Below are 57,671 nucleotides of genomic sequence, written 5' to 3'. Positions count from 1 at the left end.
TTGGCAAGTTCTTCGTACATTTTTTTCTTACCATCGCAAGTAGTTTCTCCTATTAATAGATCTGCGAAATAGAAATAAGGGCAAGTATCAGTTATTGCATGTCCATAACTTGATTTAATAAGTGGACATAGATTTCTTGGAAGTACTTTTTCTGCCGCTGGTATAGATTCTTCACTTACACCACATACACCTACCGTAACAGCTCCAGCTGCCATAGGTATCTCAACAGGAGTAAAAGTACAGAAAGTACCCACTAATTTTTTACCACTATCTTTTAACTCTTTAGCACTTAAAAACCCTTTTTGTCTAGCATCATTAAAACTATCAAATTGCTCTGGTAAATTTGACATCGAAATTCCCCCTAATTATTTATTTTGACTAATTTATATATTATTTTCTAAAATATTACAAATAGATAATATTTTTTACCTCTATTCTAGATTTTACCACGTTTTTTGCAAGTGATATGATTGTTTTTATCTATATAAGGCATCTCATTTATAGTCAAAATTTATAGTACTCGACAATAATTTTATAGAAAACTCAAAAGCCATCTTTTAGTATCTTCATTCGTAAAACTTGCCTCCACTGCATATTTATATATGCAGTAATAATCTTCATCAGTCATATTATAGTAATTTAACACAAAATCTATCTCTGACGACAAAGTCACATCTGAAACAGTTCTATTGTCAGTATTAATCGTAACCCTCAAACCATCCCTATAAAAATCGTAAAAAGGATGTTCTTCAAAGGATTTCACAGCATTAGTCTGAACATTGCTCGTAGGGCACATCTCTAAAGTTATATTTTTTCTTTTTACAAGTTCATAAATCTCTTTACTATCATTAGTTCTCACACCATGCCCGATTCTCTCCGCACCCAATTCCGTCACTGCATCTAAAACATTAACACCAGAAGCCGCCTCTCCAGCATGAACAGTAATTCTATAACCGTATTCTTTAGCTAACGCAAAAGCTTTTTTATACTTCATACAAAATCCCTCTTCTTCTGGACCGCACAAATCAACAGCAACAACACCAGCTCCTAAAAATCTCTTACCTTCTTCTATAACAAGTACAGCATCTTCCTCGCTCATATTTCTCATACAGCCAAGAATTAAACTGCCTTTTATATCGTATATTTCCTCAGCCTTATGAATACCTAGAAGCACACTTTCAATTACATCCTTCACATCCAATCCCTTTTTAGTATGTAAAAGTGGAGCGAACCTAACCTCAATATATTTAATATTTTCTTCAAAAGCATCCTCCATAAGTTCAAAAGATACCCTCTCCAAACTTTCCCTGGTCTGCATTATACCAACAGGCAAATCAAAGCTTTTCAAATAATCAAGAAGTGAATCACTATCCTTAGGAGCAATAAGAACTTTTTTGACCTTTTCAATATCTGACAAACTCAATTCACTAAAAAGATTTTCACCAGAAACAATCTCCAAAACAGTTTCATCTCTCAAACTTCCATCTAAATGGCAATGTAGTTCTATCTTTGGCATATTTTCAATCATATTAACCTCCATGAAGTAAACTTTTATAATTTAAATACTATTTAAGAACAAATATTATATTTACAGTTTGTACATTATTATATGTATATAAAGATATTATATCATTCTAATTACACCAAAAATAAATTATAAATTATATATGGGTTGTATCCAACATCCAAAAATAAAATTTATCCTTTTCTTACAATCTAGTTATCTTAACTCCAAAGCACGGCAGTAAACAAGCTTTTGACTTTTCCCCCACTTGAAAATTTAAGATAGTTTCATTAAAGGAAACGGAAGTTGGCATAAAATAAGATATCCGACTACAATTACAGCCTTTAGTTCAAGCTATGGTAGTCGGATATAGCATCCATATCAATCAAAATACAGTATTCAAATTAATTTTTATCTATTAATTCCATAAATACATTTTCAAGAGAACTATTTCCTTTTACTTCTTCAGTAGTTCCGTACGCAATTATATTCCCACCTTTAATTATGGCTATTCTATTGCAAATTTTTTCGGCAACTTCTAATACATGTGTTGAAAAAAATATACTTCCCCCTAATTCACAAAATTCTTTCATAATCTCTTTTAATGTAAAAGCAGCTTTTGGATCGAGCCCCACAAATGGCTCATCTAAAATCAGGAGTTTTGGTTTGTGAATTAAAGCTGAAATTATTGCAAGCTTTTGTTTCATACCATGGGAATAAGAAGCGATTGTGCTTCCAATATCTTTTTCTAAATCGAATCTATCAGCATAGTATTTAATACGCTCCTGTCGTACGTCTTGAGGCACTTTAAATATATCTCCTATGAAATTTAAATACTGTATTCCTGTAAGGTATTCATATAAATCTGGATTATCTGGTATATAAGCAAATATCTTCTTACAAGCTATTGGGTCACTTTTTATAGATTTTTTATTTATTAGTATTTCACCTTCATCAAAATCATGAATACCAACTATAGATTTTATAAGTGTGGTCTTTCCAGCTCCATTATGCCCAATAAATCCAAATATTTCTCCAGAATTTATATCAAAAGTTATGTCATTTAAAACTTTTTTATTGTTTTCAAATGATTTAGATACTCTATTTATTCTTAACATACTATCACTCCTCCAATACTACTCTTGTTATACTTAATATATAACATATATCATCTTAATTCAAGTTTATTATGTATTCACACTATAATTTTAAAATTTAATATACAAATGTTATTAGTTCTTACATACATCATAAATAAATCTATCTTTATAAAACAAGAAAACTGTTATCTCGTATTCTAGATAACAGTTTTCTTATTTCATATTCTTTAATTTAACTCTTTTTTAACTTTTTACCACTAAATTAATTTACCTTTAAAACTACTTCATTTCTCCCATAGTATCATTAACTATACGTTTTTTGTCTAAATTTGTAAGTTTAGCGTCCTGTTTTGCATTCATCATTTTCTTTGCATCTTCAATATTAGTCATTAATAATTCTGCGGGATCCCTTGATTCTAGTACTTGTTTTTCTTCTAGCTCTCTTTTATCGGAACTTTTCATTTTATTTTCATTTTTATTCATTTTATCCATTTTTTAACATCTCCTAATTAGTAAACTATATTTTTTACTTTCTCTTGTTAGACATCATATTATCTTTTTTCATTTCCATAGTTCTCATTGCATCTTCTGCTGTGTCCATTAAGTCTTCTGCTGTACCCTTAACTGCATTTGTTGTCTTTTTCATACCTTTTTTTAAATCTTTTTGCATGTTTTTCATGCTCTTTTTCATTTTGTCCATTTATAACACCTCCTATAAAAAAATTTATTTCTTAATAATATGGTGTCCAAGATTTTTATCTTTATTTACAAAAAAAATTTAAATTTTACAAAAAAAAGAATTAGCTGTATCACGACGACTTATAATTTATAAATCATTGTGATACAGCTAATTCTTTTGTATAGTGATAGTTATTTATTGAGGATGTGAGGGATAACTATCACTATACTTAGGGTATTATTATTATGGTTTTAAGTTAGCAATATTTCTCTTACTTGAGTATATAATACATCTAGTATATGAATTTATTGTGATTTTAATATGAAAATGTATTGAAACCTTTTAAATTTTAAATTCAATCCTAAAAACCACTGAGTTTTCTTTGTTCTTCATACAGTAGTCAAAACCGTGACCCTTAAGAATTTGACTTACAATATAAAGTCCTAATCCACTTCCACCAGTCTTTCTAGATCTAGATTTTTCTATTCTATAAAATGGTGTAAATATTTCTTCTAGGTATTTTTTCTCTATAGTTACACCTGTATTTTCTACTTCTAATATCGCTCTTGCATTATTTTTCTTATACAATTTAACAAATATTTTTTCTCTATCTGGAGTATATTTTATAGCATTGTTTATTATATTGTTTATAGCTCTCGAAATTCTTTCAATATTGACAAGAACTATTACTTCATCTTGTATAGATAAAACTGTTTCTATATTTTTCTCTTCAATAAGGAACAATTGTCTTTTTACTAAATCTTGAAGTAGTTCGCTCATATTTATAAACTGCCTATTTTCATTTCCAAGGCTCAGATCTTGATCTAAAATTTCCATCTTTGAAATTTCTATCATTTCATCTACTAGATCTTTAAGCTCTTGTGTACAGTCGTAGGATTTTTTAAGATAGGTATCCCTATCGCTGTATTTTCCAACATTGTAAATCATACCTTCTATCTGACCACTTATTATGGTTATTGGAGTTTTTAATTCATGTGATATTGTAGCAACAAAATCTTTACGTTTATTTTCCTGCTTTCTTTCAATCTCAATAATATCTATTAGAGGCTTTGTAATTACATTTGAGTAAATAAAGGCTCCTATAACAGCAATTATTATAGCTACTGCGATTATATACGGCATAAGCTTTCTAATTACTTCACTTGCTTCATCGATCGGCTGTAGAGGCATTATTATTTCAAGTGTATAAGTATCTACTGAATCTGAAGTGCTAATCGGCATTGTGACCCTGTATTCATCATTTATATTACTAGACATATATCTACTGTATTTAAGTAGTACCACTTCATTTTTTCCGTATACAACTCTACCATTATGGTCTTTTAATAATATCGCCAAGTTCTGATCTTTAGCCATATAGTATAACTTTTCTTCTAAAACACCTATGTCGTCACTAGATGATGTCTTAGTTAAATACTGTAATTGCCCTTCTAATGAGTCTATTTTATATTCGTGATAATACGATGGTAACATAAAATAAAGTATTAAATATATTGCAAGTGCTAGTCCCAAAAGCAAACTCGTAGTTATAGAAAATAACTTGTATTTAATGCTCATCTTCTCCCATTTATCAAATATCCTTCTCAAGTGTGTATCCTATTCCTTTCACTGTTTTGATGTACGGCAATAATATTTTTTTTCTTATATTTTTAATATGAGCATCAACTATTCTCGTATCACCATAATAGTCGTAACCCCATATGCTATCGAGCAGACCTTCTCTAGTTATAACTTGAGGGTATTTTTCTATTAAATCTTTTAAAATATTAAACTCTTTTAAAGTAAGTTCCACAGTATTTCCATCTACTTCCGCCTCATAGGTATTTAGATCTAGCTTTAATTTTTCAAATACTAAAAATTTCTCATTCATTATTTTGCTGCTTCTTCTTAAAACAGCTTCAACTCTCTTAACCAAGAGATTAAATGAGAACGGTTTGGTGATGTAGTCGTCACACTCTAATTCAAACCCTTTTAATTGATCTGTCTCCTGAGTTAAAGCTGTTAAAAATATTATAGGTACACTTGATGTCTGCCTTATCATTTTACAAACACCATATCCATCTAAATTTGGCATCATTATATCTAAAATAATTAAATTGTAATTTCCCTTTTTAAATTTCTGAATTCCTTCAAGACCATCATTCGCAAAGTCTACTTCATACCCTTCAGCTGTCAGAAACTCTACTATCAGCTCTTGGATACTGGAATCATCTTCTATTACAAGTATGGATGAATTCATAGTATCATTCCTTTCTATAAAAAATATAAATCATTTCCATTGTACACTATTTTTATGAACTTTATATGAAAATAAAACAATCTTTTAATAAAGAAATCTACAAAATACAAGGGCTGTCACAAAAGTACTTATTCTATACTTTTGTGCAGCCCACATTTATTTGTTTATTTTTTATTCACTATTTTTAGTATATTTCTCTATTTTTAAGTCTAAGTGCATTTGTAACAACTGATACTGAACTCAAACTCATAGCTGCTGCTGCTATCATTGGATTAAGAAGAGGTCCTCCAAACATATAAAGAAGTCCAGCTGCTACTGGTATACCGATAGTATTGTAACCAAATGCCCAGAATAAGTTTTGCTTAATATTTTTTATAGTCTCATCACTTAGTTTGATAGCTGCTGGTACATCCATTAAGTCGCTCTTCATAAGAACTATATCTGCTGATTCAATAGCTACATCAGTACCACTTCCTATTGCAATACCTATATCAGCTTTTGCAAGGGCTGGTGCATCATTTATTCCATCTCCAACCATCGCGACAAATTTTCCTTGTAATTGTAGATTTTCAACCTCTTTAGATTTATCTTCCGGCAATACCTCTGCTAAAACTACATCTATACCTACTTGTTTAGCTATAGCATTTGCTGTTTTAACATTATCTCCTGTAAGCATTGCTACTTGTATTCCCATACTGTGAAGTTTTTCTATAGCTTTTTTACTACTCTCTTTTACAACATCCGCAACTGCTATAATTCCTGCAAGCTTTCCATCTACAGATATATACATAGGTGTCTTGCCTTGGGATGCAAGTTCATCAGATCTTTCTGATAGACCTTCAAAGTCTACATTTTCATTTAGCATAAGCTTTTTATTTCCAAGAACAACTACTTTATTGTCTATTTTTACTTGTATACCAAATCCAGGTAAAGCTTTGAATTCATCTACTTTAAGAACTTCTAATCCCTTATCTTCTCCGTATTTAACTATGGCTTCTCCAAGAGGATGTTCAGAACCTTTTTCTGCACTTGATGCTAATTGTATTAAATATTCTTCATCTACATTGTTTACTACAACATCGGTAACTTTTGGTTTTCCTTCTGTTATAGTTCCTGTCTTATCAAATACTACAGTTTGTATCTTGTGAGTAGACTCTAGAGCTTCCCCACCTTTTATAAGAATTCCATTTTCTGCACCTTTTCCTGTACCGACCATTATTGCAGTAGGTGTTGCAAGACCAAGTGCACATGGGCAAGCTATTACTAAAATCGATATAAAAATTGTTAAGGCGAATACTATATCTTTTCCTCCAACAAAATACCAAAGAACCGAAGATACTAAAGCTATAGCTATTACAGTCGGTACAAAATATCCAGATACTACGTCAGCTAATTTAGCTATTGGCGCTTTTTCTCCTTGAGCATCCTCAACTAATTGAATTATTTGAGCAAGAGCTGTATCGCTTCCGACCTTTTTAGCCTCAAATTGGATAGTACCATTTTTATTTATACTTGCACCAGTTACTGCATCTCCAACTTTTTTCTCTACAGGTAAACTCTCTCCTGTAAGCATCGACTCATCTACAGATGTATATCCATCTAAAACTATACCATCAACAGGTATTTTACTACCTGGTTTTACAAGTATTATATCTCCAACTTCAACTTCTTCAATCAAAGTCTCAACTTCTTTACCATCTATTAATACTATTGCAGTCTTTGGTTGAAGTCCCATAAGTTTCTTAATTGCTTCTGATGTTCTGCCTTTAGATCTAGATTCTAAGTACTTACCAAGAAGTATAAGTGCGATAATTATACCCGCACTTTCGAAATAAAGTTGATGATGGTGCATTTCTAATACACGATTATTAGCTATCTGATAAGTAGTATAAAGACTGTATAAAAATGCTGCTGATGTTCCTATCGCAACTAGCGTATCCATATTTGGGCTTAAATTTATAAGCGATTTAAATCCATTTATATAAAACTTATATCCTGCAATCATTATAGGGATTACTAGTACTAATTGAACTAACGCGTAATTTAATGTATTTGTCATTGGATTTATTATCTCTGGAACTGGCCAAGGCCCTATAGGCTTCATAACCATAGGTCCCATAGCTATATAAAACAGAGGAATAGCAAATACGATTGCTACTATAAACTTATTGAATAATGATTTCATTTCTTTTTCTTTTCTTATCTTATCCTCATCTTGGGCTATGTCATTTTTAACTTCATCAATTGGCTCGTATCCAGCTTTAGTAATAGCGGCTTTGATTTGAGAAAGTCTAACTTTTGATGGGTCGTAGTTTATACTTGCTTTTTCAGTAGCTATGTTTACATTTACGCTGTCTACTCCATCTAGCTTTTTGACTACTCTTTCAACAGCCTTAGAACAAGCTGCACAAGTCATTCCACCTATTTTCATATCGATTTTCTTGTTAGTTTCTTCCTCTATAACTCCATAACCAGCTTTTTCTATAGCTTTTTTTATATCATCAAACCCAACTTCTTCTTTATTGTATTCGATCTTTAATTTCTCTGTAGCTATATTTACACTTTGATCGGATACCCCATCGAGCTTGCGTACAGTTCTCTCTACAGCCTTTGCACATGCTGCACATGTCATACCTGTTATTTTATATGTTTCTGTTATATTATTTGCACTCATAACATCCACTCCTTTCTTATTGATAACCTTTATCTAATTATAATTATACCCCCTATGGGTATGATTAATCAAGCTATTTATAAAATTTCTATAAACAACTTTTTAAATAGCTTGTGTAGATGATCTAATGTCTTTATTTATATAATTTTTAAATTTTAAATACATATTAAAAAATGCCAATTGGATATCTGGCATTATTTTATACAAGCGTATTGTGGGAAATTCTTTTTTAGTCTCCCCTTATTTTTACTTTTAAATTCACTTAAAATTCACTACTTCTTACCAAAAAACTACCTACAATTATGCAGATAGTTTCGCTATAAAACTAAAATAAATTTTATCTTCATTATTTATTAAACATAAAGCAAGGTATTCTTTTAAGTTAATTAAGTCAACTTCTTCATATCCGCAATTGCTAAAATATTCATTTAATATTTAAATTTGTATATCGCATCCATACAGTAACATATAAGATGCTCCACCACTTCACAATTGAATCTAATTATATTACTTAGCTCGTAAACACTATGAAGTGTTACTGTACTAATTAGATTATACTTTCTACCCCATAGATATAACAATTTATAAATGAAAAAGAGCCAAGTATTAATTTACATGGCTCTTTTTTTCACTTCATCTAACTAAAACATAATTAAAATCATCTAAGCATATCATTATATTTTATTTTTCTATTGAAACAGTAATATATAAGCAATAATCTATATTTTACTAGATGAATTTAATATGTATTAATCCGCTGTACCATTTCTTTATATTAAAATGAGTAAAAAAACACTATTTAATAGCATCCTCATAAACATTTTTAGTATTCTCTTCCATTTGCTGTAATCTAGCCTTAATGCTATTTAATTCAGATTTAGCTTTTTCTGATTCTGATTTGTACTGATCCCTCTCGGCATTTGCTTTGCTTACTTCATTAGCCTTTTCATTAATCTCTTTTACCTTCTCATTTATCTCATTAATTTTCTGTTGTATCTCATTTTGTTTATCAGACAATTGCTGCTTTAAACTTTTAATCTCTTGTTCTGATGACTGATTCCCTTGTTTTAATGAGTTCAATTCATTTTCTAATTGTTGTTTTTGAGATTCTAGTGTTGTCTTTTCTGATATCAATTGCTCTTTATTTTTTTGTAATTCATTTGCTTTATTTTCTAGCGTAATATTATCAGCTTTACTTCGCTTTAAACGACCAGCTAGATTATTTACTCTGTTTTCAGTATTAGCTATAATCAAATTCCAATCTATCGAAGATTGAAATGCCAAAACTGTTCCTCCAGAGAATAGGATAACGGATACTAAAAGACTTATACCTAATTTACCAAATTTTTTCATTTAATACTCCTTACCATATAATAGAATTTTAACTTACAAGTTTCTAGCATGCTAATTAGTTTTTGTAAATACATTTAATAAAAATATAGAGTGATCACCTACCCTCTTATATACACACTCTTATTTACCTCTTAATCACAAAACAATAATTATTTATATATTTCTATAGAATTATTTCTTATAAACTTAATTACATTCTATGTAAACTACATTGATTAGATTCCTTTTTCATCGAATATATCCATATAATCACCAAACAAGGGTAGCAATTAAGCTACCCTCATTTTCTATTACATCAATTTTCTCTTTACCAACCATTCAACAACCAATCTATACGTCTCTTTAAAGTTAGAGCCTTTAATTAAAACCGTTAATAATTCTTACTTTTTTTATTTCTCAATGCTAAATTTATCATTTTTTCCTGAAAAAATTGTAGCAACATTATCATTATACTCAGACTTATTAAGATTTATATCTATCCCTAATTCATTTATATATTCATATATATAACATACAGGTTTATTATCTTTTATAAATACCAGTGTCATGTCTGTACCTTCAGTTTCAGTGATATCTCTCCACTCATAACCAACTTTATTGTATATGATTTCTCTTGGTGTCCCTGGCGCAAATACAAATGCCTTATCCCATTTAAATGGTGTTATTTCTGTTAAACTAGCTTCTTTAACTTTATCATCAATTTCATCTACCGCCTGATACAACAATCCTAAATTCTCATCTTCTTTGTGTAAGTCACTCAAGTCGAATTTAGTTAAATCGCTGGTTTTTTTAACTATATTCCATTCATTATTTTTCTTTTTTAATTGAAAGTTTATTTTAGATATACACTCACCATGTTTACCAGGTTGTGTTACTATTACATTTTCGCCAGACTTATTTTTATAATTATGTTGTGTAATTTGCTTATGTGTATGGCCTCCAACTATAGCATCTATTCCTTCTACCTCATGTGCTAAATCTTGAATTCTATTACCTGGATTTTTTGGTTTTTTAGGTTTTTCACCTGAATGAACAACCGCTACTATAATATCTGCCTTATCCTCTTTCATTTTACCTACCCATTTGTTTGCATCTTCTACTAAATCATTCATATATAATTTTCCTTCATACTCTGGCTGATCTTTTAATTCTCTAGATTTTGCTTCAACAAATTTTCCATACTGAGTTCCATCATCCACCCAATCTTTACTTTCACCAACTTCTTTTATTGTAAGGCCTAAAATACCCAACTTTACAATACCGTTTGATGTTTGGATATCTTTTATAATGTATGGATCCGTATAGCTCTCATCATCTTTTTTATAAGTATTTGCTGATAATACTTTTACACCCTTATTTTCAAAGTCAGAAATCATATTATCTAAGTAAAACTTATTATTAGACACAAACTCATGATTTCCAAGTACTACTGTACCATACCCAACTTTTTTCATATCTTTTGCTATAGGTACTTCTATGTATATATCAGGACTTTTACGCCTTTTGTTAAAATATTTGGCCATGTCGCAATTGCTTCCAGCATCGAAAAAGTCACCAGCATCAACCAATGTTAAATTTTTATCTTTTTTAAACTCATTCTTTACATATGAAGATAACTCGTAGGGTATCTCTCCATGTAAATCAGAAGTGGCCAATATGTTTATTTCTTCTTTGTTATAACTACAACCTGTTATTATAAAAACTGTTAACAATAAAAAATATGTCATTAATATTTTTCTCATTTTCTAAAATCTCCTTGATTATTATTTACATGATTTGACACATTTCATAGTATGTCAGAAAATTTTTGTAATTCGGATTATTTTGTCATAAAAATATCTATTAAAAAGATCGCTTTAGCAGAATAATCACACTTAATTTTCTCTTTAAGCATATTCAATTCACGTGTCTATTGATTTTTACAATATAACGATTTGCGCAAACATCTATATCAAAATTAAACAGATTATCCAACTCTCTAAACAGCCAATCTGGCTTCTCCCAGTCTTGCTTTTTACTGCTTAACAAAGATTTATTCATTATCTACATCCCCCAGATTATTTAACCCTGCTTTTAGAATAAGATACTTTTTATCTTTTTTCAATATTCCATTTTCATAAAGTAATTGATTACTCACGCTAGCATGTTAATACAAAATGGAGTTACACCTAGAGATGTTCTGAAAAGATTAGGACATTCAAATATTAGCATAACATTAAATACTTATACGCATACTACGGAAGAGTCACAAAGAAAAGTAGCTACCTTTTAGCGATACTTATCTTTTATCCCCCCTAATTTTTTTCTCTATTCCACTTAGGGGTTCTTAAATGTTTTTCTAATTGTTCTACTATATTGCCCTTTATGTATATTTCTTTAAAGAAATTATCAGATATAAACAGCAATTCCAATATATACAATTTTTTTCAACATTTAAAAACATTTTTATACTATATACAATATGTTTTCTTGTACACGGGAACTTACTGTGCTATAATTAATAAGTTATTTAATTTGAAGGGAGCAACATAAATGTTATTAAAGCATAAAATCATAAATATCGCGGTAATTGCCCACGTTGACGCAGGTAAATCTACTCTAGTGGATGCGTTTTTATCTCAAGGTGGAGTTTTTAGGGATAATGAAACTGTTAGAGACCGTGTAATGGATAGTAATGATATCGAACAAGAAAGAGGAATTACTATTTATTCAAAAAACTGCGCAATAAATTACAACGATTATAAAATAAACATAGTAGATACTCCTGGTCACAGTGACTTCTCTTCTGAAGTTGAACGTGTTATGAAAACTGTTGATACAGTTTTACTTCTAGTAGATGCTAGTGAAGGGCCTATGCCTCAAACTAGATTCGTACTTCAAAAATCATTAGAATGCGGATTAAAGCCAATTCTATTTATAAATAAAATAGATAAAAAAGATCAGAGAGCAGAAGAAGTTGTGGATGAAGTTTTCGACTTATTTGTTGAATTAAACGCAACTGATGAACAATGTGAATTCCCTATAATATATGGAATAGCTAAACAAGGTATTGCAAAAAAAGAGATGGAAGATGAAAGTACTGACCTTTCTCCTCTATTTGAAACAATTACTAGTCATGTTGCTGCTTACCCAGACTACAATGAAGAACCTCTACAATTCCAAGTATCTGCACTAGCATATGATGACTACATCGGAAGACTTGGTATAGGTAGAATAACTAAAGGAACTCTTAAAAACGGATCAACTGTTTCTATATGTAAAGACAATGATGTCGTATCAAAAGGAAAAATCTCTAAATTATCAGTTTATGAAGGTTTAAATCAAGTAGAAGTAGATGAAGCTTGCAGTGGAGAAATTGCTGTTATAGCTGGTATTCCTGATATATCAATTGGAGAAACTATTTGCGATTTAAACAATCCTCTTCCAATGGAAATGATTAAAATTGAAGAGCCTACTCTGTCTATGAACTTCTTAGTTAACGATTCTCCTTTTGTTGGTAAAAGCGGTAAACTAGTTACTACTAGACAATTAAGAGATAGACTTGAGAAAGAATTAGAAGTAAACGTAGGACTTAGAGTAGATCCTCTAGATACGACTGACGGATTTAAGGTTTCTGGACGTGGAGAGCTTCACTTATCAATACTTCTAGAAAACATGAGACGTGAAGGATATGAAGTTGGAGTATCTAAACCAGAGGTTTTAATGCACAAAGATGAAAATGGAAAACTTTTAGAGCCAATTGAAAGAGTTATAGTTAACTGTCCTGACACTTACTCTGGAACTGTCATAAATGAGATAAGTCTTAGAAAAGGCATGATGGTGTCTATGGCATCTGAAGGAGACTATGTAAAAGTAGAATTCTTAGCACCTACTCGTGGACTTTTAGGATATAGAAGCCAATTTATAAACTCTACTCATGGTGAAGGTACTCTAGTTAGATCATTTGAACAATTTGAAGAGTTTAAAGGTGAAATACCATCAAGAAACAATGGTGTTCTAATAGCACAAGGACCTGGCGTAACAATGGGATACTCTCTAAGTGCTTTAAGCGACAGAGCTACAATGTTTGTTGATCCAGGTGTTGAAGTATACGAAGGTATGATAATAGCTATGAACTCAAGAAAAGACGACATGGTAGTAAACCCATGTAAAAATAAAAAGATGAGTAACGTCCGTGCTTCTGGTTCGGATGATGCGATAAAATTATCTCCTCCTAAGATATTTACTTTAGAGGAAGCTCTTGAATTTATAGAATCTGATGAACTTGTCGAAATTACTCCAGACTCTATAAGACTTAGAAAAAAACTTTTAAATGAGCACGATAGACTTAGATACAATAGATCAAGACAAGCTAAGTAGTTAGTCTTAATAATATATATAGTTATCGCATTAAAGCCAACTAATCAATTTTTTAGTTGGCTTTTTTATTATTTAGTACTACAAGAGTATAAAAACGATATAAGTTATATATAATTATGTTATACTATCAAAAGGAAAGAAAGGAGGATGTTATGTTAATAATAATTATTGTATTAATTGCTGTTATTGTTTTTTGGCTTATTGCTTCTTACAATGGATTTATAAAACTAAAAAATCGATTAGAAGAAGCCTTTTCCACTATGGATGTGTATTTAAAGAAACGTTATGATTTAATTCCTAACTTGGTAGAAACGGTAAAAGGATATACCAAACACGAATCTGAAACATTAGAAAAAGTAATACAAGCGAGAAATTTTGCAATGAATGCTACATCAATCGATGATAAGATTTCAAATGAAAAATCATTGCAGTCTACACTATCTCACCTATTTGCATTAAGCGAATCATATCCTGATTTGAAAGCAAATACAAATTTTATAACTATGCAGAATGATTTAAAATCAATGGAAGGCGAGATCGCAAACGCTCGTAAATACTACAATGCAATTGTAAGAGAATTTAATACAAAATGTGAATCATTCCCTTCAAATATCATAGCTTCAATATTTAAATTTAAGAAGCAACCGTTATTTGAAATTGAAGAATCACATCGCGACAATATTAAGATTTCATTTTAAAAGATATAGGATTACCTATATCTTTTTTAAGGAGGGTATATGAAAAGGTTTAAAAATCATATATTGAGTTTATTATTTCTATTTTTAATATTTTTCACTACAACTAGTAATGTATTTGCATATGAGAGCTTTCAAATGAATTCTTATGATGTTGTAATGGATATAGAAGAAGATGGAGTCATTCATGTTAAAGAGAGTATCAATATGAGTTTCTTCGTGCCTAGCCACGGTTTATATAGTGAAATACCTATCCAATATAAAATGGATTTTGGGAATGGTGAAAAAAACTATGTATTCCCTGTCAAGAATATAAATGTAGAAGACCATAAATACAGTGTTGAGTATGGTCAGGAAAGTGTTGTAATAAAAGCAGGAAATCCAGATTACGAATTTACTGGTAAGGAATCCTACGTATTAACTTATGACATCTACACAAGGGATTTAGATTTAGACGGATTACAAATGTTGTATATGAATATAATCCCAACAAATATAGATGCTCATATATACAATGTTTCATTTGCAATTAATATGCCAAAGAAATTTGATACTAGTAAAATCAATTTTACCAGTGGCAAATATGGAAATGAAAACACTGGTAATAATAATGTAACATACCATGTAGAAGGCAATACTATCTACGGTGCTTATAATAAATTTTTAAGTCCTTATGAAGGAATTACAATAAAAGTAAATCTAGAAGATGGATACTTCAATTACCCAGAATCTAGTGGCAGCACTACCGTTGCTATGATAATATTAGGTGCTTTAGGAGCTCTACTTCTACTCTACTATATTAAAAAGGGGAAAATCAATAAAGTAATTCCGATTGTATCATTTGAGCCTCCTAAAGGTTTAAACAGTGCCGAAATCGGATATGTAATAGACGGAACTGCAAATAATGAGGATACCACATCTCTTGTAATAGAGTGGGCTACAAAAGGATATCTAAATATTCACGAAAAAGGAAAAAATTCATTTGAACTAGAAAAAATTAAGGATGCAGATAATCAATTAGAGCAATACGAACAGATGTTATTTAATAAAATTCTCTATAAAGATCGTGTAAGCTTTGAAGATCTAAAGAAAAAAAATATTGGAGAAGAATTTCAGGCAACTGCTGCTAAAATTGCAGGTAAATTCGCACTACAAGATAATCGTATCTTTGCAGGAACTTCAGGATTATTAAAGTTTCTAGCATTTATACTGTCTCTGAGTGTAATAGCTATCACTTCTTTCTTAAACAACTATCAGACCTATCTAATAGTATCATCCGCTCTATTTATGGCTGGTTTAATTTCAATATTTTTCACTATTGTATTTATTCCTTGGCTATTTATCGGGAAATACAGATATAAAATGAAAAAAGGCAAAATAGCATTATTATATATTTCACTTGGATTAATAAATCTCTTTATATTGATAGTATATTGCTTAAGATTTGTTGAATTATCATCTACCAGTACTGCGATTTCTTTGTTTGTTATTCTTATATGTATTATCATATTAGTTTCACCAACAAAACGTAGTGCAAAGGGTCACGTGTGGTTAGAAGAAATTCTAGGATTTAAAGATTTTATAAAATATGCTGAGAAAGATCGCCTAGAGTTACTAGTTCAAGAAGATCCAACCTACTTCTATCACGTACTGCCATACGCATATGTGTTGGGGGTATCTAATGTATGGGCAAAGAAATTTGAACAATTATCAATTCCTAAACCAACATGGTATCATGGATCTAATTACGACACTTTCTCTAGTGTTTTATGGATAAGTTCTTTCAATCGTTCTATGGGTTCTCTACGCACTACAACAGTACCAATCGTTAAACAGGGTAGTTCGCACGGTGGATTTGGCAATGGCGGATCTTCTGGAGGAGGCTTCTCTGGTGGAGGATTTGGTGGTGGCGGTAGAGGTAGCTGGTAGTAAAAATGGGATTAAAGGTGTTAAAATAACTGTCATCGGTTATAAAACAAAATAAAGAATGAGGCATGCTGGACGTCAAATCATATCCAGACAATGTCTCATTCTTTATTTTATTCTATAACCGATAAAAACCATTTTATTAAGGACAGCTACTTCGTTAATAATAGCTACTTCATCTCTAATGTCTGCTTAATAGATAGTAGTAATTTCTTTAATAACTTCTATTTCATTAACAATATCCATTTTATTTATAAATATTTAATTACCACTTCATTTATTTTCTTTGTTTTGAATTTATTTTCCTGTATTTACGTAGTTTGCTGCTTGTACGGCTGCTATTGCTCCGTCTGCTGCTGCTGTTATTATTTGACGTAAAAACTTTGTTCTGTTGTCTCCTGCTACATATACACCTTCTATTTTAGTAGTGCAAGTCTCATCAGCTACTATATAACCAGCTTTGTCTAATTCTAAAATATTGCTAAACATTTGGTTCTTTGGTTCAAGCCCTATTGCAACAAATATTCCGCTTACAGTTATTGTGCTTATTGATTCGTCTTTAAGGTTTTTGATTTTTACTTCTTTAACATTTGTATCTCCTGCTATTTCCTCTACCCCACTTTCGTAGATTATCTCAATATTTTCTCTTTTCAGCACTGCATCTATAAGTATCTTATCACCTCTAAATGAGTCCCTTCTATGTATTAAGTAGACTTTTGAACAGTTATTGGCTAGGAATAGTGCATCTTCAAGCGCTGTATTTCCTCCACCTACAATTGCTACATCTTGTTTTTTAAAGAAAGCTCCATCACAAGTTGCACAGTATGTTACACCTCTTCCAGTGAATTCTTTTTCACCTTTACATCCTAATTTACGTCTTTCAACTCCATTTGCTATTATTACAGTTTTTGTTTCATGCTCTCCTGAAGCTGTCTTAACTACTTTATAGTTTCCTTTGTCTTCTATTTTTTCTACCCCTTCAAAGTTGATTTCAACTCCTTGAGCTATAGATTGATTATATATATTGTTAGCAAATTCAAATCCAGAGATTTTTTGAATTGAAGGATAGTTTTCAACTTCAGCAGTACCAGTAACCTGTCCTCCATAAACACTCTTTTCAAAAACAGCTACAGTTAATCCTGCTCTAACCGCATAAAGAGCTGAAGTTAATCCTGCTGGGCCAGCACCTATTACAATTAAATCTTTCATATTCTTCCCACTTTCCTTTATATATATTTTTTTAAATTTTTACTTTTTATAATTTAAGTATATAGAAACTTTTACGCTAAGTAAAATAAATTTTTATACATAATAAAACTGTAAATACAAAACTTCTATATTTACAGCTTATATACTAATACTTATATTTATTATCAATGTCGATGTTTTTTATTAGTTTTCGTTTGATAAATTATCCAAAGCGTTTGAATCTGATATATATGATAATACTGATAGTCCATACATGAATAATATCAATCCAGCTGATATTAGTAGTATTGCCATTACATCGCCTCCTTTTATAGTATTGTAAGCTTGTCATATGAATTGAATATGAACTTTACTTGAAAAGATTCCTTATTTATTAAATTTTATTTTGTATAATTTCTTAATGATCTGCTTTATGCCCCATTTATATTATAGTTAATTTTTTAATAAAAAATAGGTTAATATTTTGTAACTAATTTATTGTATTATTTATTATACCCAAAACAATTATAATTTAACAAATTAAAAAGCTTTAATTATCAGTAATTTAGACAATTAAAGCTTTTTAATTATCTATATAGTTTTATTTTTTAGTTGATATTTACAAGGTAATTTTTGTCATTTTTTTATCATAATTATCTTCTAGGCATTTAATTAAGCAATGGGTAAATAGCGCTGTACCATTCAGAATCTATTTTTAAATTTATTTTTTATTAATGATATAATTTTTCATATGATAATTCAAAAAAAATATTATTTTTCTATAAAAAATTAATTTAATACACCTAAATATAATTGTATTTATTTAAGTAGTTATTGTTTTTTGCTGTCTAAATAGTTGACTTTTTATATAAAACGATATCTAACCAATGATTATTTAAATATTTCTAAAAATGAAATTATTTCTTTTTTTCAAAATTTCGCTTGACAGCGTTGATTTTTTTTCATAGAATGAATAATAATATTATAAATAATAAAAGGCAATGATTAGGAAGAGTAAATCTAAATCAGTTAACAGAGATGGAAACCCACCGACTGAAAAGTTTCCTTAACTAGAGGGATTGAAAACTACCTATGAGCTTCTATCTGAAGTTATCAATAGATCTTAGTAAGAATAGACGTCTAACTTACGTTAAAGTACAAGTGGATTTTATATAAATCAATTTGGGTGGAACCGCGGGAATAAGATTCTCGTCCCTTTTTAGGGACGGGAATCTTTTTTTATTGAAAATTTTCAAGTAATAATAGCTTTTAGCTAATAAAAAACAGATATTTAAAATTAATAAAAAATATATATTTATATTGATTTAAGTAAAAATGGAGAATATGGAGGAGAAAATATGGACTTTATAAGTACTCGAGGAAATACAGATATTTCAGCATCTTCGCAAGCAATAATAAAAGGAATCTCAAATGATGGCGGGCTTTATGTTCCAACCCATTTTCCAAATATAACCGATAAACTTAAAAATTATGTAGGCAAAACATACTCTCAAATTGCATTTGATATTTTAAAAGAATTTTTAACAGATTTTAAAGATGATGAAATTAAAGAATGTATAAACAATGCTTATGGCAATAAATTTAAATATGAAAATGCAGTGAATCTAAACAAAGTTAATGGTTCTTACTTTTTAGAACTTTACCATGGACCTACACTCGCTTTTAAAGATATGGCGCTGACTATAATGCCATATCTTCTGAAGACTGCTATACAAAAAAGAGGATTAAATAAAGAAGTTGTAATTCTAACTGCAACTTCAGGAGATACTGGAAAAGCAGCACTTGAAGGTTTTATGGATGTAGAAAACACCAAAATTGTTGTATTTTTTCCAGAAGATGGAGTCAGTGCAGTACAAAAACTTCAAATGAAAACTCAAAAAGGTAAAAATACACATGTAGTCGGCATAAGAGGAAACTTTGATGATGCACAGTCTGGAGTTAAAAATATATTTTCAGATAAAGAATTTGAGGGAGAGCTTTCAAATAGTGGATATGTACTTTCTTCTGCTAATTCAATAAATATAGGTAGATTATTACCTCAAGTAGTTTACTATTTTTATTCATATATGAACTTGGTGTCTACTGGTGAAATAAGCCTAAATGATAAAATCAATTTTGTAGTACCAACAGGAAATTTCGGTAATATACTTGCAGGATACTATGCTAAACAAATGGGGCTACCTATAAATAAACTTATTTGTGCCTCTAATGACAACAATGTGTTGTACGACTTTTTTGCAACAGGAAAATATGACAAAAATAGGAGTTTAAAACTGACCTCTTCCCCTTCAATGGATATTTTAATATCTAGCAATCTTGAAAGACTATTATTTGAAGTTTGCGATAGAGATCAATCTACAGTAAAAAATCTAATGAATAAGCTAAGCTCAAAAGGAGTTTACGAAATTGATGAAGATATGAAAAATAATTTAGATTCATTCTCAGCGGAATACTCTGATGAAGAATCCGTTAGAAAAACTATAAAAAAGGTATTTGATAATTTCGATTACCTTATAGATACTCACACTGCTGTTGCTTACAACTGCTATGAAAAATATGTACAAAAAACTTCAGACGATACAAAGACTGTAATTGTAAGTACAGCAAACCCATATAAGTTCTCTGAAGACGTTTTAGATTCTCTAGGATACAAAGATTCTAATTTAGACGACTTTGAAATAGTAGGTAAGTTAAGAGATGTATCTAATGTAGAGATTCCTGACTCAATATTAAAGTTAAAAGATGCAGAAATACTTCACAATAGTATTTCTGATAAAGATAAATTAAAATCAGAAATCAAAAAATTCTTAAAGGTATAGGTGAAAATTATGATAGAAATAATCGTTCCAGCAACAACTGCAAATGTGGGCCCAGGATTTGACTGCCTAGGTATCGCACTTAATTTATATAATAAATTTTATTTTGAAGAAATAAATAAAGGACTTATCATAGAAGGCTGTGAAAATAAGTATAAAAATGAAAACAATCTAGTTTATTCATCGATGAAGTACTTCTTTGATAAAGTAAAACCTGCTAAAGTTCCAAGCGGCGTAAAAATTATAATAGAGGACAACATCCCTATTTGCAGAGGTCTTGGTAGCAGTGCTACTTGTATAGTTGCAGGTGTAATGGCTGCAGATGCACTATCTGAATCAAATTTGAGTAAAGATGAGCTTCTAAAAATAGCATGTGAAATTGAAGGTCACCCAGACAATGTAGCTCCTGCTATATTTGGAAATATGATGGTATGTATATCAGATGGTGATAATCTTCATTATGATGTAGTAAGAGTTCCAGAAGAATTAAAATTTTGTGCATTTATACCAGAGTTTAAACTCTCTACTGAACAAGCAAGAAATGTACTTCCAACAGAGGTTTCTCATGTGGATGCAGTATTCAATGTTGGCAGGGTTTCGATGCTTATATCAGCATTGTTAAACAAAAATTTTGAACTGTTAAAGATTGCATGCCAAGATAAGCTTCATCAAGAATACAGAGGTACTCTAATAAAGGGATATGATAACATTATAGATCATGCAAATGATATAGGTGCTTTAGGAGTATTTATAAGCGGATCAGGGTCTACAATTATGTCTCTTATCCTCGAGGATGAAAACTTTAAAAACAATATGAATTCTTATTTATCTAAGTCTGATTCTAAATGGGATATAAAGGACTTAAGCTGTGATTTAAACGGTGCAGTAGTTAACTATATTTAAAAATATAATTTAACTATAATATATAAATATAGTCTAATTTCAAATTTTATAGTATAATAATTAGTACTAGGTAATAATATTAAGTGTTATAATCTAGTACTTTTATTTTGAAAATCAGGAGGGATTATTATAAAAGAGTTAATAATCGGAGATTTAGTTGCAAAGATTCCTATAATTCAAGGAGGAATGGGCGTTGGCATCTCTAGATCATCTTTGGCAGGTGCAGTCTCAAAGCTAGGTGGCATAGGAGTGCTATCTGGAGTCCAAATTGGATATGATGAGGAAGATTTTGAAACTAATACTATAAATGCAAATTTAAGAGCTTTAAAAAAGCATATCAACAGAGCTAAGGAAATTTCTAACAACGGTATTGTTGGAATCAACTTTATGGTGGCTATGAAAGAATATGAAACTTATGTTAAAGAAGCAATTAAATCTGGTATAGATCTAATAATTTCAGGAGCTGGGCTTCCTACTAAATTGCCATCTTTAACTAAAGGTACTAACACAAAAATAGCTCCTATAGTATCGAGTGCAAAGGCTGCTAAAGTTATACTTAAAATGTGGGATAGAAAAGATCAAACTACAGCAGATATGTTGATAGTTGAAGGTCCAAATGCAGGTGGTCACCTTGGATTTAACAACAAAGATCTTGAGGATATCAAAGGAATTGACTATGATAACGAGTTTGCAGAAATTCTTAAAATAGCTAAAGATTATGGAGAAAAGTTCAATAAAGATATACCTGTTATAGCTGCTGGGGGAATATTCTCTTCGGATGATGTAAAAAAATTCATTGACCTTGGAGCATCAGGTGTTCAAATAGGCACAAGATTTATTGCCACTGAGGAATGCGATGCCGACGATAATTTTAAAATGGCTATAGTCAATGCTAAAAAAGAAGATATTCAAATAGTAAAAAGTCCAGTTGGACTACCTGGAAGAGCTATAAGAAATAAATTTATTGAAACTGTAGAAACTAGCCGACAAGAAGTGAAAAGATGCTACAACTGTCTTATTCCCTGTAATCCAAAAGAAACGCCTTATTGTATTTCTCAAGCACTAATAAATGGTGTCAAGGGAGATCTAGACAATGCTCTAATATTTAGTGGAAGTGAAGCTTATAAAATAGATAAGATTTCCACTGTTGAAGAAGTTATATCTGATCTTACATCAAAGCTTTAATAATGCAAAAGGTCTGTATACTGTTATACGTATACTGTCAAATAAACGAAAAACCCCTTATATGATTGACAAATAATAAGAAAGTCTAATCTATAGGGGTTTTTTTGTATATAAAAATTAATTTTAAATCTACTATATTATTAGCCTTTAAATTTTCTATGCCTTGCTATTAAAAGCACAATTCTTATAAAACTAATCTTCTTTTACCAGTACATCCGTGATTTCAGCCACATAAATTTCGTGGAAATCACTATTTGGATACCATTTTTTAATCAAGCTCTCATCGAAAAATCCATTTGGATCCAATTTCTGCTTATATACATTCTTGCATATAATAGATAGATTAGCTTCCTCAAAATAAGGTACTCCATCTTCATGTAGAACTTTATAACCTATTTTTCCTACTTTATCTTCTTCACTTCCAGAAACACTTCCAAAATATGTGAGATCTTCTCTATATTTTTTATCAAAGAAAGTTAAAGAAAATGTATCTGAGTTGTCTATAAATTTTTTTGTATGACGTTGAGGTCTTATAAATATAAATGCTATATTTTTACCCCATAAAAATCCTACTCCACCCCATGAAGCGGTCATAGAATTAACTCTTCCCTCTTTTTCCGATGAAACCAACATCCACTCATTGCTTATCATATCTATTGGATTTCTAGGTATTTCATTAGGACTTATTTTTTTAAAAGTACTCATACCGTTACCTCCTTAATAAATGAATAGTTTATACATTTTATCTATGTACTTTAGATTGCGTTTATAAAGCAATTATATCATAATGATAGATAATAATGTACTACACCTATATTCTATTCGTTTGTATTACAAAAAATTCTTGCTGCTTTGTAAGTAAAATAGGCATCAACAGCCCCAGCTAATCAACTTGCATTTAATCCATCCGCCAAAATTTTATCTGAGTTTACTAATATAGCAGTAGAATAATTTTGTTTATCTACCATAATGCTGCAGCTTTGTATATATCAACGCCTTGAATTTTTCCAATTGATCCCAAAGCATTTAATATAAGTATATACATAACACCAATAGAAATTGCTAAACCTAATGATAATGCTTTCTTGCTAAAATTCATAATATAAGTTCCCTCTTGTTAAATTTTTATCCTCCAGATAAATTATAAATTATACCTTATCTAATTCGAATTTCATTATTTTAGGAAAATTATCTTTTTATAAAAGTTCGATCTTTGACTACTTAATTGATTCATATTATTATATAATGAATGTAAGTAATTGTTAAAAACTGTTCTAAAATTTCTTTTTATAGGAAATTGTACAAAGATATTGTATAATAGTATAGTGTCTAGAACATCACTAGATAAAAGGACGTGTTGCAATGATAAGATATTATAAAACTATTGAAACAAAACTAGAAAAATTGAATAGCTTTGAACAAGACTGTTGGATAAACTTAATTGAACCTACTCAGACAGAGATCAACTCTGTGTCTAATATGCTAGATTTAGATACTGAGAGCCTTGAAGCTGCACTGGATGAAGAGGAACGTTCAAGAATAGAAGCTGAAGATAACCATACATTGATACTTATAGATATTCCTATTGATGAGAGTAGCTCAAATTCATCACACTACTCTACTATACCGCTTGGTATTATACTTATGGATAATGCAATTATAACAGTATGTAACTCACAGACTAAAATTCTTAACGACTTTATTGTAGGACATATTAAAGATTTCTATACTTTTAAAAAAACGCGATTTGTTCTTCAGATCCTTAGAAAAAATGCAAGTTACTACTTAAACTATCTTAGAAGAATAAATAAGATGACTATTGCTATAGAGAAAGAGATACATAAATCTATGAAAAACAAAGAGCTAGTACAATTACTAGAACTTGAAAAATCTCTAGTATACTTTTCTACTTCACTTAAGGCTAATGAAATGGTATTAAATAAAATGGTTCGTTTTACTAGCCTAAAAAAATACCCAGATGATGAAGACCTACTTGAAGACGTAATAGTTGAAAACAGACAGGCCGTTGAAATGGCTAAAATATACGGAGACATACTTAGTAGAATCATGGATGCTTTTAGCGCCATAGTAAACAACAATCAGAACAACGTAATGCAATTTTTAACAGTTGTTACATTGATCTTTTCAATTCCAACAATTATATCTGGATTTTTCGGCATGAACGTAAACGGTATACCATTTGATACCGGCCCGTTAGGATTCTGGATGGTTGTATTTGTTACAACTATAATATGTACAGTTGTCGCAATATTTATGTTTAGAAATAAGCTATTATAGACAAAGCCTTTAGAAATTTAAACTATTCTAAAGGCTTTGTCTATATATTTTTATAACTATTATTTCTATATATTATTCTGTTACTTCTTCTTCAATTATCATCTCAGTTTGTAATCCTTCAAGCATAAAGTCCAAACTTTCTTTTATATCTAGAATATAGATAGGAACGTATTCTTCATCATCGATTACTTCTGCTTGTAAAGAGAATTCTGGCGTCAGAACATCATCGATATCTATATCTAGTTTTGGCATACTTCCAAGTATTTCACTGCAGTTTTCATAGTTTTCCTCTGCCAATTTCTTATATATGTCTAAGCTTTTTTTGTAGTATAAACTAGCTAACATGTATTCACATTTCTTACTGAAAAGTTCTGCTCCCTCTTTAAAGTACTTCTCAGCTTCTGAATACTCGTTTAGTTTTACACTTAGCTGACCTAAATTGTATATTGAATCAATACAGTCATTAGCTCTAGCTTTCTCATACCAATATTTCGCATTTGCATAGTCCTTGTAGTAGATATCGTTGATTCTCCCAACCATATGTTGAGAATAGACATTGTCTTCATTAGCTGGAGTGTCAAACATTATCTTAGCTTCTTCATAATTTTCTTCTGCAAAATAAATTCTTCCTAAATGTATTCTAGCATTTATATGATTTTTATTGGCTGCTATTTCAAAGTATTTTTTAGCGCCCTTAGGATTTCCTAAATTTTCATATATACATGCAAGCCTGTAACTAGACTGAATATCTCCATTTTCTGAAGCCTTTTTATACCAGCTAGTTGCTTCCTCAATATTGTCTATATCTTCATATATATTTCCAAGCTTTATTTGACATGACACTGAACCTGGAAGTCTTAAGTAATATGAAATAGCTAGTTCATAGTCTCCATTTTGGTAATATAAATCCCCAAGATTCTCAAGTGAACTCTTACATCCAACTGATATTGCATCTTCATAGTACTCTATTGCACTTTCAAAGTCTTTTTCTTCAAAATAGATTCCTGCCAAATTGTTTTTAGCCTCAGTTATATTTTCATCAGCTGCCATCTTATAGTATTCTTTTGCTTTTTCAATATTATTTTCTCTGTTGTATAAATTGGCCAATCTATATTTAGACAATACATGGTTTTCTTCAATGGCCTTTTCATAGTACTCGATAGCATCCACTATATTATCTTTTCTGTCGTATATATATGCAAGTCTGTACTGAGATTTAACATCTCCCTTATCTGCACTTTTTTTGTAATATTTCTCTGCGTCTTCTAGGTTATCATTAATTTCCATGATCATCCCTAAATTAAAACTTCCTTTTACATATCCAGATCTATGAAGTTGCTTATATAGCCCAACGGCTCCCTTGCTGTCTTTTTTCTCACACATAAGTACTGAAAGATTATACTTAGAATCATCGTCCAATAAAACAGAGCCTTTTTTATAGGCCTCATAGGCTTTATCTTCTCTTTCTATGAAGCTATAAAGAATACCTAAGTTGTAACAAGCCTTTCCTGAATTATTCTCAGAAGCCATATTAAGCCACTTCTCAGCTCTTTCATAATCAGACATTTTAAAATGAGTTACTCCTAGATTATTTTGAGCCTGAATATTTCCTTGACTCGCTATTTTTTCATACCAATACAGGCAGTATTCATAACCATCAAGCTTGTAGTACATGTTCCCTAGCTCAAATGCAGCCTGTTCACTTCCATTTTTCCAAGCTAATGAAAGCCACTCTTCTGCTTCCTTGTAGTTATTTTTGTCAATAGCTAACATACCTAATCTAAATTGCGATTTAACATAATTATCTGAAGCAGCAACTTTATATGTATCAATAGCGCTGTCTAATTTTCCCATTTTTTCAAGAAGTGCACCTTTTGTGTGAATTACTTTAGGATCACTTGGCAAATCTTTTATTTTTTTTATCGAAAATTTTGTATTTTTCATCTATAATTACCTACCTATTTTACGATATTTTCTACTAGATATTATTATACAACAATATTTAGTATAGTATTGTTATTTATTGAATTATTTTTTAATTAATAACTCTATTTTAACATCAATTTATCACTTTATGTCTACTGGATTTAAATTTTTATTTAATATATAATATAATTTGACATTAAATATTAATCTAGGAGGTGAAACTATGAGCTTTGGCAATATTTTTACTCAGGTTGCGGTATTATTTATATTAATCTTGGTTGGTTATTTGATTAGAAAGTTAAACTTACTTGATGAGGATACAACATCTAAAATTTCTAATCTCGCTATGACGGTATTTTTACCATCAATGATTATAAGCTCAATGCAAATCGATTTTGATAGTTCTATGGTAAATAAAATATTACTATTAATATTAGTATCGATGGTGGCATATGGAATTTCTTTTGCAATGGCATTTTTACTTAAATTTATATTTAAAAATGACAGCGATTTAGGAATATATCAATATGTATTAATTTTTTCAAATGTAGCTTTTATGGGATACCCTGTCGTAGAAGCTGTTTTAGGTAAGGAAGCAATTTTTTATACAGCAATATATAACCTTCCATTTAATTTATTTACCTTTACTATAGGAATATATCTACTTTCTAAAGGCAACAGCGACTACAAATTTTCTGCAAAATCTATAATAAGCCCAGCTACTATAGCTATTGTATTCGGACTTATACTCTTTGTAACAGGTATTAGACTTCCAGCATTCTTAAATAACTCTATAAGTTTATTGGGTGGGGTTACTACCCCTATTTCAATGTTAGTAATTGGAAGTATGCTTGCAAACTCTTCCGCTAAAGAATGTTTTTACAACAAGAAATTATACTTTGTAACATTTCTTAGACTTGTCTTGATTCCATTAGTGGTATATTTGTTACTAAATAATCGAGTTGGAGATAGCATGATAGCTGCTATACCCGTCGTAATGACATCAATGCCTGCAGCAGCAAACGCCGCTATTAATGGCCAACCAATACGGATCAAACACTACATTAGCTTCACAAAGTGTATTTTTAAGCACATTATTCTCAGTGCTTACTATCCCAATAATAAACATGTTCTTGTTAGGTTGATTTATTCTTTAATGTGTTGTACAATAGTTTATTCAAATAAATTGTACAATAATATTAGTTTTTAGAATTCTATGCAGTTTGTATTTTTTTAATACATATTTACAATAATATTATTGTGTACATAAAATAGGAGGAGCGAACATGGATTTAGACTTGCTTTTTAAAATAGCGTTAACAATAGTTGCAGTAGGAATTTCATATAAAATTATCAGAGCAGTTGCAGGTGTTGCGTTTAAAGTAGCGTTAATATTCGTGATAATTTTATTCGTAATTAGAATGTTTATGTAGATATAGTAATGTTTATGTAAATATAGTATTGTTTAAAACTAAAATCACAACGCAACTTTTAGTCGGGATTTTATCCCTATTAAAAATTGCGTTGTGATATTTATTTTACACTATTTAAATCTATATATGCTTCAACTTGAGGTATATACAAAAGATTGTCCTTAATATGAGTGTTTCCAAATTCCTTTAAGCCCGAACCTTCTGCATCCTCTGTAATTTTGTACTTTATGATATCAGAGTCCTCATCTATATCTGCATGAAAGTAAAGACCTTCATACTGCTTGAATTTAAAATTGAATTTACTTCTTTCAAGTTTAATTATTAAATTTTCCATCTAATCCTCCATCAAATATATTCTTTTTATATACTAGCATCTCTACTATTACAATACAAACACACAAACCATTAAATTATGTCATATATATTGATAATTAAATAGGCTTTATACTAGAATCCTGATTATAATACCATTTCAAAATTTGGCTTACTACATATGAAGAAACAATTTCATCAGAAAGAAGTGGAAAGAAACTGTACGTCCCTATTTTTAGCTTATCGCTTTTCTCAATAAAAACTGTTGGATGTATAAAGTTATTGTTATCATCAATCTGGTTAATACGATACTTTAAATAAATATCTTTTTCATCCGAGACAATATTAAGCCAACTATAACCAGACTCATCATCCGGACTTACAAACCATAAAAATTGAACACCATTAAACTTAAGATGTCGCTTTCCTTTCTTATTAATACCCATAATACTCCCCCCAATTTATTAAACTTGCAACTATAATAATATGTAATATTACTAAATATAATACTACAAAATCTAAAAAACTATAATATTTTTCATATTTTTTAACTTTTTTATCTAAAGCTCCACTCTCTATAGCTTTAAAACTTTACTCTGAAACTTTTTCAGAAGAGTCTTTAATAAGCTCTCTATTATCATACAACATTTCTACATCCATATCAAAACCTCCTGTACAAATCTTATATATCTTATTTCTGTAATTTTATAAATATAGATATCTATTTACAAATACATCGTAAATGTGAAGTAGTTAAAAATATTTTTAAATTTAATAAATAATTGATATAATAAAATAACATTATATTTAAAACGGAGGTGGATTATGAAAAATATTAAAAAAACTCACTTAAAAATAATACTTATAATTCTTTTACCCATTGCTTTAATTATAAATTTTATTGCATCCAAAAACCCTGAATTTGTAGAAAAATACTATTCATTATGTTTAGACAAATACATAGTAAAACTTTTGAGCTCCATAACAGGAATAATTCCATTTTCACTTTACGAACTAACTATGTACATTATTGCAATATCAATAATCGCTTGGATAATCACATTTATATATAAACTTACCAAAGGTAAACAAATATTTTCTCACTTTATAAAGCACTCTATAATAAACATTCTTTGTATTGCATCTACAGTATATTTTTTCTTTATAGTCCTTTGGGGTATAAACTACAACAGAGTTCCATTAGAGACGAGCTTGCTACAAAATTTACAATTCAAAAATGGCAAAGACACAAAAGATAATAAAAACAACAAAGATCTTATAAGTTTATACAACTTCTTAGTAGAAAAATCTAACGAAACAAGAAAACTAACAAAGCAAGATAATAAAAGCATTATGAAAAACAACTCCGGCTACAGAGGCGTTATAAATAGAGCAAATTTAGGATACCAAAATATAGTAGGCATAATACCTGGATTTGAAGGAAACTACGCAAAAGCAAAACCAGTAATCTCCTCAAAACTTATGTGTTACACAGGAATAACTGGAATATATTTTCCATTTACAGCAGAAGCAAATGTAAACATAGCAGTGCCAGATTTCTCACTACCCGCTACAGTATCACACGAAATGGCTCATCAAAGGGGATTTGCCAGCGAAGACGAAGCCAACTTCATAGCTTATTTGACATCAGTAAATCATCCTGACAATGATTTTAAATACTCAGGATACACATTAGCATTAATGTACACAGGATCAGCCCTTAGAAAAGTCGATTACGAGGAATACATCAGGATATCATCAAAACTATCCGAAGATGTAAAAAGAGACTTAAACTACAACAGCGAGTTTTGGTCAAAATACGAAGGAAAAATAGACGAAATTTCTAATGAATTTAACAACACCTACTTAAAATCTAACGGAATAAAGAGCGGAGTACAAAATTACGGGCAAATGGTGGATTTATTATTATTATATTTTAATTCAGTAGATTTTAATAAATAGCAATGATTTTAATCATTAGATCATATCCCATTTGAATAAACTTGATAAACGATGCAAAGTAAAAATAAATAAGACATACAGCACAATTACAGACTTTTTCCCAATCTGTGGTGCTGTATGTCTTATTTATTTTGCATTATTTATCATGTTTATTTTCCTACCACAACATCTATAACTCTTGCTAATTCTACAACCTATCTATTTCATCTAGAAGTTCTTCTACCAAATCACTGTCTTTTATCTTTCTAACAATCTCACCCTTTTTAAATAAAAGTCCTTCACCTTTTCCACCAGCTATGCCAACATCAGCTTCTCTGGCTTCACCAGGTCCATTTACAGCACATCCCATAATAGCTACTGTAATATCCTTATCCAAATCAGCAATCTTCTTCTCTACATCATTTACAACGCTTATTAGATCTATATTGCATCTACCGCAAGTTGGGCAAGATACAACTTTAATCTTGTCATTTAAAAGTCCTAGGCTTCTAAGTATTTCTTTTCCAACATTAACTTCTTCAACAGGATCTCCTGTAAGCGAAATTCTTATTGTATCGCCTATTCCTTCGACAAGTAATGCCCCAACGCCTATCGATGACTTTATAGTCCCTTTTTTTATGCTTCCAGATTCTGTTATACCTACATGAAGAGGATAATCTACTTTTTCTGATATCAACCTGTACGCATCTATAGTTTTAAATATATCTGAAGATTTTAGTGATATTACAGTATTATAGAAATCTAAGTCCTCTAAAATCTTAATATGACTCATTGCGCTCTCAACTAAAGCTTCAGAAGTTGCAGATCCATATTTTTCAAGAAGTTCTTTTTCTAAAGATCCTCCATTTACACCTATTCTTATCTTAATATTCTTTTCCTTGCATTTATCAACTACCATTTTAACTCTAGAAACATCACCTATATTTCCAGGATTGATTCTTACGCCATCTACGCCTTGATCTATTGCCTCAAGTGCTAATTTATAGTCAAAATGAATATCTGCTATTACTGGAATTGAGACTTTGCTCTTTATTTCCCCAATAGCTTTTGCTGCTACCATATCCGGAACTGCAACTCTTACTAGATCGCAACCAGCTTCTTCAAGTCTTTTAATTTGCTCAATAGTAGCTTTTGCATCTCTAGTATCTGTATTAGTCATAGATTGTACCGAAATAGGATTATCTCCACCTATTTTTACATTTCCAACACTTACTTCTCTAGTTTTTTTTCTACTATAACTCATATTTACCACCTTTAATTTTAAGCATGTAGTTTTTGCTTTTTTATCTATTTTTGTATTAATTTTATATTTATACATATGTATTTGCATTTAACCAACAAAACTTATCGATTAGAGTTCTGCCACAATCTTTATTTTGCAAATTAAAACTGATGTGAACAGACAATCGATAAGTTTTTTATTAATACTTATTTTTATTGAAATAATCTTAAAACATCTTTGTAAGTAATAAAAATCATAAACAGCATAAGCGCTCCAAAACCTACAAGATTTACAAATCCTTCTTTATTTGGATCAAATTTTTTACCGCCTCTAATACCTTCTATTATAAGCATAAGTATTCTCCATCCATCAAGTGCTGGAATTGGAAGTAAGTTTAGTATTCCAAGGTTTAAACTGATTACAGATCCTAAGTATAGTAAATTAATCACACCTGTCTTAGCTGCATCAGATACCATCCCTATTACTCCAACCGGTCCAGCTACTGAATTCGAAAATCCTCCAGGAACTGTTCCCGTAATCATTTGACCTAAGAAAGCAAACATTTGTTTAGTCATGCTTACAGTTGTTTCAAAAGAATAAGTTATCGATCCAAATATACTCTTTTCCATTTTAGGAGACATACCTATTAAGTAAGTTCCTTGTTTCTTTTCAGGAGTGACTGTTACTTCTTTTGTCTTCCCATTTCTCTCTAATTCTACATTTAAATCTTTACCTCCAGAACCATGTACTGTCTTTACAGTTTGCTCCCAAGAAGTTACGTTTTTTCCATTAATTTTAAGTATCTTATCTCCAGTTTCTATACCTACCATTTGTGCAGGTCCAGATTTTGTAAGTTCTCCAACTATAGCCTCTTTAGATGGAACACCTAAAGACATAAATACGGGAATCAGTACAATTACTGCAAGTATCAAGTTAAATATTGGACCAGCTAATATCGTACTAAGTCTAGCAGGAAGACTTTTATTTCCGAAAGAGTCTGGATCATTGGAACTCTCATCTTCACCTTCCATACTTACAAAACCGCCAAGTGGCAGTAGTCTTATCGAATACTCTGTTCCTCTTTTTATACTAAAAACTTTAGGTCCCATACCGATAGCAAATTCATGAACCTTTACTCCACTCAGTTTTGCAAACAAAAAGTGACCTAGCTCATGAATAAAAATAATTATACTAAACAGTATAAGCGCAACTATTATAGTCATAAATTTCTCTCCTATCCTCTAATTCTTTTTTTTACGAAATCTCTACTCCATCTATCAATCTCAAGTATATCTTCTAGAGTTGCATTTTCTATGCTTTTGTGAGATTCCAAAACTTTCTCTATAAAATATGGTATGTCGTAGAAGCCTATTTTATCCTCTAAAAATTCATTTACTAAAATTTCATTAGCTGAATTTAAAGCCGCTGAATAAGTTCCTCCAAGCTCAAGACATTTATACGCTAGATTTAAGCATGGAAAAGTATCCAGATCAGGATTTTCAAATGTCAATGTCGCTATTTTCGCAAAATCAACTCTTTCGTAGCTATTTGAAATTCTATCTGGATATCCTAGAGCATATTGTATAGGCAACTTCATATCTGGACAGCCGAGCTGTGCAATCACCGAGCTGTCATCAAATTGTACCATAGAATGTATAATGCTCTGTGGATGAACAACTACATCTATTTTATTGTAATCTACATCAAATAGCCATTTAGCTTCAATAACTTCCAACCCTTTATTCATTAGCGTAGATGAATCTACACTTATCTTTCTACCCATACTCCAGTTTGGATGTTTTAAAGCCTCATTTTTAGTTATATTTATTAAATCTTCTCTCTTCTTTCCTCTAAAAGGACCTCCAGAAGCAGTCAAAATTACCTTGTCTATATTTTTCGAATTCTCTCCTTGAAGGGATTGGAATATAGCACTGTGCTCACTATCTACAGGGAGTATTTTCACTCCATTTTTTTGAGCTAAATCCATAACTAATTTTCCAGCAGTTACTAGTGTCTCTTTATTTGCAAGGGCTATATCTATTCCCTTTTCTATTGCTGCAACTGTCGGCACAAGGCCAATTATGCCTACTACAGCAGTTAAAAGTATGTCTATTTCATCCAAAGTAGATATTGCTTTAAGGCCTTCCATTCCACACAAAACTTCTATTTCTATCCCAGACGGAATGCTGTATTTTAATTTTTTATAACTTTCTTCTTGATAGACTGCAACGTATTTAGGTTTGAACTCTACTATTTGCTCTAACAATAAATCTACGCTACTATTTGCAGAAATAGCAACTACCTCAAACTTATCACTGTTTTCTCTAACCACATCTAAGGTTTGTTTTCCGATAGAACCTGTTGAACCCAAGATTGATATTTTCTTCATAAAAGTAATCCTTTCTACATTAAATTTCAATTAATAATTATTATACCATTTATACCCCTATTTTTAACATTATTCACGAAAACTTCACTTATATTTACTAATTCTTAATATTCATTTAAACTTTTAAACCAAACAGTTAGATAAAATAAATGCCCCAGCGTAAACTGGAGCTAATTTGTGAAAAACTTTATTGCATTGTATACGAATGGCGCAACCAAAAGCACACTATCGAATCTATCTAAAATACCGCCGTGTCCAGGTATTATTTTTCCATAATCTTTTATTCCAGCAAATCTTTTTATCGATGATGCAAATAGATCACCCAACTGAGCTATAACACTACCAACACATCCTAAAAAGAACATCAAAGTCATATTAAGTCCAAAAATATAGCCGAATACAACACAAGAAAATGCACTTCCTAGTATTCCTCCTACACAACCCTCAATAGTCTTTTTAGGGCTTATAGATGGAATCAACTTGTGTTTTCCAATCATACTTCCTATAAAATAAGCAAAAGTATCTGTCGCAAAAGCTATTACAAATATAATCCAGACGTAAATACTACCTTTTGCAAAATTATCCATTGTAATAATTATAAAATCAAATAACAGTCCAATATAAAATATTCCTAAAAATGTCACAGAAAAATCCATAACATCGTATTTTCCGCTTAAAATATGCACTATTCCTATTAAGAAAAGTATAAAAATAATCGCATAAGTATACCAAATCGGCAAGCCAAAAATATTTTTTGCAGCTAAATAAACAGAAAATATATAACCTAATATAAATATAGGATTCATATTCTTTGCTCTAAAAGCTTTGTAAAATTCATGTAATGCAATTGCCACTACTACCATTTCTAAAATATATAGAGGAGTTCCTCCATATAATACAAAAATGAACAATGGTAATAGAATTAATGAAGCAATAGTTCTTTTAAGCATAAATCTTCTCCTTACTTAAGCCCTCCAAATCTCCTATCTCTATTTTGATAAGTGTAGATCGCCTTTTGAAGTTCAAATTTATTGAAATCAGGCCAGTGAATATCTGCAAAGTAAAACTCTGAGTAAGCCACTTCCCACAATAAAAAGTTACTTAATCTCTGTTCACCACTAGTTCTTATTAATAAATCAGGATCTGGAATAGACTTTGTGCTCAAATAATTTTTCAAAGTGTTATCATCGATGTCACTTATATCTAGTTTACCACTCTTAGAATCATTTACAATATCTATAAGCGCATTTTTTATATCAGATCTACTTCCGTAGTTTAACGCTAAATTTAAATTTACACCTGTATTATTTGCTGTCAACTCTTTAATATTCTCAAGCTCAACCCTACACAGCTCTGGTAAAGCATCAGTAAAGCCAATTGCAGTTACTTTAACATTGTTTTGATGAAGCTCTTTTGCTTCATTTTTTAAGTATTTAACTAAAAGTCCCATAAGAGTATCTACTTCTAACTTAGGTCTCTTCCAATTTTCAGTTGAAAATGCGTATAAAGTCAAATACTTTACTCCTAAATTTGAACACTCTTTTACAACCTCTCTTATTATTTCTACCCCTGCCTTGTGTCCTACAGTTCTTGGAAGGAATTTAGATTTTGCCCATCTCCCGTTTCCGTCCATAATAATAGCTATATGAGTTGGTATGTTGTTTTTATCTATTTTTTTGCTAAAATCCTCGTTCATATTTCTGCCTCCAATAGATTTCTGGCTCCTTAATCTATACCAAGGAGTCAGAAAAATATGTGATTATTAACTCTACACTATCATGAATTTCAGATATCTTTACTACTCTAGGAACAATAAGCTTATCCTTATCCTTCTTGCCTTCTATAGGTATTACTCTGTAATTGATATCTCTATCTTCGAAGTACATCTTAACATCATCTAAATGAAGTCCAAGAAGGTTATAATATTTATTCAATATTATACCTCCATTATATCCTTTTCTTTGTTTGCTAATAATGTTTCTATATTTTTTATATATTTATCAGTTATTTTTTGTACTTCATCTTGTGATTTTTTTAGTTCATCTTCTGTTATTTCGCCGTCTTTTTCCATCTTTTTAAGTTTATCATTTGAGTCTCTTCTATCATTTCTTACTCTTACTTTAAACTCTTCAGATACTTTTGAAGCTCTCTTTGCAAGTTCTTTTCTTCTCTCTTCTGTAAGCATAGGTACAGATATTCTTATCACTTCACCATCGTTTGTAGGGTTAAGTCCTAGATCTGCTGTTCTTATAGCTTTTTCTATATCTGCCAATGCAGTTTTATCCCAAGGGCTTATAAGTAAAGTTCTTGGCTCAGGTACAGAGATAGCTCCTATCTGATTTACAGGAGTAAGAGTTCCGTAATAGTCTACTCTCACTTTATCCAACATTTGAGCATTTGCTCTTCCAGCTCTTATAGTTGTAAATTCTACTTTTAGAGCTTCAATAGTGTTTTCCATTCTAGTCTCTAATTGCTTATGTAGTTCTAGTTTCATAAAATTCATCCTCCCTATATATTATTTTACAATAGTTCCTATATTTTCATCGCTAACTGCTCTTATAATATTCTCTGTTGTAAGTTTAAATACCTTTATTGGTATTTTGTTATCCATACATAGAGATGTAGCAGTTGAGTCCATAACTTTTAACTCTTTTTGTATAACTTCCATATATGTTAATTCAGTAAATTTAATAGCATCATCATGTATTTTAGGATCTTTGTCGTATACTGCGTCCACATTTTTAGCCAATAATATCACTTCAGCTTCCATTTCTGCTGCACGAAGTGCTGCCGTAGTATCAGTAGTAAAGTACGGATTTCCTGTACCTGCGCCAAATATTACAACTCTTTCTTTTTCTAGATGTCTTACAGCTCTTCTTCTAATGTAAGGTTCTGCAATCTGTCTCATATCTATTGCTGTTTGTACTCTTGTAGGAACTTCTATGTTTTCTAAAGCATCCTGTAAAGCCATAGCGTTCATAACTGTAGCCATCATTCCTATATAGTCGGCAGTTGTTCTGTCCATTCCTTCGCTAGTTCTTCCTCTCCAGAAGTTACCACCACCTACAACTACTGCTACCTCTACTCCAATTTCTTGGATATTTTTTATAGCAACAGCTATATCATTTACTACATCATTATTTATACCAAAACCTTTATCTCCTGCTAGCGCTTCTCCACTTAGCTTCAAAAGTACTCTTTTATATACTGGTTTATCCATTAAAAACCTCCTGTTTTACTACTTACCATTCTACTAAAATTATAACACTTTTTAAAAAAGAGAACACGTATGTGTTCTCTTTTTGGTTAATTCTTAAGTTGCTTAGCAACCTCTTCTGCAAAGTTTTCTTCTTTCTTTTCTATACCTTCACCAACTTCGAATCTCACAACTTTAACAACATTTATGTCAGATCCAACTTGTTTAGCTACATCAGCAACTAATTGTTTAACTGTTAAATCTGGATTTTTAACGAAAGTTTGCTCTAATAAACAAACTTCTTTTAATTCTTTCTCTAGTCTACCTTTAACCATCTTCTCAACTATGTTAGCAGGCTTTCCTTCATTTAAAGCTTGTTGAGTTAATATTTCAGTTTCATGAGCTATGTAATCAGCATCAACTTCTTCTCTCGATACATATTTAGGATTCATAGCAGCAACTTGCATAGCAACATCTTTACCTAATGTTAATACTTTAGCATCCTTAGAATCAGTAGCTAATTCAACTATAACACCTATTTTACCAGCACCGTGGATATATCCAGCAACTTGACCATCTGTAGTTACTTTTGCAAATCTTCTTATGTCTAGTTTTTCTCCTATAGTTGCTATTCTATTGTTTAAAACTTCCTTTAAAGTTATACCTTCTGCGTGAGTTTCATTTAAGAATGCTTCTATTTCAGTATTAGATGTAACTAATGCCATCTCAGCAGCATCTTTAACTAATTTTTTGAAATCTTCATTTTTAGCAACGAAGTCAGTTTCTGAGTTTACTTCTACTATAGAAGCAACTGAATTATCAGCGTTTATCTCTATTGTCACAAGACCTTCAGCAGCTACTCTATCAGCTTTCTTAGCGGCTTTTGATAATCCTTTTTCTCTTAATATATCTATCGCTTTTTCAATGTTAGCATCAGCTTCTTGTAAAGCTTTCTTACAGTCCATCATTCCAGCGCCTGTAGTTTCTCTCAACTCTTTTACCATTTGAGCAGTAATATTTGCCATTTGTAAATTCCCTCCTACTTTTTGTAAATCCGAATTATTTATTTTAAATATACATTATAAATGGTAAGGGTGACCCTTACCATTTAGTTTTAATTATTATTCTTGCTCAGCAGCTTCCTCTTCAGCAACTTCTTCTTCAGAAACTTGTCTTCCTTCGATAACAGCTGTTGCCATAGCACCAGTTATTAATTTAACTGCTCTTATAGCATCGTCATTACCTGGAACTGGGTAGTCTAATTGCTCAGGATCACAGTTTGTATCAACTATACCAACAACTGGTATGCCTAGTCTGTGAGCTTCTTGTATAGCTATACTTTCTTTTCTTGGGTCTACAACAAATATAGCACCTGGTAATTCTGGCATATCTTTAATTCCGCCTAAGAATTTTTCTAGTTTATCTTTTTCAGCTCTTAATTTTATAACTTCTTTTTTAGGAAGTACGTCAAATGTTCCGTTTTCTTCCATTTTTTCTAAGTCTCTTAATTTATTGATTCTTGTTTTTATAGTTTTGTGGTTTGTAAGCATTCCACCTAGCCATCTTTCGTTAACGAAGTACATTCCGCATCTTTCAGCTTCTTCTTTTATAGCTTCTTGAGCTTGTTTCTTAGTTCCAACGAATAAGATTGGTTTTCCAGTTTCAGCAACGTCTTTAACGAATCTGTACGCTTCTTCTACTTTCTTAACTGTTTTTTGTAGGTCTATTATATATATTCCGTTTCTCTCTGTGAATATAAATTTAGCCATTTTCGGATTCCATCTTCTTGTTTGATGTCCAAAATGAACCCCTGCTTCTAATAATTGTTTCATTGAAATAACACTCATACTTTTACCTCCTGGTTTTATACCTCCAGCTTGATCTTCTCCCTAAAAAACCATATAGGCACCTTTTAAGGATCCCAATGCTGTGTGTGATAATTTATTTTTTCACCTCTCGTAGTATATCATAAAGGTGACTATAATACAATAATATTTACTCTTTTTATATCCAATATTTCTTAGTTCTATACATTTACTTTCATTCCGCCATTTTTATCTTTATTCTATCAATAAATGATATATTTTTTACATCATTATCACTTATTATATCCACACTTCCGATTAACTCTCCCGAACTATTAGTATATTTTACAATCCCTAGCTTGTCTCCCTTTTTAACAGGGTATTCTAGTTCTTTAACTTCCACACTTGATTTTAACGTCTCATCATCTTTAGTCACTGCGTAAAATTCACTTTTAGTCTTCATAACTACTTCAAGATCTTTTATACCTTTAATATACTTCTTACCTACAATAATATTTTTATCAATAACCTTTTTTACTTTTACATTTTCTTTCCCGTACTTCAACATAGCTGTAGCTGCTGAGATTCTCTTATTTTTATGATTAGCTCCAAGAGTAACACCTATAACCCTACGATTTTTATCATTATTTTGATCCTTATTTACAAGCATTGAAAATGACAAACAGTATCCAGCATTTCCAGTATAACCAGTCTTTATACCGTCAACCTCAGGAATCATTCTAAGAAGTGCATTAGTATTGCTCTTTTCAAAATTTCTTTCCTTATATGTGTACGTTTCCATATCTGTTATTGCAGTTACTTGTTTTTCATATTTATCAAACATATACTTACCTAGTATTGCTATATCTCTAGCAGAAGATTTATTTTCCTTCGCTGGAGCTTTTGGATTTTTCAAATCGTAAATCGGAAGACCATTTACATTTAAAAAGTGTGTATTAGTCATCCCTAGTTCCTTTGCTTTTTTATTCATCCTATCTACAAAGTTACCTTGAGTTTTCGATATATGTTTTGCTATTGCTGCTGCAGCATCATTACCCGAAACTATCATAAGACCTCTCATAAGCTCAATCAGCGGAATCTTCTCGCCTGCTTTTAGCTTATAAGACGACCCTTTAATTGATGCTGCATCCTTATCAATAGTTATAACATCACCTTTCTTAACTTCACCCTTTTCAATTGCTTCAATAGCAAGTAAAAAAGTCATCATCTTAGTAAGACTTGCAAGTGGCAACTTTTCATCCGCATTTTTTTCGTATAGTACCCTTCCCGAGTCTTGATCTATTATAATAGAAGCTTTTGAGAACATGTCTATATTTTTTTGATCGGCGTATACTGCATTTGGAGTTATAATTGCCATCAAGATTATAACTGAGAGTATTTTCTTAATGCTTTTTTTCAATATTTTCACCTTCTTAAAAATTAATGCTAAACTGAGGTAGGAATTAATACTTGTCTCCTCAATATAATCTTTAGTATTTTATGTTATAAGTTACTGCAATATACATTTTTTATAGATATGTTTTTTCTTGTTATCTGAGCATTCTTTTTATTATTAGAGAAGTCCAGATTGCTCCGCAGCTAATTCCTAGTAAAACTTCTACACTCGCTACAAATTTTCCTAAACCAGTGATTACTATAAGGTCGCCGTACCCTAATGTGGAAAATGTAACCATGCTGAAATACCATAGATCTATATATTTATTAAATATGTCTTTTAAAGAGTACGTATTTAATTTATTTAAATTTAAACTTATTAACTTGTGATCTAAGTTCTCAACTCCTAAAAATAAATAAAAAAATGCAAATAGACTTATTATAAATACTATCACTATAAGTATGTTCCAAGGCTTTTCACCGTAACCTGTAGTGTATTTTGCTATTGTATCAAAAAATTTTTCGCCCAGATACTCACTGTACTTTGCATAGTCAGTTGATTTCATTAATTTACTGCTATAATATCTTTCATTATAATAATAGTGTCCTATTCTTTCGTAGTCACCTATTTTAAGAGCCTGATTTCTGGCTATTCTGTAATTCAACTTTCCATGCCTATAATCTTTTTTTTCGTAGTCTATGTTATCAAATATGATCTTTGAATAGTCATTAAATACTATTCCATCCATTCTAGGAAAGTTTTCTGCATTTTTGATTACTAAATCCTGACCTTGAAATTTAGCACCCTTAAATACTTTATTATCTAGAAATTTTTTATTAAAAGAAGTTTTATTTAGTGTACAGTTCTCAATAAAAATCGAATTTTTAAATTGAACTTGATTTTTAAATATTGTGTAGTTAAATTTTATACTTTTTTTAAATACAAGATTGCTAAAATTAGCTTTTCTCTTAAATATACTTTCGCTAAAATCTAGAAATTTATAATCATAATTAATTACTGACTTAGCATCAAAATCTTCTTCAAATACAAAACCACTAAAATCTGATATTTTTTCATTTATAATTTTCGATCTCATTAGTCTGTTTTCTTCAACGCTTTTATTAGATTTATGAAATAAGCAATAATCACCATTCGCGGCATGGTGATTACATTTTTTGTTTTTATATGCTTTTGATTCCCATGCACACTTCATTGCTGTCCTCCTAAATGTTTTGTATAGCTATTATGTGTAATATTATAAAATTTAATATAGTTTTTTAAGAAATTATTATTGAGGCAGGTAGGATGTCTGATTGTTATCTTTATATATTTTGAAGGAGTTATAACATAGACATTGAATTAAATATTTATAAACTTTTCTTCCTTAATGTTTTTTCATATTTAAAGCTATAGGTACAAATCCTATAGCTTTAAATATGAAAAAACAGATCCATAAAATCAAGGTAGTATTTACTTTACAAGTATAAGATAGAGTGATCTTTATTTGCACATGGCTATAAGTATAAATATAAGGGGTGATACTATGGAGACACCAATTTTAGAGATTGATCTAGACAAAATAAAATCTAACGCAACTAAATTAAAATCTATATTTGATGAAAAGAATATTAATATCATGTTTATAACAAAAGGATTTTGTGCTAATACAGACATAATTAGTGCAGTGGAAACTGTTGGAATCAAGTATTTTGGCGACAGTAGAATGAGTAATATCATTAAAGTTAAAAAGGATAAACCTTATCTAGATTACACTCTTATTAGGATTCCAAAAATAAGTGAACTTGAATCAATGATAGATTATTGTTCAACTAGCCTGCAATCTGAATTATCGATGATAAAAAGGACCTCTAAAATTGCTATTTTAAAGGGAAAAGTTCACAATATTATTTTAATGGTAGATGTAGGTGATTTAAGAGAAGGAGTCTTAATAGAAGATGTAATTGAAACTGTTGAAGAGATTATAAAATTAGATGGAGTTAACCTTATTGGTATTGGAACTAATGTCGGTTGTTACGGTAGTATTATGCCAAGTAAAGAAAATACAGACATATTAGTAAAATTAAAAAATAAAATAAAAAAAGAATGTCAATATGATATTAGTATTATAAGTGGTGGGTCAACGTGTACAAGCAATTTAGTATTTAAAGGTAAATTAGCGGCAGATATTAATTTCTTGAGAATTGGAGAAGCCATTCTATTCGGTGAAGATAGTACAAATGACAAAAAAATTCCTGGGCTTATTGATGATGCTTTTATTTTAAAAGCAGAAATTATTGAATTAAAACATAAACCGTCCTATCCAATTGGACAGATGGGTAAAGATGCCTTTGGAAGAATAAATGAGTATATAGATTATGGAAATATAGATCGCGCAATACTAGCAATTGGGCGTCAAGATGTTGTAATCGAGGCATTAGATCCAATTGATTCGAACATCAAAATTTTAGGTGGAAGTAGCGATCATATGATATGTCGTTTAAACCCTATGACAGAGTACAAATTAGGAGACTTAATCAGTTTTAGATGCTCTTATAGTGCAGTATTATCCGCTACTACATCACCTTTCGTGATGAAAGAATGCTCAACAGAAAAAGTATATGGATAACAAACAAGGTGTTAGCCCAAAAGTGGCTTTCACCTTGTTTAATATTTGTAACCACAACCTTTATGTTGATTTTATATGTAAAGGGTAATTTGAAGTTAATTTGAATAACATTTTGAAAAGGTTACTAAAGAACTAAGTCCTATAGTAACCTAATATTTAAATTCTTTTAAATTTCTATCTATAATTATATTTTATAATCATTTGTATTTTATCTGTTCTTTATCTGTTTTTGTATTTTCTTTAAGGCTTTCTTTGAACCTCTTTCCATATCTCTCTCCAGTTTCCTATCTTTGAATTCTACAAATAAGCTGTCTAAATCATATCCAACTGGATATAAATCAGCGGCTTTAGATTTCAACACTAGTCTCTTTATATTTACTGCTATAAATTGGTCTTTGTAAAATACTTCTACATTGTTGAATTTATCTACTGAGTTATAAATTATTCCAAAATCATCTTTGTCTAAAAGCTTTACTCTATCTCCTCTTTCATAATCCAAAAAAGTATTAGCTACTAGGTCGTCTGAATCTGAAGTTTCTTTTTCTTTAAGTATTTTACTTCTTTCTATTACTTTAGTACTGTATTCTCGACTATTTATATAACCTTTAGCTCTTTCTATTATCTTATCAGATATTCCCATCTTCTTGGATATAAAAAGTGCATTGCTGTCCTCAGATTTACCTATTGTCAACTTATACATTGGCTCAAGGGTATTTGGGTCAAATAGCATTCCTGCATTTTCAAAATCAGGATGTGAAGTTGCAAATTTTTTAATTTCTCCATAGTGAGTTGATGCTACTGTTATACATCCCTTTAAATACAATTCTTCAAGAATAGAAATTGCAAGCCCAGCTCCTTCATTTGGATCTGTTCCACTTCCTATTTCGTCTAATAACACAAGTGTTGTATTGTTAGATTTTCTTACTATATATGAAATATTTTTTATATGTGATGAAAAAGTACTAAGTGAATTTTCAATACTTTGATTGTCGCCTATATCGACAAATATATTTTCAAATATACTTATTTCTGTGCCTTCATCTACTGGTAAATCAAATCCACACTCAGCCATAGCTGTAAGAATACCTACTGTTTTAAGTGTAACTGTCTTACCTCCAGCATTTGGACCTGTTATTATAAGACTTCTGTAATCCTTGCCTATTACAAAATTTAATGGTACTGCTCCGTCAGCTAATAAAGGGTGCTTTCCATTTTTTATATTTATATTTCCACAATTATTGATAATTGGAGTAACCCCTTTTATCTTCTGACTGTACTTTGCTTTTGCAAATACCATGTCGTACTCTGAAATTACTTCAATATTTAAGTTGATTTGTCTTATGTTTTCAAATATCAGCTCTGTTAGATAAGACAAAACTTTGTACTCTTCTACAGATTCATCTGCTAGTAGCAATATTAAATCTGAACTAGTCTTAGATATACTCTCTGGTTCAATGAAAACTGTATTTCCTTTAGATGAAGTATCTAGTACAGTTCCTCTTACTTCATTTTTATGTGAAGCCTTTATTGGAACCACATATCTATCATTTCTTTTGCTGATTATAAATTCCTGTATATATTTTTTATTGACGCTGGAAGTTATAAATTTGTTCAATCTCTCTTTTACCTTACTTTCTGCTGTATCAATATTTCTTCTTATCTTTTTAAGCTCATTGCTTGCATTGGAATCTACTTTGTTTCCTTTTACACAGTAATTTATTTCCTCTTCGATATTTTTTAATTCAGTTATATTTAAAGAATAAGAACTCAGCCTAGGTGAGTAAAACTCCTTTTCTTCCATAAATTTTTTGATCTTTCTGCAACCTCTTAAAAAGTCTTGTATATCTACGAGCTCAATTGGCTCAAGTATCATGCCTTTTTCAACCTTATCGATTACTGGCATAATATTGAAGAGTCCTTCTAAAGGTATGTGTGTACTATTTTCTACTACATTTCTAGCTTCTTTGTTTTCATTTAATCTTCTCGATACTATATTTATATCTCCACTTGGCATAAGATTATCTATTAGATTTCTACCTAGATAACTTACACAGTGCATTTTTACTTGTTCTTTTACTTCATTTAGTAGTAATTTTTCTATTGTTGAACTATTCATTTTGTTCTCCTTTATTTATAAGTCTAATAATGGATTGACGACTTAATAAATAAGGGTACGATACTTGACTCCTTATTTATCAAGAAGTCTAACTGCGGTCTCAAAATAGTTAGTATTTTTTTTCATAAAACACTTCTCCTCACTAATATTTAACTTACTATATACAATTCTAACATATACAGTCAACCTTAAAAATACACAATTACAATTGTAACAACCATTAAAATTATAAGGACGGCTAGTATTATGTTTTTAAAAATCTTATTTTTTTCTCTTTTTTCTTTTTCCTTTATAACATCATAAAATTCGTCTCTCAGTTCATCCTCCTCTGAGGCTTTTTCGTACATTATACTACTAAGATCTATTATTACTTCCTGAGAATTACTATAGCTTTTATCTCTATCTAATAATTTACTCATTACATATATAAGATCTTTGTTCTCATTCTTATATCTACTATCATTCCAATTTATTCCCTTATCTATATTTTTGAGAAGCTCTTTTTCAGATGATACACATCCAAATACCTTTTCTCCAAAATGGGCTTCATAAAATATTTCTCCTAGACTAAAAAAATCACTGTCCTTATCTGTGTAATCAACACAGAGCTGGTGAGGACACATGTAATCTAAACTATCCGAACTTCTAGTATGAACCCCCTTGTTTGCTCTAGTAATACCAAAGTCACATACTTTAACATTGTAGTCTTTATCTACAATTATACTGCTTGGCTTTAAACTTCCATGATATGCCTGTATTGAGTGCGCCGATTCAAGGGCTTTTAAAACCTGTATAACTATCTTTATTACATAGTCTAACTGAAGAATTTTACTATCTAGTAATTTATTCAACTCAATGCCTTTAGAGTCTTCACATACTATATAAAAATATAATGATCCTTCTAGCTTATCAACTCCTACATCAAGTGTTTTCAATATATATGGAGAGTTTAAATCTGATAAAACTGTAACTTCATCTATTAAATTTATTAAAAATTCGTCACAGATACTATCGCTTTTCTCTATAAGCTTTATAAGAACATCTCTGTCATTTCTTATATCTTTAGCTTTACACAACTTATTATCTTCAATAAAATCATTTGATTCTAATAGTTGATACTTTTTATCTATTAAGTACAAAAGCTTCCCCTCCCCAAAATAATTTCTAATAAATGTATATTAAGATTATAGCAATATATGAAGTTATTTTCTATAAAACTATCGATAATTAAAAATTTATATAAAAAAATCAGGTATTTGCATAATAAAAGAGTTCATTACAGTTGGCGATTCCAACCCGCAATGAACTCTTTTAATTGACTATTTTATCGTAAACTTATTAATTTTTATTTAATGCTCTATACTTGCTATCAGAAATATGTTCACTCTTTATAACATTACCTGATTCGTCTTTAAAGTATCTATAAGTTGAATACTTTCCAGAACTATACTTAACGTCAATCCCTATATTTTGTTTGTCTGATGAGTTTCCGTATATAGTAGAAGTTATTACACTTCCGTTTGCAGTATTTTTTACATATACCGGGTGCTTATATGGGTTTTTAAATCTTAAGTTTAGACCTCCATCACTTACTGTAGCATCTCTACCTCTAGGAACATAAGAAGATGCCGCTGAGTGATTTGTAACCTCTGTTATCTGCATTCCCGCAAACAGAGCTGTGTTGTATATTGTTGAAGATGTCTGACAGACACCTCCACCAGGAGCTTGTTTCAGCTTACCATAAACTATAACAGGTGCATTTTTGTACCCATTAGCTCTATTACTTGGGCCTGTCATCCCATTATAAGAGAACTCTTCGCCAGGCATAAGTAATACGTCACTTGTCTTTCTAGCAGACAATCCGACGTTATATGCTCTACCGTAAGAGCTAGTACCGTAGTTAGTTGAATATTGAGCTAAAACTGTATCCACCTTTTTAACTTGGTCTAATGTTATCTCTGGTTTTTTTAAATTTACTTTGATATGTAATAATTTTGTATCCTTTTTGTTTATCTTTTCATAAATAGCTTCTTTATTAACTGCTACATCAAATTCCTTACCTGTAATTGCATCTTTATAGTTGATTCCACCATCTATAACCACTGCTGCATTTTCCATTTTTATATTTATGTCATTAGCTATTTCTGAAACTTTAGTGCTAAGCTTTGCTTCGTCAAAACTAGTTTTGATGTTTATATCTTCTTTATTAAATAGCACACCAAAATATTTTTTTACATTCCCAAAATAAGAATCTTTCTTTGTCATATTGTAAGCTTCTTTAACAGCTCCATCTATGTCGTACTTTAAGTTTATATCTTTTGCATGTATTTTATAGTTTTTCTTATCGTACTCTAAGTTTAAGTTTCTCGGCTCATACTTATCTGTTACTGTCTTAAGGGCTTGATCTTGTGTCATATTCGATACTTCAACCCCTTGAATAAATACATTCTTTGCAATTTTACCGTTGTATAGGAAAAATTTATTAAAGGACAATATTATTACTATTAATAAGACCGCTATGCCTAATAGCACTATTCCTAATTTCTTTTCTTTAAACTTGCTGAGTTTTTCTACTTCTGTTGAACTTTCACTCATTTAATCACCTCTTTAATCATGCAAAAAAACTATTCTAATTTTATAGGACTAATTAGATTATATTTTAATAAAATTTCATTAACAACACCTTTGGCTAAATGTAACTAAATTGTTACATTTATTTGCTAATTTCACAAAAAAGTGGAAAATGATCTGACAATTTTATTTCATCTACTTTATAGTTGTTTATACTTAATTGACCATCTACAAAAATGTAGTCAATCCTTGAACATGATGGCCAAAAAGTAGCCTGTTCCTGCTCTTCGGATTCAATTGCTGTGTCGTTAAAACTCCCAATATTTATATTTTTTTCATTAAAGTCCCCACATATAATTTTATTACCAACTAAACATTTCGTGTAGTCCATAATTTCATTTAGCTGTATATTTCTCTCTTCTTTATCAAGTCCCAAGTGTGTATTTATTATATTAATATAGCCTTTATTTGTTTCATAACTTAGACAAAGTGCCCCTCTTTGCTCTTTTTTGCTTGTAAGCAAGAAATGATGACTGCTAAAATCTTTACTTTGTGTAAATATACATATTCCATAAAGCATCCCTGGCTTTTTAACATTAGCTGCAAACACGCCATTCATATTTATCTGTTTTTTAAGTATCAAAAATTGGGGGTACAATACCTCTTGTAGACAAATCGCATCACAACGTTGTTTCTTTAAGTACTTTCCTATTTTAAAAAGTGTTGGTTTATTCTTTGCATTCATTCCCTTATGGATATTATAAGTAACTATCTTCATATATATCTCCTCTCACATAGATGAATAATTAAATAAAAAACCTAACTAAAGTATCTCTCGTTATACTAAGTTAGGTTATCCAAAATCGTAGATATTTTATATTAATGCTGAACCTCTTTTTTTATTCTAGTAAACCTTCCTTCACTTACCACAAATAAAAATCCCATTTTTTTATATATCTCGTCCAGTTCGCTCAACGTAACATCACCGTTTTCTAAATTCATAAGTGTAATATCTTTTATTTTTCTAGGTTTAATCATCATATGTATTAGTTCTCCTTTTCAAAATATTTATAGTTAATTATATTTATTATTTATCACTTATATTCATATTATTCTAAAATAATCGATTGAATATAAGAAAATTTCTTTACCAAACATCTGTTCCTTAATTATACACCATACATTTGTTCGATACAATAGTAAATTTAATTTTTTATATTTTATTTTAGTGTAGACTAATCTATAAAATAGAATTATTATATATGTAGTATCAATTTTCTTTAGTTAAAAATTTAATTTTTTTCTTCAGTTAATTGTCTCTTTAATAAATAGATTACCTACCAGAAAAGAATATTCTGATCTGCCGGGAAATTTAGTAAATATGTTGATTTATACATGGAATTACTAACTTTTCTTTATCGCGGATTTTTTCTGGATTAAAGAGAAGTTTTTTATTTTAAGGAGAATTATATGAAAAAAATCGCAGTTATTAGTGCTATTTTGGAGGAACCAGAAAAATCACAACATAAATTTAACGAGACTATCTCCTCTTTTAAGGGGATTATAAAGGGCCGTATGGGAATTCCATGTGAAACTGAAGGCGTATCTGTTATTTGTATTGTTGTAGTTGGAAATCTAGATGATATTAACAATCTGACTGGTAAACTTGGAAATATCCCTAATGTTTTAGTAAAAACAAGCATATCAAAAAAAGAATTATAGGAGGGATAATAATGTCGTTAAACTCAACCCCAAAATCGGTAAGAACACACATCGGTATATTTGGAAAAAGAAACTCTGGCAAATCAAGCTTGATAAATGCACTATCAAATCAAGATATCGCTATTGTATCTGATGTAAAAGGAACTACTACTGATCCAGTATTTAGACCTATAGAAATACTGCCTATTGGACCTTGTGTACTCATTGATACAGCTGGCATTGATGACCATGGCGAATTAGGTGAGCTTCGAATAAAAAAATCTTTAAATATTCTAGACAAAACAGATATAGCATTACTAGTTGCAGATGTCAATTCAGGAATACTTACAGAAGATATACATTTAATAGAAAAATTTAAAGCTAAGAATATTCCTTATCTTGTTGTTTTAAATAAATCAGACACAGCAAGTATATCAAATGAGCAGCTCGAAGAAATAAAAGAAAAGACCTTTTCTAATATAATTTTGTCTTCTGCCTCAAATGGTATTGGAATAGATAAAATAAAAGAGGAAATTATCAAAATAATTCCAAAGGATAAAAATGAAACAATTCTTGTATCAGACTTAGTAGATGAGAATGACTTCGTGGTACTTGTAACGCCTATTGATAAATCTGCACCAAAAGGCAGACTTATCCTTCCACAGCAACAAGTTATAAGAGATTGTCTCGATAACAATGCAATACCAATAGTCACTAAGGAAAATACCCTAAAAGAAACTCTAAACAATCTCTCAAAGAAACCTAAGTTAGTAATAACGGATTCACAAGCTTTCTCAGAAGTAGATAAAGAAACGCCAAAGGATATACCACTTACCTCTTTCTCCATCTTATTTGCCCGTCAAAAAGGAGAACTACAGGATTTAATAGATGGAGCTAAAGCTATAGATAGTTTAAAAGATGGAGATATAATACTTATGGCAGAAGGATGTACACACCATGCGCAAGACGACGATATAGGAAGAGTAAAAATACCAAATATGTTGAAGAAAAAGTCAGGTAAAGACCTAACTTTTGAATTTAGCTCGGGAGTATCATTTACTGAAGATATCGCTAAATACAGCTTAGTTGTACACTGTGGAGCATGTATGATGAATAGAAAAGAAATGTTATCTAGAATCGAAAATTCAAAAACACACAACGTACCAATCGTCAACTATGGAATACTTATTGCCCATGTGAAGGGAATTTTAAAAAGATCGATTGAAATTTTTGAAGGAGTTAATATACATGACTAACAATAAAGTAAAGCTACTGATTGATAAACTCCACACTAATAACAATTTAGACCGAGATCAACTACTTTTTCTTGTAGAAAATATTGATAAACCTGATTACAATAAAAAAGAAAATTTATTTGATTATCTCTGTAAGAAAGCCGATGATTTAAGACATCAAAATTATGGCAGTAGCGTATATTTAAGAGGATTAATTGAAATCTCAAATATATGTAAAAATGACTGTTACTACTGTGGCATTAGAGCGTCAAACAACAACGTAGAAAGGTATAGGCTGGACAAAAATAGTATACTTGAATGTTGTGAAATAGGATACGAAATAGGGTATAGAACTTTTGTACTTCAAGGTGGCGAAGATCAATATTTTACAGATGAAATAATGTCAGACATTATAAGCAGTATCAAAACAGAATATCCAGACTGTGCAATTACCCTATCGATCGGTGAAAAAAGTATTGATTCATATAAAAAATACTACGAGTCTGGTGCAGATAGATATCTACTAAGGCATGAGACTTCAACTACTGATCACTATAGTAAGCTTCACCCTGATGTGATGAAACTCGAAAACAGAATGAAATGTATTAATGATTTAAAGGAAATTGGATTTCAGGTAGGTGCAGGCTTTATGGTTGGATCGCCATATCAAACGGACAATGAACTAGTAAGTGATTTAGTTTTTCTAAAAGAATTCAATCCTCACATGGTAGGTATTGGTCCATTTATCCCGCATATTGATACAAAATTTAAAGATTATAAACATGGAGATTTAAGAAAGACAATTCTAATGCTTGCAATAACTAGGCTACTTCTTCCAAAATGCTTACTGCCAGCAACAACAGCACTTGCATCTATAGATCCAAACGGGAGAAAACATGGACTAAAATCAGGATGTAATGTAATCATGCCTAACCTATCACCAAAAGAGTTTAGGAAACAGTATTCTCTTTACAACAACAAACTTTCTACAGGAAAAGAAGCATTTGAGTACCATAAAGAACTAGAAATAAGTCTTGAACATTTAGGATTAAAAGTAGATTATTCTCGTGGAGATAATATTGAATGGAGGCGTTTATAGTGTTTATAAACCATGAATTAATAGAAACATTTCTAAAAGAAGCAAAATCTTCAACTACAGACGATATTGAAAGTGTACTACAAAAAGCACAAAATAGAGAAAAACTAACTTACAAAGATATAGCTATTTTATTAGAAATAGAAAACAAAGAACAAACAGACAAGCTATACAATATAGCTGGTCAAATAAAAGATGAAATCTACGGAAACAGAGTTGTACTCTTCGCTCCTCTGTACATCTCTAACTATTGTGTGAATGATTGCGCATATTGTGGATTTAGCAGATCAAATAAATTTTCTAGAAAAAAATTAACTATGGATGAAATCAGAGAAGAAGTAAAAATCCTCGAAAAAATGGGTCATAAAAGATTAGCTTTAGAGGCTGGAGAGGACCCTGTAAATTGCGACATAGACTATATTTTGGATGCACTTGATGCAATATACTCTACTTACAACGAAAACGGAAATATAAGAAGAGTGAACGTTAACATAGCAGCTACTACAGTCGAAAATTACAAACTTTTAAAAGAAAAAGGAATCGGAACCTACATATTGTTCCAAGAAACTTACCACAGCCCTACATTTAAAAAGATGCATGGAAAATCAATAAAAAATGACTATGAATACCACTTAACTGCTTTTGACAGAGCTATGGAAGCCGGAGTCGACGATGTCGGTGCAGGTGTTTTATTTGGACTAGCAGATCCCAAATTTGAAGTACTTGGACTTATGATGCACAATGAGCATCTTGAAGAAAAGTACGGTGTAGGATTCCACACAATATCTTTCCCAAGGTTGAAAAAAGCTGAAGGTATGAACTTAGAAGACTTCCCTAACATAGTAGACGACGAATTATTCAAAAAAATAGTAGCTATTACCCGTTTAGCGGTTCCTTACACAGGAATAATCATGTCTACAAGAGAAGATTCTAGCATGAGAGACGAACTATTAAAATACGGAGTATCACAACTAAGTGTTGGTTCTCTAACAGGTGTAGGAGGATACAAAGCTTACGAAGACGGTGAAGTAATCGACCAATTTGAAGTCGGAGATCACAGAGACGCAAACGAAATGCTAAAAGGTTTAATTTCTAGTGGATATATACCAAGTTATTGTACCGCATGCTACAGAAAAGGTAGAACTGGAGACAGATTTATGAGCTTAGCAAAAAGTCACCAAATACACAATGTCTGTACACCAAATGCCCTTACAACGCTTATGGAATATCTAATAGATTACGGAGACGAAGAGTTAAAAAACATAGGAGAAAAATTTATCCAAACCCAGATAGAAAATATAGCAAGAGAAGACATAAAAAACATTGTCTCAAATAATTTAGTCGAGCTAAAAAAAGGAAAAAGAGATTTATACTTATAAATTACAAAGGTGGCTATATCGAAATTTGGATACAGCCACTTTTAATTAGTCACACTATGGTTATTATCGGTTATAGATATACATATCATTTTACTAACTGAAACGGTCTTAACTAAAATGTCATTCGCCTTAATCAAAAGGAAGTTAAAATGGCAGTTATCAGTTGTAGAATAATACAAAATATGAGGTATTGTCTGGATACGACTCGACGTCCAGCATACCTCATATTTTGTATATTCTACAACCGGCAACAGCCATTTTAACAGGCACTTACCAGCCTTGAGTCACCTCATAAACTTCATCACCGATTCTATCGTTTAAATAATCATCTATAGCCGAGTCTATAATCCTCATAGCCTTGTCGACTTGCTCTCCAGTTATTACAAGAGGCGGTTGGACTCTAAGAGTAGATTGACCTAAGAATATCATAACCAACCCTGTTTGGATACATCTATAGCATATTTTAGTAGTAGCATCAGGATTTTTTTCTTTTGATCCTTTTCCTTTTACTATATCTACGCCAATAGATAGACCTATCCCTCTTATATCTCCAATAATATCGTATTTTTCCTTTAATTTTTCAAATCCAGCCTTTATGTAATCTCCCATTTCTATGCTATTTTGAAGAGCATTTTCTCTTTCTAATATCTCAATTGATTTCAAAGCAGCTACACATACTGTTGTATTTCCAGATAGTGTGAATACATGCGCTGGTGCATCTAAACTCTCTAATATTTCAGTCTTACCTACAACTGCCCCTAATGGAAGGCCCCCACCTACTGATTTACCCAAAACTAACAGATCTGCTTCAACATCAAAGTTTTCAATTCCAAACCATTTCCCTGTTCTTCCCATTCCCTGCTGTATCTCATCACATACAAGCACTATCCCATACTTATCACAAAGCTCTCTTATAGCTTTGACCCATTTTTTTGGAGGCACAATTATTCCTGCATCACCTGCTATCGGTTCGATAAATATTGCAGCAACTTCTTCTGAAGGCAAATAGTGATCAAATGCAAACTCTATTTCATTAACACATTCTAATGAACAACTCTCTTCTTCTTTAAAATATGGACATTTACCACATGTAGGATAATTAAAATGATATATATCTGATAATAGCGGACCCATTTTTCTTCTCATATTTGTACTTAAAGCTGAAATAGACATCGCGCCATAAGTGCTACCATGATATGACTCGAATAAAGATATAATTTTTGTTCTTCCTGTAAATGCTCTAGAAAGCTTAATTGCTGCGTCTATACACGCGGATCCGGTTGCACTGTATAAAACTTTCTTATTATTATCTCCAGGTGCTATTTCAACTAACTTTTCTGCTAACCTAATTGGAGGTTCACTGTTAAAATACGCCAATGTATACTGAGTTAAGTCATCCATCTGATCTTTTACTGCTTCCGACAACTCTTTATTTCCGTGTCCTATATTTGCCGATCCAGCACTGGCTAAAAAGTCAACATATTCATTTCCTTCAAAATCGTATAACATCGCTCCTCTACCTGATTTAAATGCTACTGGATAGTAAGGAATCTTTTGCGTCTTTGCTATGTACTGTTTTTCTTTTTTATCAATTGATTTACTAGTTGTTTTACTCAAATATATCCCTCCTTATGGTATTGCACTTTTAAAATTTTTTAAATAAATCTATAGAGAATTACATCCAATTGATTGAGAATTTTTTAAAATATTCTCATTTGATTATTATAATATTATTATTTATGTTAAATATTGTCAATATTATTTTTTAAATTTTCGAAATATTAAGTAAATATTTAGAATTCACATATTATTTTTATCTATATTACTCCACATATTGGTATCGCTTCTCAGTTATATTGTTATTGTTGATAAATTTGATCATATTTTATTGTATATTTTTCTTCTTCGTAGTAATATTATTAAAAAGGAGTATTCAGGGGAGGTAAAATTATCTTGAAAAATAATAATGCCAATAATACGATCGCTTTTAGAAAAAAAGATGATGATTCAACTAATAATAGTGTTTCTGATAAAAAAATTGAAATAGGTGATTCTCCTAAGGTTATACCTTTTCCTAAAAACGGAAAAAGAGATGATCTCAAAAAAAAGAAAAAGGCTAAAAAGAATAAGAAGAATAACAAAGACATCTATATAAACTTTTCTTCAATAAATGAATTTAAAAATAATTTCAATAGAAATAGAGCTAGTAGACCTTACAATAAGATATATGCTAAAATTTTTTATTTAGTACTTCTTGTACTACTTGTTGCTCTTGTTGTCTTTGAAATTGTTCAAGATACTAACTCATACGCCGAAAGCACCATTTTTTCTAGCGTTATAAATGACTTTAAATATGTTCCAATAGATATTTCAGTCTGATGACATATTAGACCGTAATTTAATACAAAATATTAATTTTTAAGTTTATTTTGGCTATCGATATATCAAAATCGTTAGCCTTATTTTATTGATTATTCTAAAATTATAATAACTTACAAAACACTTGTCATCAAGAACTATTTTTTTAAATGATATCATTAAACTAACTTATGGAGGTAATAGTTTATGGAATCATATTAATGTATAGAAAAAGTGACTGATTGTATTGAATATAACTCCTCCAGGTTCCAATTGTTAATCCTCTTGTAGATATCTGGATAAACTTCATTCTACGAAATGTAATTTTGAAAACTATGTCCCTGAAGAAAACGCGATCGGAATAATTTTAGGTATGGGAGACAAGGTGTTATTCTTCTCTTATATGGAACTGTGGATACCAATAGCTGAAAACTAAAATGTTTTTATAAAACAAAATAGAGGCTTCTCTTGAATAATGGAGATAAGCCTCTACCTATTTGTATTTAAATTAAATTATCTAATCAACTCCAAAGTACTATACTTCTCTATACATAGGAATTAATTTATTCAAATTTATTTAATCTATTTTTTATATTTTCGTCTATTTTTTTCTTCTTTGCAACGGCAAGCTGTCTATAGTAGTTTAACTGCTCTCTTCTTCTCATGCTCTGCATATTTGGAAATGCTCTCATAAGTCTTCTCTGAAGCATAGATTGATTTCTAACATCTTCTATCTTTCTGTATACTTCTCTAAACTTAACCTGAATATGGCCTTCCTTATTCTTAATTTCCGAGAATGCTTTTCTAATTTCCTCTTCGTCAAATCTCTCAAGTTTGATATTTATCTTGCTTAAATCTTCAATAACTTCATCAAGCCATTGTAACTTTATACTTAACTTGTTCATAGTTCTCAAAGTAACTAGCATATCTAAAGAAGTTATAAGTATTGCTAATACAGATATTACGATAGTGACTCGTGGTGAAAAATCATTCACTATATCTGTAATAAATGGATGTAAAATTTTCATTAAAGCTACTGACATAATACCAAAATAAATAGCGTTTTTTAAACACACTCTTCCTTTGATATTGAACTTTCTTTTTGAATAGTCCCACCATTTTGTATTAAATAGAGTCTCTAGTAAATATCCTGAGATGTATTCAAGTATTGATGTTATAAACATCCCAAATAAAAACAGAAAGAATACATTATCTCTAAACCCTTCTATTAAAAAAATTACAAGCATTGCTCCGAATCCATATATTGGACATATTGGTCCATTTAAAAATCCCCTGTTTATTACTTTCTTGTTTCCAGCAGAACAGTATATACTTTCACACAACCATCCTAAGAATGAGTACAAGAAAAAGTATAAAATATACCTACTCACTAATTCCATATAAATCTCTCCTAAAACTATATCAAACTATATTATAAATAATTTTGAATAATAGCTGTTTTTATTTTCGTACTAGTTAGTAAGAGCTTTTAAAAAAGTTTTTCTATCTTCATATAGGCATAATCTAACGCTGACCCCACATTTCCATTATTTCTTCCCCCACCTTGAGCAAATGTGTTACTGCCTCCCCCATTTCCATCTATAAGGGTTATGGCGTCTTTTAGTACATTTCCTATATGAACTCTATCTTTAATATCTTCTGAACATGAAAATACTAAATTTGCCTTATCATCAAATTCAACTGCGAATAGGGCTATACTATTTTTATGCTCTGCAACCTTATTGGCTATCTTGCTTATATACTTTATATCCCCGTCTTTATACGATTTCGTGACTACTGAAATACTTCCTATTCTTTTAGACGAATCAATCATATCCCTTAATTCATAATCAGACACAACATCCTCCAGTTTTTTATTTTTAGAAACTGTCTCATCTAATTTTTTATTTAAGTTTGCTATTCCATTTAGCGCATCTTCTTCACTGCAACTTAAATAATTACATATCCTAGTAAGATAACTATCTCT

The 57,671-nt window shown here is 30.5% G+C and carries 54 protein-coding genes and 1 other annotated feature (2 of these 55 cut by a window edge); of the genes, 17 read left to right on the top strand and 37 right to left on the bottom strand.

The features are described 5' to 3' along the window. From J2Z43_RS01435 to J2Z43_RS01385, 11 genes are all read right to left on the bottom strand, one after another. Positions 1-350 carry the 5' end (the start) of a double-cubane-cluster-containing anaerobic reductase gene (locus tag J2Z43_RS01435; RefSeq protein ID WP_209455525.1) on the bottom strand. The gene continues 802 nt to the left of window position 1, outside the view, so the window shows 350 of its 1,152 coding nt (coding positions 1-350); the start codon lies at positions 348-350; its stop codon lies beyond the left edge, outside the window. 182 nt (positions 351-532) lie between these two features. Beyond that, complete coding sequence (add, locus tag J2Z43_RS01430) at positions 533-1,528, bottom strand: adenosine deaminase (RefSeq protein ID WP_209455524.1); 996 nt, start codon at positions 1,526-1,528, stop codon at positions 533-535. A 380-nt stretch (positions 1,529-1,908) separates the two neighbouring features. After that, positions 1,909-2,622 carry an ABC transporter ATP-binding protein gene (locus tag J2Z43_RS01425; RefSeq protein WP_209455523.1) on the bottom strand — a complete coding sequence of 238 codons (714 nt, stop codon included), beginning with the start codon at positions 2,620-2,622 and terminating at the stop codon, positions 1,909-1,911. 261 nt (positions 2,623-2,883) lie between these two features. Then, positions 2,884-3,096 carry a hypothetical protein gene (locus J2Z43_RS01420; protein ID WP_209455522.1) on the bottom strand — a complete coding sequence of 71 codons (213 nt, stop codon included), beginning with the start codon at positions 3,094-3,096 and terminating at the stop codon, positions 2,884-2,886. Between the two features lie 34 nt (positions 3,097-3,130). Further along, the gene (locus J2Z43_RS01415) at positions 3,131-3,304 is read right to left on the bottom strand and encodes a hypothetical protein (protein ID WP_234925925.1); all 174 of its coding nucleotides are present in this window, start codon (positions 3,302-3,304) and stop codon (positions 3,131-3,133) included. A 321-nt stretch (positions 3,305-3,625) separates the two neighbouring features. After that, complete coding sequence (locus tag J2Z43_RS01410) at positions 3,626-4,861, bottom strand: sensor histidine kinase (RefSeq protein ID WP_234925924.1); 1,236 nt, start codon at positions 4,859-4,861, stop codon at positions 3,626-3,628. Between the two features lie 13 nt (positions 4,862-4,874). Continuing rightward, a complete protein-coding gene (locus tag J2Z43_RS01405) occupies positions 4,875-5,543 on the bottom strand; it encodes a response regulator transcription factor (RefSeq protein ID WP_209455520.1) in 669 nt (222 codons plus the stop codon). 184 nt (positions 5,544-5,727) lie between these two features. Next, complete coding sequence (locus J2Z43_RS01400) at positions 5,728-8,217, bottom strand: heavy metal translocating P-type ATPase (protein WP_209455519.1); 2,490 nt, start codon at positions 8,215-8,217, stop codon at positions 5,728-5,730. 795 nt (positions 8,218-9,012) lie between these two features. Continuing rightward, positions 9,013-9,570, bottom strand: a complete 558-nt coding sequence (locus tag J2Z43_RS01395; protein ID WP_209455518.1) for a hypothetical protein — start codon at positions 9,568-9,570, stop codon at positions 9,013-9,015. A 389-nt stretch (positions 9,571-9,959) separates the two neighbouring features. Beyond that, positions 9,960-11,312 (bottom strand): metallophosphoesterase, encoded by a 1,353-nt coding sequence (locus tag J2Z43_RS01390; RefSeq protein WP_209455517.1) that lies wholly within the window; start codon positions 11,310-11,312, stop codon positions 9,960-9,962. A gap of 154 nt (positions 11,313-11,466) precedes the next feature. Then, positions 11,467-11,610, bottom strand: a complete 144-nt coding sequence (locus J2Z43_RS01385) for a hypothetical protein (protein ID WP_209455516.1) — start codon at positions 11,608-11,610, stop codon at positions 11,467-11,469. Between the two features lie 103 nt (positions 11,611-11,713). Here J2Z43_RS01385 and J2Z43_RS01380 point away from each other — a divergent pair, with 103 nt between their 5' ends. From J2Z43_RS01380 to J2Z43_RS01365, 4 genes are all read left to right on the top strand, one after another. After that, entirely contained in the window at positions 11,714-11,842 is a 129-nt protein-coding gene (locus J2Z43_RS01380) for a tyrosine-type recombinase/integrase (RefSeq protein ID WP_209455515.1), read from the top strand. 260 nt (positions 11,843-12,102) lie between these two features. Next, positions 12,103-13,929: a translational GTPase TypA gene (gene typA, locus J2Z43_RS01375; protein WP_209455514.1), complete on the top strand. Its 1,827-nt coding sequence runs from the start codon at positions 12,103-12,105 to the stop codon at positions 13,927-13,929. A 152-nt stretch (positions 13,930-14,081) separates the two neighbouring features. Then, a complete protein-coding gene (locus tag J2Z43_RS01370; RefSeq protein ID WP_209455513.1) occupies positions 14,082-14,627 on the top strand; it encodes a LemA family protein in 546 nt (181 codons plus the stop codon). 39 nt (positions 14,628-14,666) lie between these two features. After that, positions 14,667-16,553: a DUF2207 family protein gene (locus J2Z43_RS01365; RefSeq protein ID WP_209455512.1), complete on the top strand. Its 1,887-nt coding sequence runs from the start codon at positions 14,667-14,669 to the stop codon at positions 16,551-16,553. A 294-nt stretch (positions 16,554-16,847) separates the two neighbouring features. Here the strand turns inward: J2Z43_RS01365 and trxB are convergent, their stop codons facing one another. Beyond that, on the bottom strand, positions 16,848-17,759 hold the full coding sequence (gene trxB, locus J2Z43_RS01360) for a thioredoxin-disulfide reductase (protein WP_209455511.1): 912 nt from the start codon (positions 17,757-17,759) through the stop codon (positions 16,848-16,850). Positions 17,760-18,730: 971 nt separating this feature from the next. Then, positions 18,731-18,958 (top strand) — a binding site (T-box leader). Between the two features lie 138 nt (positions 18,959-19,096). Here trxB and thrC point away from each other — a divergent pair. The 3 genes from thrC (at position 19,097) to J2Z43_RS01345 (ending at position 22,663) form a co-directional block, all read left to right on the top strand. Then, on the top strand, positions 19,097-20,578 hold the full coding sequence (gene thrC / locus J2Z43_RS01355; protein WP_209455510.1) for a threonine synthase: 1,482 nt from the start codon (positions 19,097-19,099) through the stop codon (positions 20,576-20,578). A gap of 9 nt (positions 20,579-20,587) precedes the next feature. Beyond that, positions 20,588-21,478, top strand: a complete 891-nt coding sequence (gene thrB / locus J2Z43_RS01350; protein WP_209455509.1) for a homoserine kinase — start codon at positions 20,588-20,590, stop codon at positions 21,476-21,478. A 126-nt stretch (positions 21,479-21,604) separates the two neighbouring features. After that, positions 21,605-22,663 (top strand): NAD(P)H-dependent flavin oxidoreductase, encoded by a 1,059-nt coding sequence (locus J2Z43_RS01345; RefSeq protein WP_334299282.1) that lies wholly within the window; start codon positions 21,605-21,607, stop codon positions 22,661-22,663. Between the two features lie 192 nt (positions 22,664-22,855). Here J2Z43_RS01345 and J2Z43_RS01340 read toward each other — a convergent pair whose 3' ends face one another. Both J2Z43_RS01340 and J2Z43_RS01335 read right to left on the bottom strand, forming a co-directional pair. Then, the gene (locus J2Z43_RS01340; protein WP_209455508.1) at positions 22,856-23,368 is read right to left on the bottom strand and encodes a flavin reductase; all 513 of its coding nucleotides are present in this window, start codon (positions 23,366-23,368) and stop codon (positions 22,856-22,858) included. Positions 23,369-23,624: 256 nt separating this feature from the next. Next, entirely contained in the window at positions 23,625-23,762 is a 138-nt protein-coding gene (locus tag J2Z43_RS01335) for a hypothetical protein (protein ID WP_209455507.1), read from the bottom strand. A 263-nt stretch (positions 23,763-24,025) separates the two neighbouring features. Here J2Z43_RS01335 and J2Z43_RS01330 point away from each other — a divergent pair, with 263 nt between their 5' ends. Then, positions 24,026-24,961, top strand: a complete 936-nt coding sequence (locus J2Z43_RS01330; protein ID WP_209455506.1) for a magnesium transporter CorA family protein — start codon at positions 24,026-24,028, stop codon at positions 24,959-24,961. 72 nt (positions 24,962-25,033) lie between these two features. Here the strand turns inward: J2Z43_RS01330 and J2Z43_RS01325 are convergent, their stop codons facing one another. Continuing rightward, positions 25,034-26,905: a tetratricopeptide repeat protein gene (locus tag J2Z43_RS01325; protein WP_209455505.1), complete on the bottom strand. Its 1,872-nt coding sequence runs from the start codon at positions 26,903-26,905 to the stop codon at positions 25,034-25,036. Between the two features lie 205 nt (positions 26,906-27,110). Here J2Z43_RS01325 and J2Z43_RS01320 point away from each other — a divergent pair, with 205 nt between their 5' ends. Both J2Z43_RS01320 and J2Z43_RS01315 read left to right on the top strand, forming a co-directional pair. Continuing rightward, entirely contained in the window at positions 27,111-28,097 is a 987-nt protein-coding gene (locus tag J2Z43_RS01320) for an AEC family transporter (protein ID WP_234925922.1), read from the top strand. A 76-nt stretch (positions 28,098-28,173) separates the two neighbouring features. Beyond that, entirely contained in the window at positions 28,174-28,320 is a 147-nt protein-coding gene (locus J2Z43_RS01315) for a hypothetical protein (protein ID WP_185748261.1), read from the top strand. Positions 28,321-28,420: 100 nt separating this feature from the next. Here the strand turns inward: J2Z43_RS01315 and J2Z43_RS01310 are convergent, their stop codons facing one another. Both J2Z43_RS01310 and J2Z43_RS01305 read right to left on the bottom strand, forming a co-directional pair. Continuing rightward, entirely contained in the window at positions 28,421-28,654 is a 234-nt protein-coding gene (locus J2Z43_RS01310; RefSeq protein WP_027702202.1) for a hypothetical protein, read from the bottom strand. Positions 28,655-28,751: 97 nt separating this feature from the next. Continuing rightward, complete coding sequence (locus J2Z43_RS01305; RefSeq protein ID WP_209455504.1) at positions 28,752-29,078, bottom strand: hypothetical protein; 327 nt, start codon at positions 29,076-29,078, stop codon at positions 28,752-28,754. A gap of 379 nt (positions 29,079-29,457) precedes the next feature. Here J2Z43_RS01305 and J2Z43_RS01300 point away from each other — a divergent pair, with 379 nt between their 5' ends. Beyond that, positions 29,458-30,594 carry a DUF3810 domain-containing protein gene (locus J2Z43_RS01300; RefSeq protein WP_209455503.1) on the top strand — a complete coding sequence of 379 codons (1,137 nt, stop codon included), beginning with the start codon at positions 29,458-29,460 and terminating at the stop codon, positions 30,592-30,594. Positions 30,595-30,781: 187 nt separating this feature from the next. On the opposite strand, the gene ispG is transcribed toward J2Z43_RS01300, so the two are convergent. The 12 genes from ispG to J2Z43_RS01240 all read right to left on the bottom strand — a co-directional run bounded on the left by ispG (position 30,782) and on the right by J2Z43_RS01240 (position 41,815). Continuing rightward, the gene (gene ispG, locus J2Z43_RS01295) at positions 30,782-31,837 is read right to left on the bottom strand and encodes a flavodoxin-dependent (E)-4-hydroxy-3-methylbut-2-enyl-diphosphate synthase (protein WP_209455502.1); all 1,056 of its coding nucleotides are present in this window, start codon (positions 31,835-31,837) and stop codon (positions 30,782-30,784) included. A 191-nt stretch (positions 31,838-32,028) separates the two neighbouring features. Beyond that, complete coding sequence (rseP, locus tag J2Z43_RS01290) at positions 32,029-33,039, bottom strand: RIP metalloprotease RseP (protein ID WP_027702206.1); 1,011 nt, start codon at positions 33,037-33,039, stop codon at positions 32,029-32,031. An 11-nt stretch (positions 33,040-33,050) separates the two neighbouring features. Continuing rightward, positions 33,051-34,205, bottom strand: a complete 1,155-nt coding sequence (locus J2Z43_RS01285; protein WP_209455501.1) for a 1-deoxy-D-xylulose-5-phosphate reductoisomerase — start codon at positions 34,203-34,205, stop codon at positions 33,051-33,053. A gap of 170 nt (positions 34,206-34,375) precedes the next feature. Further along, positions 34,376-35,155 (bottom strand): phosphatidate cytidylyltransferase, encoded by a 780-nt coding sequence (locus tag J2Z43_RS01280; RefSeq protein WP_209455500.1) that lies wholly within the window; start codon positions 35,153-35,155, stop codon positions 34,376-34,378. 11 nt (positions 35,156-35,166) lie between these two features. After that, positions 35,167-35,901, bottom strand: a complete 735-nt coding sequence (locus J2Z43_RS01275; RefSeq protein WP_209455499.1) for an isoprenyl transferase — start codon at positions 35,899-35,901, stop codon at positions 35,167-35,169. A 34-nt stretch (positions 35,902-35,935) separates the two neighbouring features. Next, on the bottom strand, positions 35,936-36,139 hold the full coding sequence (locus J2Z43_RS01270; protein ID WP_209455498.1) for a hypothetical protein: 204 nt from the start codon (positions 36,137-36,139) through the stop codon (positions 35,936-35,938). A gap of 2 nt (positions 36,140-36,141) precedes the next feature. Continuing rightward, positions 36,142-36,699: a ribosome recycling factor gene (gene frr, locus J2Z43_RS01265; RefSeq protein WP_209455497.1), complete on the bottom strand. Its 558-nt coding sequence runs from the start codon at positions 36,697-36,699 to the stop codon at positions 36,142-36,144. A gap of 21 nt (positions 36,700-36,720) precedes the next feature. Then, a complete protein-coding gene (pyrH, locus tag J2Z43_RS01260) occupies positions 36,721-37,425 on the bottom strand; it encodes a UMP kinase (RefSeq protein ID WP_209455496.1) in 705 nt (234 codons plus the stop codon). A gap of 86 nt (positions 37,426-37,511) precedes the next feature. Continuing rightward, complete coding sequence (tsf, locus tag J2Z43_RS01255) at positions 37,512-38,426, bottom strand: translation elongation factor Ts (RefSeq protein WP_209455495.1); 915 nt, start codon at positions 38,424-38,426, stop codon at positions 37,512-37,514. A 96-nt stretch (positions 38,427-38,522) separates the two neighbouring features. Next, on the bottom strand, positions 38,523-39,248 hold the full coding sequence (rpsB, locus tag J2Z43_RS01250) for a 30S ribosomal protein S2 (protein ID WP_209455494.1): 726 nt from the start codon (positions 39,246-39,248) through the stop codon (positions 38,523-38,525). A gap of 193 nt (positions 39,249-39,441) precedes the next feature. After that, positions 39,442-40,626, bottom strand: coding sequence for a D-alanyl-D-alanine carboxypeptidase family protein (locus J2Z43_RS01245; RefSeq protein ID WP_209455493.1), 1,185 nt, complete (start codon positions 40,624-40,626; stop codon positions 39,442-39,444). A 130-nt stretch (positions 40,627-40,756) separates the two neighbouring features. Beyond that, positions 40,757-41,815, bottom strand: coding sequence for a potassium channel family protein (locus J2Z43_RS01240; RefSeq protein WP_209455492.1), 1,059 nt, complete (start codon positions 41,813-41,815; stop codon positions 40,757-40,759). 330 nt (positions 41,816-42,145) lie between these two features. On the opposite strand from J2Z43_RS01240, the gene J2Z43_RS01235 reads away from it, so the two are divergent. Further along, a complete protein-coding gene (locus J2Z43_RS01235) occupies positions 42,146-43,228 on the top strand; it encodes an alanine/ornithine racemase family PLP-dependent enzyme (RefSeq protein ID WP_209455491.1) in 1,083 nt (360 codons plus the stop codon). Between the two features lie 208 nt (positions 43,229-43,436). On the opposite strand, the gene J2Z43_RS01230 is transcribed toward J2Z43_RS01235, so the two are convergent. From J2Z43_RS01230 to J2Z43_RS01210, 5 genes are all read right to left on the bottom strand, one after another. Beyond that, on the bottom strand, positions 43,437-45,344 hold the full coding sequence (locus J2Z43_RS01230) for an endonuclease MutS2 (protein ID WP_209455490.1): 1,908 nt from the start codon (positions 45,342-45,344) through the stop codon (positions 43,437-43,439). A gap of 188 nt (positions 45,345-45,532) precedes the next feature. After that, positions 45,533-46,483, bottom strand: coding sequence for a protein kinase domain-containing protein (locus J2Z43_RS01225; protein ID WP_209455489.1), 951 nt, complete (start codon positions 46,481-46,483; stop codon positions 45,533-45,535). 199 nt (positions 46,484-46,682) lie between these two features. Further along, positions 46,683-47,939: a VanW family protein gene (locus J2Z43_RS01220; RefSeq protein ID WP_209455488.1), complete on the bottom strand. Its 1,257-nt coding sequence runs from the start codon at positions 47,937-47,939 to the stop codon at positions 46,683-46,685. A gap of 118 nt (positions 47,940-48,057) precedes the next feature. Further along, entirely contained in the window at positions 48,058-48,693 is a 636-nt protein-coding gene (locus J2Z43_RS01215; protein ID WP_209455487.1) for an endonuclease/exonuclease/phosphatase family protein, read from the bottom strand. Between the two features lie 101 nt (positions 48,694-48,794). Continuing rightward, positions 48,795-48,956: a hypothetical protein gene (locus J2Z43_RS01210; protein ID WP_185748262.1), complete on the bottom strand. Its 162-nt coding sequence runs from the start codon at positions 48,954-48,956 to the stop codon at positions 48,795-48,797. Positions 48,957-49,385: 429 nt separating this feature from the next. Between J2Z43_RS01210 and J2Z43_RS01205 the strand changes: the two genes are divergently transcribed. From J2Z43_RS01205 to hydG, 4 genes are read left to right on the top strand one after another with little or no spacing between them, the layout of a single operon-like run. Continuing rightward, complete coding sequence (locus tag J2Z43_RS01205) at positions 49,386-49,637, top strand: TM1266 family iron-only hydrogenase system putative regulator (protein ID WP_027702221.1); 252 nt, start codon at positions 49,386-49,388, stop codon at positions 49,635-49,637. Between the two features lie 11 nt (positions 49,638-49,648). After that, entirely contained in the window at positions 49,649-50,872 is a 1,224-nt protein-coding gene (hydF, locus tag J2Z43_RS01200) for a [FeFe] hydrogenase H-cluster maturation GTPase HydF (protein ID WP_209455486.1), read from the top strand. Then, positions 50,865-51,950: a [FeFe] hydrogenase H-cluster radical SAM maturase HydE gene (hydE, locus tag J2Z43_RS01195; protein WP_209455485.1), complete on the top strand. Its 1,086-nt coding sequence runs from the start codon at positions 50,865-50,867 to the stop codon at positions 51,948-51,950. Before hydF ends, hydE begins: the two co-directional genes overlap by 8 nt. Next, entirely contained in the window at positions 51,950-53,326 is a 1,377-nt protein-coding gene (gene hydG, locus J2Z43_RS01190; RefSeq protein ID WP_209456338.1) for a [FeFe] hydrogenase H-cluster radical SAM maturase HydG, read from the top strand. Before hydE ends, hydG begins: the two co-directional genes overlap by 1 nt. 270 nt (positions 53,327-53,596) lie before the next feature. Here hydG and J2Z43_RS01185 read toward each other — a convergent pair whose 3' ends face one another. Continuing rightward, positions 53,597-54,943: an aminotransferase class III-fold pyridoxal phosphate-dependent enzyme gene (locus tag J2Z43_RS01185; protein WP_209455484.1), complete on the bottom strand. Its 1,347-nt coding sequence runs from the start codon at positions 54,941-54,943 to the stop codon at positions 53,597-53,599. 336 nt (positions 54,944-55,279) lie between these two features. Here J2Z43_RS01185 and J2Z43_RS01180 point away from each other — a divergent pair, with 336 nt between their 5' ends. Continuing rightward, entirely contained in the window at positions 55,280-55,705 is a 426-nt protein-coding gene (locus J2Z43_RS01180; RefSeq protein ID WP_209455483.1) for a hypothetical protein, read from the top strand. 542 nt (positions 55,706-56,247) lie between these two features. Here J2Z43_RS01180 and J2Z43_RS01175 read toward each other — a convergent pair. Both J2Z43_RS01175 and J2Z43_RS01170 read right to left on the bottom strand, forming a co-directional pair. Beyond that, a complete protein-coding gene (locus J2Z43_RS01175) occupies positions 56,248-57,084 on the bottom strand; it encodes a putative ABC transporter permease (protein WP_209455482.1) in 837 nt (278 codons plus the stop codon). A gap of 89 nt (positions 57,085-57,173) precedes the next feature. Then, a protein-coding gene (locus tag J2Z43_RS01170; protein WP_209455481.1) for an alanyl-tRNA editing protein crosses the window boundary here: on the bottom strand, positions 57,174-57,671 show its final stretch. Its footprint extends 711 nt past the window's final position; 498 of the gene's 1,209 nt are visible here — the last part of the coding sequence; its start codon lies off the right edge, out of view; it ends in the stop codon at positions 57,174-57,176.

The sequence above is a fragment of the Metaclostridioides mangenotii genome (assembly GCF_017873185.1).
Taxonomy (GTDB): Bacteria; Bacillota; Clostridia; order Peptostreptococcales; family Peptostreptococcaceae; genus Metaclostridioides; species Metaclostridioides mangenotii.
Note: the sequence above shows the minus strand (reverse complement) of the source record. Positions and strands in the feature narration are given on the sequence as shown.

Coding starts and splice junctions, on each gene's coding strand:
- add (WP_209455524.1), bottom strand. CDS start 1,528: ATGATTGAAAATATGCCAAAGATAGAACTACATTGCCATTTAGATGGA.
- J2Z43_RS01425 (WP_209455523.1), bottom strand. CDS start 2,622: ATGTTAAGAATAAATAGAGTATCTAAATCATTTGAAAACAATAAAAAA.
- J2Z43_RS01420 (WP_209455522.1), bottom strand. CDS start 3,096: ATGGATAAAATGAATAAAAATGAAAATAAAATGAAAAGTTCCGATAAA.
- J2Z43_RS01415 (WP_234925925.1), bottom strand. CDS start 3,304: ATGGACAAAATGAAAAAGAGCATGAAAAACATGCAAAAAGATTTAAAA.
- J2Z43_RS01410 (WP_234925924.1), bottom strand. CDS start 4,861: ATGAGCATTAAATACAAGTTATTTTCTATAACTACGAGTTTGCTTTTG.
- J2Z43_RS01405 (WP_209455520.1), bottom strand. CDS start 5,543: ATGAATTCATCCATACTTGTAATAGAAGATGATTCCAGTATCCAAGAG.
- J2Z43_RS01400 (WP_209455519.1), bottom strand. CDS start 8,217: ATGAGTGCAAATAATATAACAGAAACATATAAAATAACAGGTATGACA.
- J2Z43_RS01395 (WP_209455518.1), bottom strand. CDS start 9,570: ATGAAAAAATTTGGTAAATTAGGTATAAGTCTTTTAGTATCCGTTATC.
- J2Z43_RS01390 (WP_209455517.1), bottom strand. CDS start 11,312: ATGAGAAAAATATTAATGACATATTTTTTATTGTTAACAGTTTTTATA.
- J2Z43_RS01385 (WP_209455516.1), bottom strand. CDS start 11,610: ATGAATAAATCTTTGTTAAGCAGTAAAAAGCAAGACTGGGAGAAGCCA.
- J2Z43_RS01380 (WP_209455515.1), top strand. CDS start 11,714: ATGTTAATACAAAATGGAGTTACACCTAGAGATGTTCTGAAAAGATTA.
- typA (WP_209455514.1), top strand. CDS start 12,103: ATGTTATTAAAGCATAAAATCATAAATATCGCGGTAATTGCCCACGTT.
- J2Z43_RS01370 (WP_209455513.1), top strand. CDS start 14,082: ATGTTAATAATAATTATTGTATTAATTGCTGTTATTGTTTTTTGGCTT.
- J2Z43_RS01365 (WP_209455512.1), top strand. CDS start 14,667: ATGAAAAGGTTTAAAAATCATATATTGAGTTTATTATTTCTATTTTTA.
- trxB (WP_209455511.1), bottom strand. CDS start 17,759: ATGAAAGATTTAATTGTAATAGGTGCTGGCCCAGCAGGATTAACTTCA.
- thrC (WP_209455510.1), top strand. CDS start 19,097: ATGGACTTTATAAGTACTCGAGGAAATACAGATATTTCAGCATCTTCG.
- thrB (WP_209455509.1), top strand. CDS start 20,588: ATGATAGAAATAATCGTTCCAGCAACAACTGCAAATGTGGGCCCAGGA.
- J2Z43_RS01340 (WP_209455508.1), bottom strand. CDS start 23,368: ATGAGTACTTTTAAAAAAATAAGTCCTAATGAAATACCTAGAAATCCA.
- J2Z43_RS01335 (WP_209455507.1), bottom strand. CDS start 23,762: ATGAATTTTAGCAAGAAAGCATTATCATTAGGTTTAGCAATTTCTATT.
- J2Z43_RS01330 (WP_209455506.1), top strand. CDS start 24,026: ATGATAAGATATTATAAAACTATTGAAACAAAACTAGAAAAATTGAAT.
- J2Z43_RS01325 (WP_209455505.1), bottom strand. CDS start 26,905: ATGAAAAATACAAAATTTTCGATAAAAAAAATAAAAGATTTGCCAAGT.
- J2Z43_RS01320 (WP_234925922.1), top strand. CDS start 27,111: ATGAGCTTTGGCAATATTTTTACTCAGGTTGCGGTATTATTTATATTA.
- J2Z43_RS01315 (WP_185748261.1), top strand. CDS start 28,174: ATGGATTTAGACTTGCTTTTTAAAATAGCGTTAACAATAGTTGCAGTA.
- J2Z43_RS01310 (WP_027702202.1), bottom strand. CDS start 28,654: ATGGAAAATTTAATAATTAAACTTGAAAGAAGTAAATTCAATTTTAAA.
- J2Z43_RS01305 (WP_209455504.1), bottom strand. CDS start 29,078: ATGGGTATTAATAAGAAAGGAAAGCGACATCTTAAGTTTAATGGTGTT.
- J2Z43_RS01300 (WP_209455503.1), top strand. CDS start 29,458: ATGAAAAATATTAAAAAAACTCACTTAAAAATAATACTTATAATTCTT.
- ispG (WP_209455502.1), bottom strand. CDS start 31,837: ATGAGTTATAGTAGAAAAAAAACTAGAGAAGTAAGTGTTGGAAATGTA.
- rseP (WP_027702206.1), bottom strand. CDS start 33,039: ATGACTATAATAGTTGCGCTTATACTGTTTAGTATAATTATTTTTATT.
- J2Z43_RS01285 (WP_209455501.1), bottom strand. CDS start 34,205: ATGAAGAAAATATCAATCTTGGGTTCAACAGGTTCTATCGGAAAACAA.
- J2Z43_RS01280 (WP_209455500.1), bottom strand. CDS start 35,155: ATGCTTAAAAGAACTATTGCTTCATTAATTCTATTACCATTGTTCATT.
- J2Z43_RS01275 (WP_209455499.1), bottom strand. CDS start 35,901: ATGAACGAGGATTTTAGCAAAAAAATAGATAAAAACAACATACCAACT.
- frr (WP_209455497.1), bottom strand. CDS start 36,699: ATGAAACTAGAACTACATAAGCAATTAGAGACTAGAATGGAAAACACT.
- pyrH (WP_209455496.1), bottom strand. CDS start 37,425: ATGGATAAACCAGTATATAAAAGAGTACTTTTGAAGCTAAGTGGAGAA.
- tsf (WP_209455495.1), bottom strand. CDS start 38,426: ATGGCAAATATTACTGCTCAAATGGTAAAAGAGTTGAGAGAAACTACA.
- rpsB (WP_209455494.1), bottom strand. CDS start 39,248: ATGAGTGTTATTTCAATGAAACAATTATTAGAAGCAGGGGTTCATTTT.
- J2Z43_RS01240 (WP_209455492.1), bottom strand. CDS start 41,815: ATGAAGTGTGCATGGGAATCAAAAGCATATAAAAACAAAAAATGTAAT.
- J2Z43_RS01235 (WP_209455491.1), top strand. CDS start 42,146: ATGGAGACACCAATTTTAGAGATTGATCTAGACAAAATAAAATCTAAC.
- J2Z43_RS01230 (WP_209455490.1), bottom strand. CDS start 45,344: ATGAATAGTTCAACAATAGAAAAATTACTACTAAATGAAGTAAAAGAA.
- J2Z43_RS01220 (WP_209455488.1), bottom strand. CDS start 47,939: ATGAGTGAAAGTTCAACAGAAGTAGAAAAACTCAGCAAGTTTAAAGAA.
- J2Z43_RS01215 (WP_209455487.1), bottom strand. CDS start 48,693: ATGAAGATAGTTACTTATAATATCCATAAGGGAATGAATGCAAAGAAT.
- J2Z43_RS01210 (WP_185748262.1), bottom strand. CDS start 48,956: ATGATGATTAAACCTAGAAAAATAAAAGATATTACACTTATGAATTTA.
- J2Z43_RS01205 (WP_027702221.1), top strand. CDS start 49,386: ATGAAAAAAATCGCAGTTATTAGTGCTATTTTGGAGGAACCAGAAAAA.
- hydF (WP_209455486.1), top strand. CDS start 49,649: ATGTCGTTAAACTCAACCCCAAAATCGGTAAGAACACACATCGGTATA.
- hydE (WP_209455485.1), top strand. CDS start 50,865: ATGACTAACAATAAAGTAAAGCTACTGATTGATAAACTCCACACTAAT.
- J2Z43_RS01175 (WP_209455482.1), bottom strand. CDS start 57,084: ATGGAATTAGTGAGTAGGTATATTTTATACTTTTTCTTGTACTCATTC.